Source organism: Pseudomaricurvus alkylphenolicus (assembly GCF_011683955.1).
GTDB lineage: Bacteria > Pseudomonadota > Gammaproteobacteria > Pseudomonadales > Cellvibrionaceae > Pseudomaricurvus > Pseudomaricurvus alkylphenolicus.
The window spans coordinates 56,696-109,019 of the sequence record NZ_JAAQPI010000016.1; the positions used below are offsets into that span (position 1 = coordinate 56,696).

Annotated in this window: 79 protein-coding genes and 3 tRNA genes (2 of these 82 cut by a window edge); 53 read left to right on the forward strand and 29 right to left on the reverse strand. The window is 54.5% G+C overall.

Annotated elements, in window-relative coordinates:
- The 3 genes from rsuA to folD all read right to left on the reverse strand — a co-directional run.
- Positions 1-18, reverse strand: the 5' portion of a protein-coding gene (gene rsuA / locus HBA55_RS29355; protein WP_166998868.1) for a 16S rRNA pseudouridine(516) synthase RsuA. Its footprint begins 684 nt before the window's first position; the window shows 18 of its 702 coding nt (coding positions 1-18); the start codon lies at positions 16-18; its stop codon lies off the left edge, out of view.
- 14 nt (positions 19-32) lie between these two features.
- Complete coding sequence (truC, locus tag HBA55_RS29360; RefSeq protein WP_166998870.1) at positions 33-800, reverse strand: tRNA pseudouridine(65) synthase TruC; 768 nt, start codon at positions 798-800, stop codon at positions 33-35.
- A gap of 77 nt (positions 801-877) precedes the next feature.
- Positions 878-1,723, reverse strand: coding sequence for a bifunctional methylenetetrahydrofolate dehydrogenase/methenyltetrahydrofolate cyclohydrolase FolD (gene folD / locus HBA55_RS29365; protein WP_166998875.1), 846 nt, complete (start codon positions 1,721-1,723; stop codon positions 878-880).
- Between the two features lie 312 nt (positions 1,724-2,035).
- On the opposite strand from folD, the gene HBA55_RS29370 reads away from it, so the two are divergent.
- The 3 genes from HBA55_RS29370 to HBA55_RS29380 all read left to right on the forward strand — a co-directional run bounded on the left by HBA55_RS29370 (position 2,036) and on the right by HBA55_RS29380 (position 2,362).
- A tRNA-Pro gene (locus HBA55_RS29370) sits at positions 2,036-2,112 on the forward strand.
- Positions 2,113-2,182: 70 nt separating this feature from the next.
- Positions 2,183-2,259, forward strand: a tRNA-Arg gene (locus tag HBA55_RS29375).
- A gap of 27 nt (positions 2,260-2,286) precedes the next feature.
- A tRNA-His gene (locus HBA55_RS29380) sits at positions 2,287-2,362 on the forward strand.
- A gap of 103 nt (positions 2,363-2,465) precedes the next feature.
- Here the strand turns inward: HBA55_RS29380 and HBA55_RS29385 are convergent.
- The 25 genes from HBA55_RS29385 to HBA55_RS29500 form a co-directional block, all read right to left on the reverse strand.
- Positions 2,466-3,530, reverse strand: a complete 1,065-nt coding sequence (locus HBA55_RS29385) for a site-specific integrase (protein ID WP_166998877.1) — start codon at positions 3,528-3,530, stop codon at positions 2,466-2,468.
- Positions 3,530-3,748, reverse strand: coding sequence for a DUF4224 domain-containing protein (locus HBA55_RS29390; protein ID WP_166998879.1), 219 nt, complete (start codon positions 3,746-3,748; stop codon positions 3,530-3,532). The genes HBA55_RS29385 and HBA55_RS29390 overlap by 1 nt, the downstream gene beginning before the upstream one ends.
- 54 nt (positions 3,749-3,802) lie before the next feature.
- Entirely contained in the window at positions 3,803-4,072 is a 270-nt protein-coding gene (locus HBA55_RS29395) for a hypothetical protein (RefSeq protein WP_166998881.1), read from the reverse strand.
- Positions 4,073-4,148: 76 nt separating this feature from the next.
- On the reverse strand, positions 4,149-5,078 hold the full coding sequence (locus tag HBA55_RS38250) for a DNA cytosine methyltransferase (protein WP_166998883.1): 930 nt from the start codon (positions 5,076-5,078) through the stop codon (positions 4,149-4,151).
- Positions 5,079-5,084: 6 nt separating this feature from the next.
- Positions 5,085-5,297, reverse strand: coding sequence for a hypothetical protein (locus HBA55_RS29405; RefSeq protein ID WP_166998885.1), 213 nt, complete (start codon positions 5,295-5,297; stop codon positions 5,085-5,087).
- A gap of 23 nt (positions 5,298-5,320) precedes the next feature.
- A complete protein-coding gene (locus HBA55_RS29410; RefSeq protein WP_166998887.1) occupies positions 5,321-5,602 on the reverse strand; it encodes a hypothetical protein in 282 nt (93 codons plus the stop codon).
- A gap of 51 nt (positions 5,603-5,653) precedes the next feature.
- Positions 5,654-5,941 (reverse strand): hypothetical protein, encoded by a 288-nt coding sequence (locus HBA55_RS29415; RefSeq protein ID WP_206020029.1) that lies wholly within the window; start codon positions 5,939-5,941, stop codon positions 5,654-5,656.
- Between the two features lie 283 nt (positions 5,942-6,224).
- Positions 6,225-6,611 carry a hypothetical protein gene (locus tag HBA55_RS29420; protein ID WP_166998891.1) on the reverse strand — a complete coding sequence of 129 codons (387 nt, stop codon included), beginning with the start codon at positions 6,609-6,611 and terminating at the stop codon, positions 6,225-6,227.
- A gap of 33 nt (positions 6,612-6,644) precedes the next feature.
- On the reverse strand, positions 6,645-6,944 hold the full coding sequence (locus HBA55_RS37255) for a hypothetical protein (protein WP_206020030.1): 300 nt from the start codon (positions 6,942-6,944) through the stop codon (positions 6,645-6,647).
- A 14-nt stretch (positions 6,945-6,958) separates the two neighbouring features.
- Positions 6,959-7,135 (reverse strand): hypothetical protein, encoded by a 177-nt coding sequence (locus HBA55_RS29430; protein ID WP_166998893.1) that lies wholly within the window; start codon positions 7,133-7,135, stop codon positions 6,959-6,961.
- 15 nt (positions 7,136-7,150) lie between these two features.
- A complete protein-coding gene (locus tag HBA55_RS37920) occupies positions 7,151-7,285 on the reverse strand; it encodes a hypothetical protein (RefSeq protein ID WP_277345740.1) in 135 nt (44 codons plus the stop codon).
- Positions 7,286-7,297: 12 nt separating this feature from the next.
- Positions 7,298-7,717, reverse strand: coding sequence for a hypothetical protein (locus tag HBA55_RS29435; protein WP_166998895.1), 420 nt, complete (start codon positions 7,715-7,717; stop codon positions 7,298-7,300).
- Entirely contained in the window at positions 7,710-7,928 is a 219-nt protein-coding gene (locus tag HBA55_RS29440) for a hypothetical protein (protein WP_166998897.1), read from the reverse strand. Before HBA55_RS29440 ends, HBA55_RS29435 begins: the two co-directional genes overlap by 8 nt.
- Positions 7,925-8,110, reverse strand: a complete 186-nt coding sequence (locus HBA55_RS29445) for an oxysterol-binding protein (protein WP_166998899.1) — start codon at positions 8,108-8,110, stop codon at positions 7,925-7,927. Before HBA55_RS29445 ends, HBA55_RS29440 begins: the two co-directional genes overlap by 4 nt.
- Before the next feature lie 11 nt (positions 8,111-8,121).
- Positions 8,122-8,334, reverse strand: a complete 213-nt coding sequence (locus tag HBA55_RS29450) for a hypothetical protein (RefSeq protein WP_166998901.1) — start codon at positions 8,332-8,334, stop codon at positions 8,122-8,124.
- Between the two features lie 38 nt (positions 8,335-8,372).
- Positions 8,373-8,783 carry a hypothetical protein gene (locus HBA55_RS29455; protein ID WP_166998903.1) on the reverse strand — a complete coding sequence of 137 codons (411 nt, stop codon included), beginning with the start codon at positions 8,781-8,783 and terminating at the stop codon, positions 8,373-8,375.
- Positions 8,784-8,836: 53 nt separating this feature from the next.
- The gene (gene csrA / locus HBA55_RS29460; protein WP_166998905.1) at positions 8,837-9,025 is read right to left on the reverse strand and encodes a carbon storage regulator CsrA; all 189 of its coding nucleotides are present in this window, start codon (positions 9,023-9,025) and stop codon (positions 8,837-8,839) included.
- A 129-nt stretch (positions 9,026-9,154) separates the two neighbouring features.
- Complete coding sequence (locus HBA55_RS29465; protein WP_166998907.1) at positions 9,155-9,535, reverse strand: hypothetical protein; 381 nt, start codon at positions 9,533-9,535, stop codon at positions 9,155-9,157.
- 32 nt (positions 9,536-9,567) lie between these two features.
- A complete protein-coding gene (ssb, locus tag HBA55_RS29470; RefSeq protein WP_166998909.1) occupies positions 9,568-10,134 on the reverse strand; it encodes a single-stranded DNA-binding protein in 567 nt (188 codons plus the stop codon).
- A gap of 12 nt (positions 10,135-10,146) precedes the next feature.
- Positions 10,147-10,746, reverse strand: coding sequence for a 3'-5' exonuclease (locus tag HBA55_RS29475; protein WP_166998910.1), 600 nt, complete (start codon positions 10,744-10,746; stop codon positions 10,147-10,149).
- 11 nt (positions 10,747-10,757) lie between these two features.
- Positions 10,758-12,401, reverse strand: coding sequence for a lambda-exonuclease family protein (locus tag HBA55_RS29480; protein WP_166998912.1), 1,644 nt, complete (start codon positions 12,399-12,401; stop codon positions 10,758-10,760).
- Positions 12,398-12,715 carry a hypothetical protein gene (locus HBA55_RS29485; protein WP_166998914.1) on the reverse strand — a complete coding sequence of 106 codons (318 nt, stop codon included), beginning with the start codon at positions 12,713-12,715 and terminating at the stop codon, positions 12,398-12,400. Before HBA55_RS29485 ends, HBA55_RS29480 begins: the two co-directional genes overlap by 4 nt.
- A complete protein-coding gene (locus tag HBA55_RS29490; protein WP_166998916.1) occupies positions 12,712-13,470 on the reverse strand; it encodes a hypothetical protein in 759 nt (252 codons plus the stop codon). The genes HBA55_RS29485 and HBA55_RS29490 overlap by 4 nt, the downstream gene beginning before the upstream one ends.
- A 15-nt stretch (positions 13,471-13,485) precedes the next feature.
- Positions 13,486-13,704 carry a hypothetical protein gene (locus HBA55_RS29495; RefSeq protein ID WP_166998918.1) on the reverse strand — a complete coding sequence of 73 codons (219 nt, stop codon included), beginning with the start codon at positions 13,702-13,704 and terminating at the stop codon, positions 13,486-13,488.
- A 10-nt stretch (positions 13,705-13,714) separates the two neighbouring features.
- Positions 13,715-14,110, reverse strand: coding sequence for a hypothetical protein (locus HBA55_RS29500; RefSeq protein WP_166998920.1), 396 nt, complete (start codon positions 14,108-14,110; stop codon positions 13,715-13,717).
- Positions 14,111-14,288: 178 nt separating this feature from the next.
- Between HBA55_RS29500 and HBA55_RS29505 the strand changes: the two genes are divergently transcribed.
- The gene (locus tag HBA55_RS29505; RefSeq protein WP_166998922.1) at positions 14,289-14,789 is read left to right on the forward strand and encodes a hypothetical protein; all 501 of its coding nucleotides are present in this window, start codon (positions 14,289-14,291) and stop codon (positions 14,787-14,789) included.
- A 15-nt stretch (positions 14,790-14,804) separates the two neighbouring features.
- Here HBA55_RS29505 and HBA55_RS29510 read toward each other — a convergent pair whose 3' ends face one another.
- The gene (locus HBA55_RS29510; RefSeq protein WP_166998924.1) at positions 14,805-15,470 is read right to left on the reverse strand and encodes a helix-turn-helix domain-containing protein; all 666 of its coding nucleotides are present in this window, start codon (positions 15,468-15,470) and stop codon (positions 14,805-14,807) included.
- Positions 15,471-15,541: 71 nt separating this feature from the next.
- Here HBA55_RS29510 and HBA55_RS29515 point away from each other — a divergent pair, with 71 nt between their 5' ends.
- From HBA55_RS29515 to HBA55_RS29755, 49 genes are all read left to right on the forward strand, one after another.
- Positions 15,542-15,754 (forward strand): transcriptional regulator, encoded by a 213-nt coding sequence (locus HBA55_RS29515; protein WP_166998926.1) that lies wholly within the window; start codon positions 15,542-15,544, stop codon positions 15,752-15,754.
- Between the two features lie 229 nt (positions 15,755-15,983).
- The gene (locus HBA55_RS29520) at positions 15,984-16,961 is read left to right on the forward strand and encodes a hypothetical protein (RefSeq protein WP_166998928.1); all 978 of its coding nucleotides are present in this window, start codon (positions 15,984-15,986) and stop codon (positions 16,959-16,961) included.
- On the forward strand, positions 16,903-17,391 hold the full coding sequence (locus tag HBA55_RS29525) for a hypothetical protein (RefSeq protein WP_166998930.1): 489 nt from the start codon (positions 16,903-16,905) through the stop codon (positions 17,389-17,391). The genes HBA55_RS29520 and HBA55_RS29525 overlap by 59 nt, the downstream gene beginning before the upstream one ends.
- A gap of 10 nt (positions 17,392-17,401) precedes the next feature.
- Positions 17,402-17,683 (forward strand): MarR family transcriptional regulator, encoded by a 282-nt coding sequence (locus HBA55_RS29530; RefSeq protein WP_166998932.1) that lies wholly within the window; start codon positions 17,402-17,404, stop codon positions 17,681-17,683.
- Complete coding sequence (locus tag HBA55_RS29535; RefSeq protein ID WP_166998934.1) at positions 17,680-17,856, forward strand: hypothetical protein; 177 nt, start codon at positions 17,680-17,682, stop codon at positions 17,854-17,856. The genes HBA55_RS29530 and HBA55_RS29535 overlap by 4 nt, the downstream gene beginning before the upstream one ends.
- Positions 17,853-18,056 carry a hypothetical protein gene (locus tag HBA55_RS29540; RefSeq protein ID WP_166998936.1) on the forward strand — a complete coding sequence of 68 codons (204 nt, stop codon included), beginning with the start codon at positions 17,853-17,855 and terminating at the stop codon, positions 18,054-18,056. The genes HBA55_RS29535 and HBA55_RS29540 overlap by 4 nt, the downstream gene beginning before the upstream one ends.
- On the forward strand, positions 18,053-18,511 hold the full coding sequence (locus HBA55_RS29545; RefSeq protein ID WP_166998938.1) for a NinB/YbcN family protein: 459 nt from the start codon (positions 18,053-18,055) through the stop codon (positions 18,509-18,511). The genes HBA55_RS29540 and HBA55_RS29545 overlap by 4 nt, the downstream gene beginning before the upstream one ends.
- 8 nt (positions 18,512-18,519) lie before the next feature.
- A complete protein-coding gene (locus tag HBA55_RS29550) occupies positions 18,520-18,738 on the forward strand; it encodes a hypothetical protein (RefSeq protein WP_166998940.1) in 219 nt (72 codons plus the stop codon).
- Complete coding sequence (locus tag HBA55_RS29555; RefSeq protein WP_166998942.1) at positions 18,735-19,037, forward strand: hypothetical protein; 303 nt, start codon at positions 18,735-18,737, stop codon at positions 19,035-19,037. Before HBA55_RS29550 ends, HBA55_RS29555 begins: the two co-directional genes overlap by 4 nt.
- A 13-nt stretch (positions 19,038-19,050) precedes the next feature.
- Positions 19,051-19,302 (forward strand): hypothetical protein, encoded by a 252-nt coding sequence (locus HBA55_RS29560; protein ID WP_166998944.1) that lies wholly within the window; start codon positions 19,051-19,053, stop codon positions 19,300-19,302.
- 10 nt (positions 19,303-19,312) lie between these two features.
- Positions 19,313-20,227, forward strand: a complete 915-nt coding sequence (locus tag HBA55_RS29565; protein ID WP_166998946.1) for a recombination-associated protein RdgC — start codon at positions 19,313-19,315, stop codon at positions 20,225-20,227.
- A gap of 1 nt (position 20,228) precedes the next feature.
- Positions 20,229-20,510 carry a hypothetical protein gene (locus HBA55_RS29570; protein ID WP_166998948.1) on the forward strand — a complete coding sequence of 94 codons (282 nt, stop codon included), beginning with the start codon at positions 20,229-20,231 and terminating at the stop codon, positions 20,508-20,510.
- Positions 20,507-20,710, forward strand: coding sequence for a hypothetical protein (locus HBA55_RS29575; protein ID WP_166998950.1), 204 nt, complete (start codon positions 20,507-20,509; stop codon positions 20,708-20,710). The genes HBA55_RS29570 and HBA55_RS29575 overlap by 4 nt, the downstream gene beginning before the upstream one ends.
- Before the next feature lie 253 nt (positions 20,711-20,963).
- On the forward strand, positions 20,964-21,476 hold the full coding sequence (locus tag HBA55_RS29580) for a hypothetical protein (RefSeq protein ID WP_166998952.1): 513 nt from the start codon (positions 20,964-20,966) through the stop codon (positions 21,474-21,476).
- A complete protein-coding gene (locus HBA55_RS29585; protein ID WP_166998954.1) occupies positions 21,476-21,664 on the forward strand; it encodes a hypothetical protein in 189 nt (62 codons plus the stop codon). The genes HBA55_RS29580 and HBA55_RS29585 overlap by 1 nt, the downstream gene beginning before the upstream one ends.
- A 400-nt stretch (positions 21,665-22,064) precedes the next feature.
- Positions 22,065-22,457: a hypothetical protein gene (locus HBA55_RS29590; protein ID WP_166998956.1), complete on the forward strand. Its 393-nt coding sequence runs from the start codon at positions 22,065-22,067 to the stop codon at positions 22,455-22,457.
- Positions 22,458-22,668: 211 nt separating this feature from the next.
- The gene (locus tag HBA55_RS29595; RefSeq protein ID WP_166998958.1) at positions 22,669-22,995 is read left to right on the forward strand and encodes a hypothetical protein; all 327 of its coding nucleotides are present in this window, start codon (positions 22,669-22,671) and stop codon (positions 22,993-22,995) included.
- On the forward strand, positions 22,970-23,398 hold the full coding sequence (locus tag HBA55_RS29600; RefSeq protein ID WP_166998960.1) for a D-Ala-D-Ala carboxypeptidase family metallohydrolase: 429 nt from the start codon (positions 22,970-22,972) through the stop codon (positions 23,396-23,398). The genes HBA55_RS29595 and HBA55_RS29600 overlap by 26 nt, the downstream gene beginning before the upstream one ends.
- Positions 23,395-23,934 carry a Gp49 family protein gene (locus tag HBA55_RS37625; RefSeq protein ID WP_240946358.1) on the forward strand — a complete coding sequence of 180 codons (540 nt, stop codon included), beginning with the start codon at positions 23,395-23,397 and terminating at the stop codon, positions 23,932-23,934. The genes HBA55_RS29600 and HBA55_RS37625 overlap by 4 nt, the downstream gene beginning before the upstream one ends.
- On the forward strand, positions 23,931-24,104 hold the full coding sequence (locus tag HBA55_RS29610) for a hypothetical protein (RefSeq protein WP_166998962.1): 174 nt from the start codon (positions 23,931-23,933) through the stop codon (positions 24,102-24,104). The genes HBA55_RS37625 and HBA55_RS29610 overlap by 4 nt, the downstream gene beginning before the upstream one ends.
- Positions 24,101-24,721, forward strand: a complete 621-nt coding sequence (locus HBA55_RS29615) for a lipase family protein (protein ID WP_206020031.1) — start codon at positions 24,101-24,103, stop codon at positions 24,719-24,721. Before HBA55_RS29610 ends, HBA55_RS29615 begins: the two co-directional genes overlap by 4 nt.
- A gap of 13 nt (positions 24,722-24,734) precedes the next feature.
- Positions 24,735-25,214, forward strand: a complete 480-nt coding sequence (locus HBA55_RS29620) for a hypothetical protein (RefSeq protein WP_166998964.1) — start codon at positions 24,735-24,737, stop codon at positions 25,212-25,214.
- A complete protein-coding gene (locus HBA55_RS29625; RefSeq protein ID WP_166998966.1) occupies positions 25,214-26,587 on the forward strand; it encodes a hypothetical protein in 1,374 nt (457 codons plus the stop codon). Before HBA55_RS29620 ends, HBA55_RS29625 begins: the two co-directional genes overlap by 1 nt.
- A gap of 3 nt (positions 26,588-26,590) precedes the next feature.
- Entirely contained in the window at positions 26,591-27,190 is a 600-nt protein-coding gene (locus HBA55_RS29630) for a hypothetical protein (RefSeq protein ID WP_166998968.1), read from the forward strand.
- A gap of 7 nt (positions 27,191-27,197) precedes the next feature.
- A complete protein-coding gene (locus HBA55_RS29635; protein WP_166998970.1) occupies positions 27,198-27,605 on the forward strand; it encodes a hypothetical protein in 408 nt (135 codons plus the stop codon).
- Complete coding sequence (locus HBA55_RS29640) at positions 27,602-27,961, forward strand: hypothetical protein (RefSeq protein ID WP_166998972.1); 360 nt, start codon at positions 27,602-27,604, stop codon at positions 27,959-27,961. The genes HBA55_RS29635 and HBA55_RS29640 overlap by 4 nt, the downstream gene beginning before the upstream one ends.
- Positions 27,951-28,205, forward strand: a complete 255-nt coding sequence (locus HBA55_RS29645) for a hypothetical protein (protein ID WP_166998974.1) — start codon at positions 27,951-27,953, stop codon at positions 28,203-28,205. Before HBA55_RS29640 ends, HBA55_RS29645 begins: the two co-directional genes overlap by 11 nt.
- Entirely contained in the window at positions 28,205-28,717 is a 513-nt protein-coding gene (locus HBA55_RS29650) for a DNA-packaging protein (protein WP_166998976.1), read from the forward strand. The genes HBA55_RS29645 and HBA55_RS29650 overlap by 1 nt, the downstream gene beginning before the upstream one ends.
- A gap of 3 nt (positions 28,718-28,720) precedes the next feature.
- Positions 28,721-30,352, forward strand: coding sequence for a terminase large subunit (locus HBA55_RS29655; RefSeq protein WP_166998978.1), 1,632 nt, complete (start codon positions 28,721-28,723; stop codon positions 30,350-30,352).
- Between the two features lie 2 nt (positions 30,353-30,354).
- A complete protein-coding gene (locus HBA55_RS29660) occupies positions 30,355-30,639 on the forward strand; it encodes a hypothetical protein (protein WP_166998980.1) in 285 nt (94 codons plus the stop codon).
- Positions 30,636-32,945 carry a hypothetical protein gene (locus HBA55_RS29665; RefSeq protein WP_166998982.1) on the forward strand — a complete coding sequence of 770 codons (2,310 nt, stop codon included), beginning with the start codon at positions 30,636-30,638 and terminating at the stop codon, positions 32,943-32,945. Before HBA55_RS29660 ends, HBA55_RS29665 begins: the two co-directional genes overlap by 4 nt.
- Positions 32,942-33,160, forward strand: a complete 219-nt coding sequence (locus tag HBA55_RS29670) for a hypothetical protein (RefSeq protein ID WP_166998984.1) — start codon at positions 32,942-32,944, stop codon at positions 33,158-33,160. The genes HBA55_RS29665 and HBA55_RS29670 overlap by 4 nt, the downstream gene beginning before the upstream one ends.
- Positions 33,157-33,363, forward strand: coding sequence for a hypothetical protein (locus HBA55_RS29675; RefSeq protein ID WP_166998986.1), 207 nt, complete (start codon positions 33,157-33,159; stop codon positions 33,361-33,363). The genes HBA55_RS29670 and HBA55_RS29675 overlap by 4 nt, the downstream gene beginning before the upstream one ends.
- Before the next feature lie 33 nt (positions 33,364-33,396).
- The gene (locus tag HBA55_RS29680; protein ID WP_166998988.1) at positions 33,397-34,311 is read left to right on the forward strand and encodes a hypothetical protein; all 915 of its coding nucleotides are present in this window, start codon (positions 33,397-33,399) and stop codon (positions 34,309-34,311) included.
- A gap of 26 nt (positions 34,312-34,337) precedes the next feature.
- Positions 34,338-35,378, forward strand: coding sequence for a N4-gp56 family major capsid protein (locus HBA55_RS29685; RefSeq protein WP_166998990.1), 1,041 nt, complete (start codon positions 34,338-34,340; stop codon positions 35,376-35,378).
- A gap of 40 nt (positions 35,379-35,418) precedes the next feature.
- Entirely contained in the window at positions 35,419-35,883 is a 465-nt protein-coding gene (locus HBA55_RS29690; RefSeq protein WP_166998991.1) for a hypothetical protein, read from the forward strand.
- A gap of 70 nt (positions 35,884-35,953) precedes the next feature.
- The gene (locus HBA55_RS29695; protein WP_166998993.1) at positions 35,954-36,463 is read left to right on the forward strand and encodes a hypothetical protein; all 510 of its coding nucleotides are present in this window, start codon (positions 35,954-35,956) and stop codon (positions 36,461-36,463) included.
- Between the two features lie 72 nt (positions 36,464-36,535).
- Positions 36,536-37,201, forward strand: coding sequence for a hypothetical protein (locus tag HBA55_RS29700; RefSeq protein ID WP_166998995.1), 666 nt, complete (start codon positions 36,536-36,538; stop codon positions 37,199-37,201).
- The gene (locus HBA55_RS38335; protein WP_476704294.1) at positions 37,201-37,902 is read left to right on the forward strand and encodes a phage adaptor protein; all 702 of its coding nucleotides are present in this window, start codon (positions 37,201-37,203) and stop codon (positions 37,900-37,902) included. The genes HBA55_RS29700 and HBA55_RS38335 overlap by 1 nt, the downstream gene beginning before the upstream one ends.
- A complete protein-coding gene (locus tag HBA55_RS29710; protein ID WP_166999000.1) occupies positions 37,899-39,380 on the forward strand; it encodes a hypothetical protein in 1,482 nt (493 codons plus the stop codon). The genes HBA55_RS38335 and HBA55_RS29710 overlap by 4 nt, the downstream gene beginning before the upstream one ends.
- Positions 39,381-40,115: a hypothetical protein gene (locus HBA55_RS29715; RefSeq protein ID WP_166999002.1), complete on the forward strand. Its 735-nt coding sequence runs from the start codon at positions 39,381-39,383 to the stop codon at positions 40,113-40,115.
- Entirely contained in the window at positions 40,108-40,812 is a 705-nt protein-coding gene (locus HBA55_RS29720) for a hypothetical protein (RefSeq protein ID WP_166999004.1), read from the forward strand. Before HBA55_RS29715 ends, HBA55_RS29720 begins: the two co-directional genes overlap by 8 nt.
- Positions 40,813-41,325, forward strand: coding sequence for a hypothetical protein (locus HBA55_RS29725; protein ID WP_166999006.1), 513 nt, complete (start codon positions 40,813-40,815; stop codon positions 41,323-41,325). It begins immediately after the preceding gene.
- A 34-nt stretch (positions 41,326-41,359) separates the two neighbouring features.
- Positions 41,360-43,306 (forward strand): coiled-coil domain-containing protein, encoded by a 1,947-nt coding sequence (locus tag HBA55_RS29730; protein WP_166999008.1) that lies wholly within the window; start codon positions 41,360-41,362, stop codon positions 43,304-43,306.
- Positions 43,306-43,719: a hypothetical protein gene (locus HBA55_RS29735; RefSeq protein WP_166999010.1), complete on the forward strand. Its 414-nt coding sequence runs from the start codon at positions 43,306-43,308 to the stop codon at positions 43,717-43,719. Before HBA55_RS29730 ends, HBA55_RS29735 begins: the two co-directional genes overlap by 1 nt.
- Positions 43,720-44,634 (forward strand): hypothetical protein, encoded by a 915-nt coding sequence (locus HBA55_RS29740; RefSeq protein WP_166999012.1) that lies wholly within the window; start codon positions 43,720-43,722, stop codon positions 44,632-44,634.
- 3 nt (positions 44,635-44,637) lie between these two features.
- A complete protein-coding gene (locus HBA55_RS29745; RefSeq protein ID WP_166999014.1) occupies positions 44,638-45,129 on the forward strand; it encodes a hypothetical protein in 492 nt (163 codons plus the stop codon).
- 2 nt (positions 45,130-45,131) lie between these two features.
- Positions 45,132-45,821: a hypothetical protein gene (locus tag HBA55_RS29750; RefSeq protein ID WP_166999016.1), complete on the forward strand. Its 690-nt coding sequence runs from the start codon at positions 45,132-45,134 to the stop codon at positions 45,819-45,821.
- Positions 45,822-45,824: 3 nt separating this feature from the next.
- Positions 45,825-52,324: the 5' portion of an LPD38 domain-containing protein gene (locus HBA55_RS29755; protein ID WP_166999018.1), read on the forward strand. Its footprint extends 2,161 nt past the window's final position; 6,500 of the gene's 8,661 nt are visible here — the first part of the coding sequence; the start codon lies at positions 45,825-45,827; the stop codon falls past the right edge of the window.

Genomic DNA, 52,324 nt, shown 5'->3' on the forward strand with positions numbered 1-52,324 from the left:
GTATTTATCGAGACGCATATCCTAAACTCCTTTCAGCCCTCAGTGTGCCAGCGCGACGGTAACGCGTCGAGCCAGCCAAATCGGGTCAGCAACTGCTGCCAGACACCATCGATGGGCGCATCGAGCGTCAGAGGCACGCCGGACAGGGGGTGTTCCAACGTCATGCGGCTGGCATGCAACAACAACCGTCCCGCCTGCAGGTGTTGCTTAAAATAACGATTGTGCCGACCACGGCCATGCTTGGCATCACCGATGATTGGGTGGTTGATGTGCTTCATATGGCGTCGGATCTGGTGTTTGCGCCCGCTTAGCGGGGTACACTCCACCAGAGAATAACGACTGCGTGGGTAGCGTTCTATTTCGGCGTCGATTTCCGTTCGGGCGAGGCATCGGAAGCGGGTCTGGGCCTCCTGGGGGGGCTTGTTCTGCCGTGCTTTCTTGTCCGTGTACTTGTCCAACTCTTCCTTCAGAGGGTGGTCGATCAATCCTTCATCCGGAGCATAGCCGCGAACAACAGCGTGATAGAGCTTCTGCACCTGGCGGTTTTCCATCTGCTGACTGACCCGACGTGCCATATCAGGACAAAGCGCGAACAACAGAACGCCGGAGGTGGGCTTATCCAACCGATGCACCGGATACACCCGCTGACCAATCTGGTCTCGAACCAGTTGCAGGGCAAAGCGGGTTTCATGGCGATCGATCTCACTGCGATGGACCAATAGGCCTGTTGGTTTGTTGACCGCGACAAGCGAGTCATCCTGAAACAGGAGAGGAAGCGTTTCGGTCGGGGATTCAGTCACAGCTGGCAACAGTCAAGGAGCGGGAAAGGGACCATAGAAGGGTACCGGCGTGAGAAATACCACGCCGGCAAGGTCATTTAGCCGATTTTCTGCTCACCGGAATCCACCGATTGATAGATCAGGGTGTTGATGGTCATAGGGCCTACGCCGCCGGGAACCGGAGTATAGGCAGCAACGCGATCCTTAAGCGGCGCCAGCTCGATGTCGCCCACACCACCCGGATGATAACCGGCGTCCACTACCACGGCACCATCCTTGATCCAGTCAGCCTTGATAAATTCGGGCTTGCCCACGGCACCGACCAGAATGTCAGCCTGGCGAATATGTTCTTCCAGATTCTGGGTGCGAGAGTGGCAGATGGTGACAGTTGCGTTGGCGCCCAACAACATCATCGCCATGGGCTTGCCCAGAATCGGGCTGCGCCCCACAACAACGGCGTGCTTGCCGGCGATATCGATATCGTAGGCTTCCAACAGACGCATAATGCCCTTGGGTGTCGCGCACCCATAGGCCTCTTCGCCCATACTCATGCGGCCGAAACCGAGGCAAGTCACACCATCAACGTCCTTTTCCAGGGCAATAGCGTCAAAGCAGGCGCGCTCGTCAATCTGGGCCGGTACCGGGTGCTGCAGCAGTATGCCGTGGACATTGGGGTTTTCGTTAAGCTCCTGGACCTTGGCCAGCAGCTCTTCGGTGGTGGTTTCTTCGGGCAGCTCGACCTTGAGGGAGTCCATGCCGATACGGGTACAGGCATTACCCTTCATTTTGACGTAGGTCGCTGAAGCCGGATCGCCACCCACCAGAATGGTGGCCAAAATTGGAGTTTGGCCGCCACTCTTCTCTTTCAGGGCAGCGACACGTGTGGTGAGTTCTTCCTCGGTTTTCTTGGCAAGGGCCTTGCCGTCCAATACCAGTGCTGACATTCGATAATCTCGTGCAGGAGCTGAAAAAGGGCGCTATTCTCCCATAAGCGGCAGCTTGCGCCAACATAAGCGACGCTAATAGTGCGGATGACCAAAAGAAATGCCAGGGTCATCCAATTTAATGGATAAGGTGTCAATTTCCACCAATTAACCACGTTTGATTCAAGGTTAATTAAAGGCGACAAACCGGTTTACAAAGGCCCGCCTAAGTTACTGCAATTGTTAGGGATTTTTTTAAAAAAGCCGTTGACGGGGAAGGGGACCATGGGTAATATGCGCACCTCCTCAGCGGCGAGAGCCGCAGAGACCCGTCGGAGTGTAGCGCAGCTTGGTAGCGCATCTGGTTTGGGACCAGAGGGTCGGGGGTTCGAATCCCTCCACTCCGACCATTATTGTTCAAGTTCGAGCCTAGGAAGGCTTAGAGTCTCGGGCTCAGCGATTTGCCATAGGCAACACAACGCGCCCGTAGCTCAGCTGGATAGAGCATCCGCCTTCTAAGCGGATGGCCGCAGGTTCGAATCCTGCCGGGCGTGCCATATGCACACAGGCAACAACGATCAATGGTGGGCGTAGCTCAGTTGGTAGAGCCCTGGATTGTGATTCCAGTCGTCGGGGGTTCAAGTCCCCTCGTCCACCCCATATAGATGGCGGCCTCTAGCGATAGTGGCCGCTATTTTTTTGCCTGTTCCTAACGTTTTCCTAATATTATTTCCTAATATACAGCGCTGGATGTTTGTCCAGCTTACCTCGTTGGTGACACCACGTCAGGGCGTCGGTTGTACACTTTTCGCATCTTTTCTGACCGGTGGCCTGCATCTTTCTCCGGGTGGTCAGTCAGACCTTTAGCCTTAAGATCATGTGCATGGAAACGGGCTTCGAGCTTTACCTGCTTGCCGTCAATATGGGCGCCATTCTCAAGTGCCAGTTTCATCACCCGCGCCCATGCCGTTTTGAAGGATTCCATTCGGATGCCGCCCCCCTTGGTGTTGGTAACCAGGGGCTGACCCTTCATTTTCCGCGGCCTATCAGCACGTAAAGATCTCGCAAAAGCAACCGCAGCCTCAAGCCTTGGCGACCATTGTGTGATCTCACTGTCTGAGCCCTTACCGCGCTGGGCGAATATGCCGTCTTTCTGCAAGTGTTCCTCGGTTAGCTTACATGCTTCATTCGGTCGTAGCCGGCACAGATAGATAAACTCCATCAGCGGGGCAATGTAGCTATAGCTTGCGTGCTGAGCCGCCACCTCGTAAACGATATTGTATTCATGGTCATCAACATATCGATCCCTTGGTTTTTCTTTGAACTTTCTGACGCCCTTGCAAGGGTTGACGTCACAATATTGTCGCTCGCGGCCCCAGTTGAACAGGGTGCTCAAAAAGCTGTGACACCTGTTCGCATTTACAGGGTGCTTTGCGCCTCTAGCGTCCATGAATTTCCGTACATGGTGCGCACGGACTGCGCGAGGGTCCATTTTTCCAAAAACCGGCTCTACTGTTTTACGGTAATTTCGCTGATCAGCCTGTGAAGAGACGGCGAGATCCCGGAATTGCTGACTTATAAAGTACTTATCAATGAGCGCTGACACAGTATCTCTTTTGACCAATTCAGCCTGCTTTTCATCAAAAGCCTGTAAAACACGCAATCGAATGTCGGGAGTCTCGATAACTTCTCCATCCTGGCTTTTGGTTAGTGCCAAAAGTTTGATTGCTCCGCCGCCTTTAGGGTGCCACTCATATGCGGATTTGCCCCGATATACCCGGGAGGGAAGCCATTTGTCAGCTTTATTGGTTCTTTGCTTGGGGGCCATTACTGCAGGCTCTCCAGGTCGAATCCATCGTTAGCGGGCGAAGAGGGCAGAGCAGTAGATCCCGCGAGGCGAGCGTTTACCGCCTCCCAAGTTGTGGTCGGCCCACCGTTTAATCTCTTAATGTAGCCGATTCTGTGCTCTTCCAGAACCTCGATTTGCTTGGAGGGCACCTTGGCTCCAGTGAGTTCTTGCATTTCTTTTGGGGTTAGAAGGCTCATCCTCTCACCATCGTTAATCGTCAAAAATGGAGCATGTTGGGGTTATTCGGGCGCTCATTCAGAGAGGGAGGGGTAAACCTGATTGACAAATTCGGCCTTGGTTTTTGCTCTGGCCTCGCCCTCGGTCTTGCACCACACCCACTCCTTGCTAAAGCCTCCAACGGATAAAACCCGCTCCGTCTTATACAGGTTCAGCCCTTTCACGTTATGCATGTACAGGCGTTTAACTGGCGACCAAATGAATATCTTGACTGAATAATATGCAATGGCAGTTGCTACAAAAATCGCCAGCAGGATGAAATCAGAAGTTAACAATATGTTCATATCACTACCTATTAGGGTTGGTGGTGGGGTTATCCCGTCCGAAACTGTCAATTTCTAAGACTCTTTTTGTGCAGGATTACTTGTTAAATTGTGTCGACAGCAGGGTGTAAGCAGCCGCGGCTTGCAGTGGCACCTGGCCATTACCCAAACACTTTATTCGGTTGACCCGATTGGCCACCCCATCAGCCACTCGACCCACGTTGGGTTCAACTGACCACCATGCTGGCGTTTGACCTCTCGACCGAGACTCACTGTGTTTTGGTTCGGTCCCGCGCCCCGACTGTCCCCGGCGACCGGTGTTGGCCACAAGTTGTGCCTGGCCATCGTTTCCAGTGATGGGCGCATCTTCCCGGTCCTGCCGGCTCCGCCTCCCTGATTCGTCCCGTAGCTGCTGGCTGTCGGAGTTGGAAACTTCTCGGCATAACCTGCGAGAGTTGTTCCTCTCTTTGGTTGACCCTTCGCCGCTCCTTCCCCGGCTACCTGGACGTTGCTCTGTGTGGTCGGCGTCGGCACGCCTTGCAAGACACCACCAGCGAGCTCGTAAGTGCGGTGCACCAGCTGCCGAAGCGGGAAGGACACACCATCTTGCATCAAACCCCAGCTCGGCCAGGTCCCCGAGAACGGTACCGAGTCCCCGAGTAGAGATAGCTGGGCTGTTTTCCAGGAACAGCTCTCGGGGTCGAATGACGCCAGCGACTCGCTTAACCTCTTTCCAGAGCCCGCTTCGCTCTCCCTCAATGCCAGCGCCATTACCGGCTGTTGAAATATCCTGGCAAGGGAATCCCGCATGGATGCTATCCACTCGTCCGGTCCAGTCGGATGGATCGAACAGCTGGACGTCTCCATGGTGCACGTGCAGCCCTGGGAACCATCCGTCATCTGCTCTTCGTTGGAGCACTCCGGCTGCGTAGTCGTCCCACTCGACGGCAAAAACTGGTCTGTGTCCAAGAATGAGGTCTGCATATAATCCGCCTCCGGCGCCTGCAAAAAGATGTCCTGTTCTCACGTTACGTTACTTTGGTCGGTGCTTCTGGTTTATGTCGTGCTTCAGGGCATGGAGAGTTTCAACCTCAGACTTAAGCGTCTTTATCTGCGCCTCTCTGGCCTGAATACCAAAATCAATATGCTGAACTATTGAGTCGGTGATTTCGGTTGCTGTTTGGCTACAACCTTCTTTGTAGCCAATGTCGTAATCGTCTGATGTCATATTGTTTTTGCCGTTCATTATTTATGGCCTGACGATGTGCATTACCGCTTATTATCAATAACCAGCTCAGGTTCAACGCCGATCATTTCAACAGCCTTGGCATAGATAGCCTTGATATTGTTCCAGCTGACATAAACCTTGCTGTTGATTACCGCCGTGCCGTCACACTCATGGCACCCGGTATCCTCATCGTGGTGTTCATTGTCGGCGGCACAGTGAGGGCATGGATAATTGACTTCCTCGAAAAATTCACCTGACAGAAAGCCCTTGGCTCCGTTCTCTGCCGTCAGGCTTTTAGGCATCAATACATCTTCGTCACTCATATCTCAAAAACCTCTCAAAATTTATCGACCGTGGTAGTGCAGGATTTCCGATTAGGCGCCAGGAGTGAATGCCTGATTTTCCCTCTTCCCAAAATCCGGTAAGTGGCGAACATCGCTAAGCCTAAATGTATCCACTTTCGTTTCATCTACTCCGCAGCAGATCGCCTGAACAACTTCGACCATATCCCCGCGCCTGCACTCGCGTTCGCGGGCATCTACAGGGACACCCTTGTAGTAATTGCATCGAAGACCACCGCGAACAACCTTGTAAACAAACATCTCGTTATCGGTGCCGTACCGTTTTTGCTCAATCTCTACGTAATCACCAAAATCAATCATTTCTATGGCCTCGATTACCATTCATTTCTTATGCACTACAGGAGTGCAGGACAGCGTCACACAGCCCAAAGGGGTAAGCCGCCATGCTCAAACTTAATCATCGGCTCACGGTCAACCAACGAGCGCGGCACCGGACCAAAGTTAGTCATTGAATATCGACAGCCTTTGTTTGTGCCCGCTGAACGGCGCTTCAATTTCTGGTTTGGTCTGTTGCGTCTCTGCTTCTTCTTCATGTCTCTGTTACCGTTCAAAATTCATCGAAGGCCAAATGCAGAACAGCAACTTACTTGCCGTACCACATGTAGGCCGGTCGTACAGCACAGATCGAATAGTGTTGATTACCTACATGTCCCCACTGCTCGACATAAACTTGCCAACCCTTTCCGTTGTCAACATCTGAGCTTTTGTATGGCCCGCACATTTCACCGAATTTCACCTTGCTAGCGAAGTCAGACTCCAGCCAAGCCGTAATAAACGGTAAGCACTGCTCGGCGGTAAGGTCGCCGGGCATCGGGTTGATACCAACTGAATCTGCCGTCCAGCAAAGGATCATTCCGTGATCTTCAGTTTCCTGCCATCCAGAGCAGGTCTGGCCACCAAAGGCCAATTCCAATGTCTTTAGCAGTTGATCTTCGCCGCTTCCATTCACGTTAAAAACTTTGTTGTCCATTCTAATATCCCAAAAGTCTTACCGGACTGTTGATTACCCAATACCCAAGAACGTGGCGAATGAATCGCCTGCCTCGTAGTAGAGGCTATCCAGGTACTCCTGATACCGTTTCTGCGAGCGAGTCAACTTTCGTGGCTCTCCCATCTCCAGATACTTCAGATCAGGGTCCGTAGGGTGAATGTTCACCGTTCTGCCGGGTTTGTCGGAATCCATGCAGACACAGATGTAATTGCCGCCATCTTTCCAGATGATTCCGCCCTCGCCTTGATATTCGATCCGCCGATTAACCTGGGCTGGAACCCCGTAATACTCTCTTACATATTCGCAAGCCATTTATCTCTTCTCGCTCACTGCCCAAACCAAATATCCGATTCGCGCGCCCGCATCCGCTCCTGATGTTCCTCAACCGCCCAGCGCTTTGGTGCCGTGATCTTGTCCACGCCGTCGGTACGGGCCTGGATTTCAACGTTGCGAATGGTCATCGGGTTGTTGGGCTTTTTCTTGTTCTTGCGTTGGCCTGACATTGGTGGCCTCCTTCTTTAGTCTTCGTCACTTTGCTCTTCGAGCTTCAGGTTTTTGATAAGCAGATCCATAGCGCAGCCTGATTCGTAACTCATGGAATACTCTTCTCTATACGCCTCTAGGGCTGCAATCAGTTCCAGGCGCTCTTTCATGGGTCAGCGGTCCTATTCGAATACGTAATGTTGGTGGACCAGATCCCGAGACTTCGGTACCACCATTGACTGAGGGCCGACTTCTTCAAGCTCTTCCGTTCCCAGAAAGAATTTGAGAAATTTGATCTCTCTTCTCATGTGCTGGAGCTGCTTTCTCTTGAGGAATCGCAGGTGTTCAAGCGCCTTTTCCTCGGTATCGAAGGCAAATCGGCTATTCTCCTTCGCGATGCGCTTCACCCAACCTTTCTGTTTGGCGGTTTGCAGCGAGGTCTGCCCATCTAGTCTCCGCGCCTTCATAAAAGCAAAATTGTACTCGCGCACACAAAAATGAAAGCAGGGCGTTTCATGAATCGATACCCACTTTTCGGTGACGATCTCCAGACCCCATTCGCCGGGAACCAGGCGCTTTCTGTAGAAGTATTTCTTATCCACAGCTCGCCTCCTGCACATCAAGTTCCCTCTGCAAAGAGGGCGGTGCGTACTCGGGATCGGCCAACAGCTTGATGGCATTCAGCCGCTCGTCGTTCTCTTTCTGATTTTCGAGAACCAAACCAATGTAAAGCCCCACGGTACCGCGATCACAGTTGCGGCCGTAGCGAATCATGGTCTCGATGATGTGGTCCACCAATTCTGTGTCCGTCATGACTTGAACTCCCCGTTAATCCGCTTCAGCGCTCTCTCAGCCGCTTCGTTAACCTTCTCCGGATCGTTGCGGAAGCACTGAATTCCGTAGAGGGCGCGTGTGCTTTCTTCCAGCCGCTGCTTCAGCTCGACCACGTCCGCGTGGCTGTAGTCGCCTTCTTCTATGCTTCTGAGGTCGAGCATGGTTTCCTCTCCTAACCGCCTCTGTAGTTGCGGGCGGGTTTCCAAAACTGGTCTTGCCTGAGTAGACAGCCACCACCAACGGTGTACTTGTACTCCATACCGCTGTCTTTCCACTGTTGGTGGCAGCTCCAAGAGTCGTAGGCGTGGGAGGCCGCTTTCACGGTCATGGCGCCAAGGACAACAACCGATACCAGGATCAGCGCGGCCTTGATGACAAAACTCATAAGAAGCTTTTTCCCGGCCTGTATCTTGGAGCTAAACATCACTTGGCAATCTTCGGCATTGGAACGGGAAGGTTCGTGTTGCACTGACCTTCTTCCTGGGAGTAGTTACGCTCGGCGAAATCTCGCTTAAGCAGGCAGCCGATATTCGCTGAGGCGGTAGAGCACTTCAGTGGTTGCTTGCCGCCAGTCTTTGGGTTCACCAGGTCAACCGATGCCCAGCCGTCACCATTGGCGCATTCAGGGCCAATCGTTGAATCACCGCGCCCCATGATGTTCCAGCTGGCGAAACGATTGTTCTTCATGCGGAATGCCCTGGCATTGAACTCCGAGTTCTCGATGGCCAGTGCGCGCTGGGTTTCCTGAGTCTTCCAGGAGACTTCCTTACTGCCGCACGCAATTAGTGCTGTGCTCAGAGCGATGATTGATACAAGTGTTGCTGCTTTCTTCATTGGTCTTTCCTCTGGTCTAAGTAGAGCGCGGTAGGGCGCAAGGGTTACAACGGTTAGCTTTCTTCAGTCTGTGCCTGCTTCTCCGCCTCGATCCGGCGGTATATCTCTTCACGGTGGACCGCGATCTCTTTGGGAGCGTTGACGCCGATGCGCACCTGCTTACCCTGCACACCCATGACGGTTACGGTTACGCTGTCGCCCACCATGAATGTTTCGTTTACACACCTGGTCAAAATAAGCATCTATCCGTCCTTAAAAATTGCGGGGCGAACCCCGCCAACGAGTGATTGTTCTGTAAAAATAGGCGGGCTGTTACACCCGCTAAGGGTCCTTGGGGGGACCTAGGTAAATCAAAGATCGTTCTTATATCTCTACGCGAATCCGAACTCGCGCTCCCACTTTAGAATCTGATTGATTCCCATGCCTTTCCATTGGAAATTGATGTCGTGAGGCGTGCAGCGATACAGTTTGGTCATGATGTACCTTGCTCGGTCAGATCCTTTACGTTTGCCTTGCATCCTGATTCGAAGGTGATAATTACCGGCTGAGGTTCTGTGAGGGTAGACAACCACTCGAAAACCGTTTTCTTCGTACCAGGCCACTTCATAATCCGCTTCTCGGCTGATGAGCTTTCCAGGCTCATCCTTCAGGGCTTCAACCGCGGCTTCAGCCGCGAATCTCAGTTCGTGGTGCTTTGTCGCTAAGATCGAGTCAAGCGACATGGTTCTGATTTCGTCTTGGCGGTTTTTCACGTCGCAGTCCTCTTAAAAAACGTACGTGTCATTCAAAAGGGAATATCGTCATCAAAGGCATCAAACCCAGGCGCTGGTTGCGGCGCCGTCGGTTGTTGTGGCTGTTGAGCTTGAGGCTGTTGCATCTGCTGCTGTGGCATTTGCTGTTGGTGGTGCTGCGCCTGTGGTTGATGCTGCGGCTGTTGTGCCTGTGTATACTGGTGATTGGTCTGCTGGTACTGCGGCTGCTGATAGCCTTGTTGGCCGCCCTGAGCGCCATCATTTCTGCTATCCAGCATCTGCAGCTCACTAGCCACAATCTCAGTCGTGTACCGGTCCTGGCCGCTTTGGTCCTGCCACTTGCGAGTCCGCAGTGACCCTTCGACGTATATTTTGCTGCCTTTTCTGAGATACTCGCCGGCGATTTCGCCCAAGCGATTGAAGAAAACGACGCGATGCCATTCTGTACGCTCCTGCTGCTGTCCCGTTTGTTTATCCTTCCAGGACTCCGACGTGGCCACGGAAATGTTGGTCACGGCGTTGCCGCTGGGCATGTACTTCATTTCAGGGTCCTGGCCAACATTGCCCACCAGGATGACTTTATTAACTCCGCGTGCCACGTCGAATATTCCTTATGCCGCTGCTTCTTGCTTCAGGTCTTGCAGACCCCAGTACACTTCCATACAAGCCTGAGCGTCTGCCATGGCGGTGTGGGCGTTTTCCAGATCCTTGCCGGTGAAGTGCTTGTAGGCTTCCTCCAGTTTCGGATTTTTGTAGCGACCTCGACCTTCTGAAGGTATTTGAAGCACTGGCTTTGATAACAGCATCGTGCAGTCGTGATCGTCTTTCTCGCCCCAACGCTCCAGGAGCGCTTCATCACCGTAGCGTTTCGCCGCAATGCGGATCATGCGCATGTCATAGGTGCGGTTGTGAGCGACACGCTTGCAGCCGTCCCAGAAGCTAATGAACTGGTTCAGTGCCACCGATTCATCAATACCGACCTCAAGCGCGTGCTCGTTGGTGATGCCATGAATTTCGGTCACCTCTTCAGGAATGACCCAGCCGTCAGGCTTGATGATGACATCCATGGTGGAAACGATTTCGCGGGTGTCAGCATCGGCCAGAATGCCGGCCAGTTGAACGATGTGTGGCTGAACGTCTGAGCCGGAGGGTTGCTTCCACTCAGGTAAGCCGGTGCCTTCAGTGTCGTAAAACAGAATTAAGTTGCTCATTGTCTTGTTCCTTATGCGGCGATGTGGATTTGGTGGAATTCAAGGATGCTTGCCAGTTCGGCGCGAGCCTGCGCTGAGACGCCGTGACGCTGGCCCCAGTCGGCAAGATCCTGACGAAGGGTTCGTGCTTCTTGCTTGGTGCTGTCGTTAACCTGGCTCATGCCAGTGGGCTGAACGTGGTGCTTAACTACTGGTGCCAGCTCTTGAGGTTGTGCGTTTTCAGTCTGTACTGGTTCAGGTTGGTGAGCGTGCTCCTCGATGGCCTGAGCTTGTGCGGCTGCCTGCTCCTGCCGTTCCTGTTCCTCACGCTGCTGGCGCTCTTGCTCTTCACGCTGTTGACGATCTTCCTCTTCTTGCTTTTTGCGAGCCTCTTCAGCCTGCATATGCTCAGCCACACGAACCTTCACCAGGTTGACGAAGTTGGTGTGCTCCATGGTTATCATTTTCTGAAGGTCGCTGAACAGGAAGTCATAGCCCTTGGCGTGGTTTTCCAAAGCGGCGAGATTGTCGCGGATACCGACTGCGGCTTTATTCGCTTCCACTTTCGCGCGGGCCAATTCTTCTCCAACGGCTTCACGCATGCTGTCCAGATTGCGCTTGCCCTTTAGCTGCGCCTGGAAATCCACCGCAATCGGAGGAATACAAGCAGACACCAGCTCTTTATTCAGTTCGTTAATGTGAGCATTCAGTTCACTAGCGGCATCGGTGACGATCTTGGTTTTGATCTGTTCCTTACGAGTTTTAACTTGCTTCTCGCCGTGGCTTTGGAGCTTCTGCAGGATGCCGTCGATCTGAACAGCGGCAGCCTCAAAGTCGGAAAAGCTGGAGAACTCGTTCTTGGCATTCGTGACAGTTTCTTTTAGCTTCTGTCGCGCCGCCTTCACCGCTTTGTTAAAGGATTCCTTGTTGACGAAATCCAAATCGGTTTCCAGCTCCTTGGCCATTTCCAATTCAGCACGTTGCTTGATCAGCGGCAGGCAGTCGTTGATGTTGGATACAAGCTTGGAGCCTTTCACATTGAAGGTTACCGATGGCAGCGCCACAACCTCTTCAGCCTCAACCACTTCAACCTTCGCTTGAGGTTCGAAGTCCTTCAGGTCTTGAGCGAACTGCTCCCAGCCGGCAATCAGTGATTCGCGGCGATCCGGATAGGACTCGTACCACATGTGCTCCATGTTCTCGGCGGTGCCGTCAGAGGTCACAAAGATGGCTCGATCCGCGCCAGAGACCAGCAGTTGCTGTTCGAGCTGCCACACGTAGTGCATCTCCAGCACACCGTTGCGAACGTTCTCCGCCAAGACCTGGTTGTAGAGCTTGTGCTCAAAGACAACGTCCTCCAGCATGGTGATGCCATCGAAGCTGGCCAGCAGAGTAGGGTGCGCCTCACTCGTCGCTGTAGTCGGGTACAACTCTTCACCGATCATGTCTTCAATGATGGGGCGGGCGGCATCTTCGGCGGCGTGGCCTTTGTCAAAGATGGCCTGCTGTGCAGGTGTTACCGGTGCGGCCTTGCCCGTTTTCTTTTCCTGAAGCAACTGCTGGCGGCTGGTGTACTTGGAGTCGCCCATCATCGCCGGGGCCTCGGAGGCGGTAAAGTGACTTGCACGAAGCTCTTTCCAAGCATCAGTGCCTTGTTTAACATCATGCGTAATCATGCGGCTTTCTCCTCAGCTTTGAACACTCGCTCAGCCATATCGATTACTGGCTGAATTACATCGATCTCTTTGGAGCATTCCTCAATACGACGCTCCAATATTTCGAGAAGCTCGCTCGGTCTAATGGTCATCTTGGAATCTAGACCGACCGAATTACTACCGCCAAGATCCCAAACTCTGATCCGGTCGCGGATCGGGGAATCAGATCGTTCTGCATTGTTACGTTGAACGATGAATGCCTTGGCAGCCTCAAAATCTTTCTTGGCGGATTTTAATCTGGCCAGAATCTCTAGCTTTTCCTTTACGATGCTCATGCGGCTTCTGCTCCTATGTTCAGGATTTTGTCTTTCTGCGCCTGGGACAGTGGCGCTCTTTGTTCAACGGTGTTAATCACGTCCTGAGCGGTTTTCTTACCTGACGCGATGGCTTGCTCCCACCGATGAAAATTCTTTTCAAAGTCAGCATCGGGATAGTGTTCTGGTTTGACGACTTCCGCCGGTCCCATTTCTTTGGTAACTGCTGGTTGAGGTGACGCCTCTTGTACGTCCTGCATTTCCTCGCCCAGTTGGATGCCTCTCAGACGATCGGCGTAGGCTTTGCGAGCAGCGAAACCAAAGGCGCGCCATTCCAGCATTTTCTTGGGATACGACTTCCAGGTATTGCGCCCCCAGAGACCCGCGTTTTGTGCATCCGCCTGAGAAAACTGACCGATAAAATCAACTTGCTTACCGTTCACTTTTCGAGAGATTACGCAGGTGGCCGTCATCGACTGCTCATCAAGCTGGTCTGTTATGCCGACCAGGTCGGGCGCGGACATGATCAGTGCACGCAAACCGTCGCCCCAAACGGAAGGGCGCCCATTAACGACAGCAATATTTTGCAGACTTTGTACCGGCTTCAATCCCAGCTCAGCGCCCATCTGAACGGCAATCAACACATTGCCAGGTTTGCCCTGATAATCCTTGGGCACCATTTCGCTGTTCGCCATCAGATTGGCCAGTTCCATTGCTTCTTGAAGGTTCGCCGGCGTCAGTGAAAAGCCGCCTGCTTGTTGAGGTAAAGTGTTCATTTCCTGACTCCGTGATTAAATGGCCGTGGCCAATTGTTCGCTGTGATCGACGATGTTTTGTGCATGGTGAACGCGCTGCTCGAAACACATGGTTTCGCGCTTGCGAGCTTCTTCTTTTACCGCCAATCGGATACGCTCGATAACGTCCATTCGGGCGAGTTCGGGCGTCGCGCCGTAACCGGTAATTTCTTCTTCGCCAAAGGTCGCTTTTTCTTCGCAATTCGCTTTAATCATTGCTGTTCCCTCAGTGCTTGTCGGTCAAAGAGAGTGGGGCGGTGCTACCAATCGCGTTCGCAATCGGTGCGATCTGCGTTAACAGCAAGGCGACTTCCACACTGGTCAGGGTCTTCACGATCAAATTGCCTTGCTTGAGAAGAAGGCTGGCGAGTTGCGCTACCGTTCGAGGCTGCGGATTTTGGTCAGTCCATCCCGCCGGCGGCATCAACTTATCCAGCGCGCGGGCAAACGCCTTTTTGGAGTTACTGCAGGTGAAATTGAACTCCTCGGCGATCTGAGGGTGAGTCTTTCCGGCACACCGACGAACGGCAACATCGCGCTCGATCTGCGTGATCTTCGGACTTCTCAATGTGAGGTGTTCAAACGTGGACTCAAACTGGCACTGCTGATCTGCTGCTTGCATGGGTTAGCTCCTTGCTGCGTTACCATGTGAAAAATATTAGCAATGCCGATAATTGGTGTCAACACATTGCAGATAAATATTTTATCGGCACTGCTGCGGCATTTGAGTAGTGAGGATTGAGGGCTTATAACTCAGGGAGAGGAGTACCAACCGCCCAGGGCGAAACTTAGGAGAGAGCATGAAAAGGACGTTAATCAACTGTATTGCTGTCGTACTGGCTGTTCAATCGACAACCAGCTTGTCGGAAGTAATCGTTACAGAAGACTTGGAGATCGAGGGGTTCTTCAACCGATTAATCTATAGCCTGGACGACAAGGAATTCGTAGAGTCGCAGCTAGAAGAAGTTTCCAAGGAGTTGGATTCGCTCTGGTGTGAGAGAGAGCGTGATGTCGAGCTGATTAGAGAGGACAGAAGGGAGGCTCAACAATGGCGCCAGGAGCAACAGAAATATTATAGAGAGAATCCCGAGGCTAGGCCCTCAGCCGCAGAAGCGAAAGCACAGCGCCTCCGTGAAAAGGCAGACCATATTGAGTGGATTGGGCTTCTGAACGAGATAGAGAGGGACAGGGCAGTTAGGAGGGATCAACTGCTTGCCATCAGAATTTTACTCTGGAATCAGCTTGATCGCAGGCTGTTCGACCTCCCACATTATTCGCGCTCAGCTTGCCCGCAGGACTAGTTTGGTAGACTTCTGTTAAAGTTCCTCAGCTAGGCGGACCTTGGCCTTCCCGCAGCAAATTGCGCCCTTGAGGGAGATCGAGTCGGACCCATCTAAAAACTTGAGGGTTTCCTTGCCGGCACGGCTCATGTACACACCAACGTGAGTTTCGCCGTGATCCGGGAGATAGAAAACAGCTATCTTCCCGTGCTCGGGCGGAGAATCTGGATCGATAGCTAGCTGGCTCCCCTGTGCCGCCAGATCTCCAAGAGAATTGTCTTCAATTTCAATGGCATAGGCCTTAGAACCCAAAGAATACCCCTGAGGTTTCGGGATTCTCGCTTTGAACTCCACGAAATGTGGCGCTCCCTCTGGAATCCATTTGCCAACAACATCTAGATCAAGAAGCGGTATCGTAGGTGTGGCTGCAGGCACACTCATAGAAGGGTCTATGTCAGTGACATCCACCATCAGAAGCTCAGCGAATTTGATTTTTGCATCGGTGTTGAGGGGCAAGGTGCCATTGATGTATTGCCCAAATGTGCCCTGGGATTTCCAGCCCATTTTGGCCGCTCCAGTCTCCTGAGTTAGCCCCAGCTCTTTTTTCTTAGAGAGCCAGATCCGCTTCAGGTTGTCGGCGATTTCCTTTTCTTCTTTTGTCAGGTCACGTCTTTTCATCCGGCAATTATAAGCAACGCTCATATTTCTCTACATTCTCAAAGCTGTTGACATAAATATTAGCATTGCAGATAATCCGCGAAACAGGAGTGCCCATGAAACCAATCGACAAAGCAATTGAAATTGCGGGTGGGCAGACGGCTCTTGCTGACAAGCTTGGCGTAACACAGGGCTTTATCAGCCAGCTCAAAACCGGAGCTCGTCCGATTCCAGCCACCTTGTGTTCCGACATCGAGGAGGCGGTTGGAAGGGAAGTTACCCGCGAAGACCTGCGACCTGATGTGTTTAAGCCATCTGACGCCGCATAGCCCACAACCCGAATTCTCTCAGAGATTCGGGTTTTTTAAAAACCTCGGACGACCATGTCTGGATGTACAGCTTCACAGGGGGAAGGGATGTTGAAGAAGCTTGGCAAACCTATTTCCAATCTAAAAGCGTTTTTGAAGCCGGTGTTGAGCGGAAGTTTTCTCACTAAATCGGTTTAGGAATTTAACACTTGCACGCCCGACTTTGGGCACACGGATCGAGGGAACTTGAGTGCAGTTTATCGTCAGCATTAACCAGGTGAAAGCTTTGGAGTGGGGGCTCAATGCGCAGCAAGCCATTCTATTCGCTTGGTTGTATGGCGTCCCAGCCTGGGCAGATTGCGAAAAGATCGATGGGGCTGCGTTTTTCAACGTGGCCAAGTCAAAAATTATCTACGATCTCCCAATTCTGACCGACAAGCCTGACACAGCGTACCGCCTACTCAAGCAGCTTCAAGGCTTCGGATTAATCAAAATCACTTCGAAAAATAATAAAACCTATTTCAGGATGCTGGACAAGGCCAAAGGCTGGAATTTCGAGGAGAAAGGGTCGGAAAAAAATCCGACCCTAGAGGCTAAAGGTCGGAAAAATATCCGATCTAAGGTCGGAAAAAAATCCGAGCCAGGGTCGGAAAAATCTCCGACGAATCCTAATACTAATAATCCTGATATTAATGATCCTAATTCTAAAGGTTCATCTGGCGATGAACCCACCTCAAAGAAATTTCGTTTCACCGATGACGACCTGGTCGCCGCCCAATACATCTGGAAACTGGTTCACCGTCTCAACGACGAACACAAAGAGCCCAATCTGGAAAGCTGGGCCAACACTGTTCGCCTGATGCGCGAGCGGGATAAACGCACTCACCGCCAGATTTGCGAAGTCTTCGCCTGGGCCAACCGTGACCACTTCTGGCAAACCAATGTCCTCAGCCCCTCGAAACTGCGTGAAAAATTCGACGCCCTGTCGACCAAGATGAAGCAAGGAGCCGCCCATGCAACACATCAACAACCTCGTAAGCAATCCGCTGTCGACGAAAACAGCGCAGCCGCAGACGAATTCATCGCCAGGCTCGAAGGACAGAACCGAGTTCCTGAAGACCATGGCGGAGATGTGGAAGCTGTTGGGGGGAGCGCTGGGGGCGAGCTTCTTGACGCAGTACGGGAAGGTGGGGGAGGAGACGTTCAACACCTGGTGCCAGCTGCTTAGCGATTTGACCTGCGACGAGCTGAAGGCTGGTTTTCGCGGGTACGTGCAAAGCGGTACAGAGTACGCACCGAATGTGATGGTGATTCGCAAGCACGCCAACGCGGCCAAGTCGGATCAGTTTCCACCAGCAAAACTGGCCTACGTCGAAGCGTGCCAGAAAGCGGTCCAGCCTCATCACCAGGACTGGAGCCATCGGGTTGTTTATCTGGCCGGTCGGGAAACGGGTTGGTTCAACCTTCGAACTCAACCTGAGAAGGAAATCTACTCGCTGTATGCCCGCAACTACGAAGTACTTTGCCGCCGCATTACCAACGGTGAAGACGTTGAGGTTGTGATCCCCCAGGGATTGCCGGAGAAAGTGGAGCGTCCGCTGAGCAAAGCGGAAAACAGTCGCAGGATGAAAAACCTAATCGACGAAATGGGCCTTTGAGGACAGCACTATGCCAGTTCGAGCCACCAGCAAAGCAGCACTACGCAGTATCCGAGAGTCGGGAAAGCAGAGCACGAAGAAGGGCCAAATGTACCTGTTTATCGTTCATAACCCTGGCTGTAGTCGTAACGACATTGAGCGTCATGGCTTTCGTCAGTCTTCCGTGGCTGGTCGTGTCAATGAGCTGATCAGCGAAGGCTTCGTAATCGAAGACGGTTGCAAGCGCGACCCCATTACCCGTGAGTCTGTGAATTGCTTGTACCCGGCTCCAGAGAAGGGGATGGCGGCATGAACAGCGCAGACTATCACCGCCTCCAACGTGTGGAGGGATTATGCCCCGAAGAAATACGCTGCGTCGATCGCTTCGAGTCTCACAGTGCGTTTTGCCATCGCATTGAAATCGAGAGAGCGGACGTACTGGCCAGAGCTCGGGTTCTGGACAGCCAGAAGAGGACGAAGGCATGAAATTCAAATGCCCCCGAGCAAAACGAAAGATGGCGGTGGGTCCGGCAAATTTCCTTGACGATGTGCTGGCGCTACCCGAGAGCGAGCAAAAAGCATTTGTGGATACAAATGTCCCTGACTCCATGGTTTCGACACTTCGGGTCCATGTCCGTATGCACAAACTCAAGCTGGCAAGACAGCAACAGAGGTTTCGGGCATGAGCGGCGACACGATCAACAGCGATACCAGCCTGCAGGTATTTATCAACAAGGTCAAAGGGCTCTATCAGAAGCACAAGTACATTACGTACAAGGAGCCTGCAATTGGACCTGACCGCAGCCTGGATCAAAATTCGCTGTTTCACGTCTGGCTGACCGAGTACGCAGCGCACTTGCTTTGCAAAGATAAGCGGGAGGTTACCCCGGGAGAAGTCGCCGGCATGAAGCGAGCCACCAAAGGGCGCTACTACGCCTACAGCGGCGCCGATTTCATGGTTCACGTTGTTACCGATCCGAAGACCGGTCGTCAGAAGAAAGATTACACCAGTTCTAAAAACTGGAAGCGCGGACAAATGTACGCCGTTCTGGAATGGCTGCAGATGGAAGGCGCTAATGATGGCGTCCTTCTGGAAGCGAAGGGCGAGTACGCGAAACTGAAGCGGCAGCAGGCCGCATAGGAGGGGATGTGTACCACGACGATAGACAGAGGGCTGGTTTGGCCTCTTCGGGTATGGGACTGCTGGGCTCGCACGCGCTGACGATTGCCCAACAGGATTCGGCGATTTACCAAGCTAGATTGCAGCAACAGGAATTTAGGAGAGAGCACCTCATGCAAGGAGCATCTGAACCGCAAAAAACAAATGAAGACGAACTGCTTTTGCTGATGGAGGAGGAACTGACATGAAATTACCAAGCTACCACGAAGTGCTGACCATGGGGAAAGAGGCTGTCGAAAAAGCGTTGATTCCCGTGCGAGTAAAGAAGGCCAAGCAGCAGGCCAAACTGGAGATGTGCAAACTCGATGAGGACATCGCCGTTAAAGAGGCGAGGCTGAAAGAGATCTGCTGTCATCAGGAACTGAATTTTCCATCGATCATTGAGCTGCAGAATGAAATAGGTTTGCTCAAGCGCAAGAAAAAACAGTATCAGGAAATTCTGAATCAGATGTTCCCTTCGGATAATCAGACCGAAAGCGAAGATTAAGGAGAACTTCTCGATGTCTGAAGACACCTTAGACGGCGTGATGCGGCGAATAGAGGGGGCGGACCCGAGCAGTCCGGTGGCGGTGTTTACCGTTCGCAGTGAGCTGAAGTTAAACGTGGTGCCGGCGAACACGTATGTCACGCAGCAGCTGATTGAGCGTGACGACCCGACTCTGGTGGGGGTGTTTGACGGTTCCATGCCGCAGGAGCCGATTCGCGTGCAGCTTCACCGGTCACTGCTTCAGTTTCGGCGAAAGACCCATTGAGGAGAGAGGCATGTTTTTCAAAGACGCATTGATTTACCGATTTACGGAAGAGATACCGACGATTACTGAAAAGGCGCTGCAGGACAACGAGTTTACGCCCTGTGGCCGCCAAGACCGGAGCAAGTACGGGTGGGTATCGCCTGCGGACGATCTGTTTGATGAATTGATCGTGGAAGAGGGCAGCCTGACCATCATCTGCGCCAGGCGTGAAGAGAAGATTCTCCCAGTCACGGTGATTAACGAGAAGGTCAGAGAGAAGGTCCGCTATATCGAAAAGAGTGAGGACCGCCGCGTTCACCGCAAGGAGCGGGAGACGCTGAAGGAAGAAATCATCTTCGATCTGCTGCCCCAGGCGTTCACCAAGTCAACCTTGACCCACGCTTACATCGATCACAAGCAACAGATACTGGTGATCAACACCGGCACTTACAGTAAGGCCGAAGAACTGATGAAGCTGCTGCGCGACAGTGTCGGATCATTGCCGGTCGTCCCCGTCCAAGTCAGCGAATCCCCAGCGATTACCATGACCAACTGGCTCAGGGGTGAACCCTTGCCCGAAGGCTTCGAACTGCTCAAAGCCTGCAACCTGGCCGAAATGCGTGAAGGCGGCTCCAAGGCACGACTGAAAGATCAGGAATTGCTGGCAGATGAAATCGAGCCACACCTCAACGCCGGCAAGCAAGTGGAAATGCTGGAGCTGGAATACGACGAGCGGGTCAAGCTCAAGCTTCACGACGATCTGGCCATGAAGCAGTTGAAGTTCTCCGAGGACCTGATCAGCGAATCCGCCGACCGTTGCGACGGGGACAAGATTGCCCAGTTCAGGACCAACTTTGTACTGATGTCCGCGGCGATGCGGGATCTGTACAGCGATGTGCTGGGCGCGTTTGGTGGTAACCGGCCTGATCCGATGGAGGGCTTGTGATATGGGACATCCAACCATACCCATTGTTCGCATTGAACTGGATGGCTTCAAACAGTCGTTGCTCCATGCCTTTTCCGAGCATCAGCTGAGGATAGACGAGTATGTCCAGGCAGCAGTTGACGAGGCATGTAAGCCAGAGCGCCTGGAGGCCCTGATTAACAAGGAGGCTCAGGACTCAATCGACAGCGCGATCAAGGAAGAGCTCAACAGATTCTATCGCTATGGAGAGGGGCGCGAAGCGATCAAAAAGGCTGTGGCTGAGACTTTGGAGCAGCGAGGATGATTATGGACGGGCACGCGATAGCCTTAAACGCGGGTTTAACTGGAGCCCTCATTGTCACCCTGATGATCTACTTCAGCAATATGGTTGAAAAGCATTTTGGCAGCGTGGTTTACCACTACTACTCCATGCTGGGAGGGGCCGTAATCATGGCTACCTTGTTTAGTTTGGTCATCTTTGTAATCAGCTGGATCTGGTCGTAATGCAACGCAAAGCCACCAAACAGAGCAGGGCGGCCAACGCGGCCGAAAGGGCCTTTATCCGGACGGTCAAAGAGCTGCCCTGTGCGGCGTGCGGCTGCCCCGGGCCATGTATATACGACCATATCTGGGGATCGGCCAAGAAACTGTATTGGGGATTGGAGCGGGTACACGTCGGGCACTACGCGGGGATACCGCTTTGCCCTCAGTGCGACGAATTAAAAACGTGGGGGTCGAGGCGCAAGCTGGAGAGCATATGCGGGTTCAAGCAAGAAGAGTTGTGGATAAGGATGGTGGAGCGTCACAGTCTGCCGGTGCCGGAAAACGTCGTGGAGGCTATCAAAGAGTCATTGGCGTCGATCCCGACAGTTGCAAGCATGGCGTAGCGGTATACGACAGCGGCAAGCTTGCATCACTACATATGCTGGATCTGTTCGGACTGGTAGAGCTGGTGAAGGAAGGCGAGTGCTTGGTATCGATTGAGAACGTGCTGGCGAACAAGTTTGTCTACAGCCGCAACGACAAGGGTAACCGATCGGTGTTGGCCAAGATCTCCAATGACATCGGAAGGAATCAACAGGCACAGGAGGAATTTTGCCGACTGTTGGCCCACTTGAAAGTGCCGTATGTACTCCATCGACCTCAAAGCGGCAACTGGAGTGAGAGAAAGGCCCTCTTCGAGAAGGTCACCGGCTGGACCAAGCGAAGCAACAAAGACACCCGTTCAGCGGCCTATTTCGGCTGGCTGGCGCTGCAGGGGATGAATTGATGAGCAAAACAGTGCAATTGACCAAAGACAAATACGGCTACATCACTCCAAAGAACGACGAAGATCTTCCTCTGTTCAAACACTGCTCCGAGGGAATGTACGCCGTTACCGAGGAATACTACCTGAAAGTTACCGAGCCGATGATGAAGATTCACGGCATCACCCGATGGGAACACGACTGGATATAGCGCCATGAAAAAAGCCCGAATCTGCGAATGCGGCACCATTACGATGAAACCCAAGTGCTCGAAGTGCCAGGCAACCACTAAGCCAGAGAAGAAGGAAAAGGCGAAATGACCATGAATCGGTACGGAAAGTTTGTAATCAGAAATAGGTTATTACGAGACCCCGCTGGTAGCGGAAAGATCATGCAGCTCATGGGGAGGATGATCGTTGTTAGAGCCGAACAGATGTGGCAAAGAGATGGGATTGAATACACCGCCATTTCCGAACATTTCGACCCAATTGAAGAGGCCGCCGCGGTGCCAAATTACGTATTCGAGTTCACCGAGGAAGGTATTAAGTGTACCAGGCAGCCTCACTGATCTACCCGAACATCGACTGTGAACCACGTTGGAGGAAGCATAGATGGCTGAAGACCGCAATTGGCGAGACGATACGGTCAACCTGCTCGATCAGTGGTCCCGATGGCTTGGCGGCAGATTGGACACGGAGTTTAACAGCGGCGATGCGTTGCAGAGGTTGAGAGGCAGTGCGGTACCGTGCCCCATCATTACTGACCACGACGCCCTGATCGTCGACGGTGTGCTAGCGCAGCTGAAATTCCAAGACCGGGAGATGTACGACATTGTGACCACGTATCACCGCGAGTGCAGCAACATCACCAAACTGGCTCGACGACTGGGGCAGCCGCGGCAACGGGTCAACGTGCTGTACGAATCGGGCATAGCCTGGGTCGGCGCCAAGATTGATTTCTCGTCGCTGGAGAGTCTGGAATTACTGACGCTGCTCACTGCTTAAAAATTAACCAGCAGAAATTTGTTGCCCGAGGTTGCAACCTGTTTTAACCTTTTTCGTGTACGGTGCCGAAAGCACCCGATAAGCTACGCACAGCACCAAAAGCCCTGGCCTAAACCGCCGGGGCTTTTTCGTTTCTGGCCAACAATAATTACGTGGAACTCTCCTCCATAGCCCGCCTCGTGCGGGCATTTTTTGTTAAGGGACAAGCAAATTGGAAAAGCAACACGCCGTCGAGCAAGCGATCATTTCAGGATCTGGAACTTTCGCCAAGGGCTCCGGTGTCACCGCCATTGCGTCGAGTCTTTCCCAAAAAATTGCCAATGACCCCGACTGGTTGAGCATGTCAGACCTGGGGATCATCGTTGGTATGGCCGGTGTAGTCATTGGATTGCTGGTGAATTTGTTGTTCCAGATCATCAGAAACAAGCGAGAGAGTCGGTACCAGAAACGAGAGGACGAGCGAGCGCAGGAGCTTCACAACGCGAAAATGCGAGCCATACGAAGGCAAGTCAATGGGCGATCTGACCCAAAATTTTAGCCGCTCAGAGTTCGAGTGCCCCTGTGGTTGCGGCCTCGATACCGTCGACGCCGAACTGCTGAGAGCCATGCAGGACGCGGTGTTTTACTTTGCCATGCCAACGCACGTCACCCGCGTCTACTGCTGGATCACCAGCGGATGCCGGTGCAAACGCCATAACCGAAAGGTAGGCGGCGAAGACGAATCGCTACACCTGATTGGCAGGGCTGCTGATCACGTGATGGAGCAACGGCTCTTCAATGGCCAACGCATCATTGTCGACACCGATGTTCTGGCTGATTACTACGACCGAATTTTTCCGAACCGTTATGGGATAGGTAAATACCCAGACGGTCGGGTTCATTTTGACACAAGAACCGGCGACCACGAGCGCTGGGACGAACGCAAACCGGAGGAGTTATGAACGAACTGCAGCACTACCAGTGCCACAAGAAAGTACACGCGCAGCCAATGACCAAGGGCGAGTACAACCAGACCCGCGACCGTAAGGTGCCGGGTGACCCCAGTGAAGAGGGCTATCTGGTCGTCTACAGCAAGGACACACCTGATCACTACGAAAGCTGGAGTCCGAAAAAGCAGTTTGACGAAGGGTATTCCCTGATTGGAGGTCTGTCCGATGATTCCATTGAAGCTGAAATTCAGGCGAAGGGCCTTACTGCGCCAAGAGTCACGCCTGATCAGATAGACAATCTGCTCAACGGCTGTGACGTGATTTGCCAGGTTGTGCCGGGCACCACTACCACGGTTGCCACTGTGGTCGATGCCAACGGCTTCACGATCTGTTCTGAAATTTCGGCCTGCGCTTCTCCGGAGAACTTCGACAAGGAGCTGGGCGAGAAAATCGCTACCGATCGAGCGCTGAAGGTTGCTCGTGATGAGCTTTGGCGTCTAGAGGGTTATCTCCTGAAGCGTAAGCTGGCCGAAGGCGGTGCTCAGTGAAAATGACAATCACTGCCATTGCCCTGTGCCTGACACTGCAAGGCTGCCAGCTGCTGAGCGCCTGCGCCGCTAATCCCGCAGGTTGCGCCGATGTGGTCACCACCACGGTATCCACCGGTAAAACCATTCACGACGCAGCCAAGGCGCCGGAAGAAGAAACCGAGCAGTGAAAACCCAGCCGACGCACCATGAACTGGCTCAGCTCAGCGACCTGAGTTACCAGCGCAAAACGTTCGCGGTGCGTGAGGTTGAGGTGCTGATTGAGCGCTTTGAGCGTTACCAGGTGGTGGCGTTTCGAGGCACAGAGTTTTCCAGAATGTGGGAGAAGGGCGGCTTCTGGGATGTGTTGCGCGATTTGCGCGTACTGCCGGCCAGTTATCTGGACCTGAGAGGCCACGCTGGCTTTCTCCGTGGTGTAAAGGCTGTCGAATGGATGCTGCTTGGCTCGCTGGACAAGAACAAACCGGTTTACGTGACCGGCCACTCTTTGGGCGGCGGCCTGGCCATTCCTGCCGCGCGACTGCTCGATAAGAACGGGTTCGACGTCGCCGAGCTGGTGACCTTTGGCACGCCTCGCTGTATCAGCCAGGGCCATGACTATTTCCGTCACATCAAAGTAACCGAGTACGAATACGGCAACGACATTGTTCCAACCCTGCAATTCTGGTCCACACGCAAGCACATAAACCGAACACCATTGGGCAAGCGCCGCAGCAAGAACTGGTTTTGGATGCGGACCTGGGGCGATCACGATTTGACGCTGTATATCGGGTCGCTTCAGGCGTAAGGGTAAAGACTGAATGCAGGTACAGGAGATCAAACGCAGGCCGCAGCGCACCGGACAGGTTCGCACGGAGCAGCGCTTTACGCTGGACGACGGTCGCGTGTTTGTTCGTCAGGTCAACGCCGCCAGTGACAGTGAACTTGCCACCAACATTGCCGCCGCTCAAGCCAAGCTCTTAACCCGCGTCGCTCAGCAGGACGCGATCGAGGCGGTGGCGCAGGGCGTGTCCACGGCCTACCTAACCGCAACCCTGTCCCAGGTGCAATTCGCGTGGCTGCAAAAAGGGTTCAACGAAACCGATCCCGTAACGGCGTACGACATCCTCAAAGAGGTTGCGCCCGCGGTGCTCAGCCTGGGCTATACCGCCGCGCAATACGCTGCGGCCTTTGGCTCCACCGAAGAGGAGGCGCAGCGCTTACTGGATCGCTGGGCGTATCTAAGCAGCGACCCCGACACAATCGAAGCCGCCAGGGCTCTCAAGAGCGGTGATCTCTGATGTCGTATTTCTACGTTAAGAGCGGCTTTGGCACCCGGACGACGGGCGGCGGGACCACAAAACAATCCGGTAGCTTTGCCTCACTTGGTGCGGCCAATGTGTATGCCACCTACGCCGACGCGGTAGCCGATGGTGCCGGGTCCGGGGATATTGTGTGTTTTTCACATCTGCACTACGAGACGAATGCGGGGTTTACGTTAAACGGTCCGCAATCGGGCGATGGCCTGCAATTGCAGTGTGTGGATGACACGGCGTGTGAAACGCCTTATGTGTCCACGGCTGCCAATTTCAATAACAGCGGTGGTGGCAGCGCGTTAGCGTACGACGGTATTTTCTACCTCTACGGTGTCTGGTCAAAATCCAATAACGACATCAGTGTAGCGGCTCTCAATACGTTCAGCATCAGCGAAGACTGTACCTTTCAGGCCACAGGTGCGAGCGATGTGTGTATGAACATCAGTGCTGACGGGGCGTATCACTTAGCCCTAAACCCCACGTTTGTTGCGGACGTGACAACCGTTGGCTTAATACAGCTTTCCCAGGGGTCCGTGATTGAGGTCTGCGGGGGCAGTGTCGACCCTACCGTTAAACCGACGAGCGTGATTCGTGGTGCGGGCGCGCGAGGGTTCACGGCCAGGTTAAACGGCGTCGATTTCACCAATGTGACCGATTACATATTGGAAAACATTGGCGGAACGATAGGGTCTGATGACAACATCAATGTCACGATGCAAGGGTGTAAGGTCGCGGCGGGTTTGACCGCGTTTGTTGAGGAAGAATTCACCAATTACACCCACCGATTCCAAGCGTATAACTGTTCGTCCGACAGTGCGGCCGCTGAGTATCAATTCCACATCGAGGGTTATGGCGGCTACGTCGACGATCAGGACGACGCGGGCATTCACCGCGATGAATCCATAGCCTTCCCCGGCGGCGAGAAAGTGTCCGCCCACTGCGTCACCAATACAAAGGCTACGATTTGCACGCCGTTCTGGTTTGATCTGCCCGCTCCGGCGGTAGATCTCAGTCAGGCGGCCAGCGACACCTTGCGCATTTACCTGGCCAGTACGGCCAGTCTCACCGATCTGGATGTGTGGGTCGAGGTGATGTACCCCGACGGCACCAACAAGCAGACCTGGAACCGCGTCACCACGCGCAACAGCGACCGGCTCGCCGCTTCGGGAACCGCACTGACCACCGATTCGGGTTCAACGTGGAAGAACGGCGCTTCCGATCTCACCGGTTACAACGAGTATTACATCGACGTCGACACCAGTGGTGACGCAGGCGCGGACTGTGTGCCCATCATTCGTGTTTTCGTTGCCAAGGCTTCCACCACCATCTATTTCGACGTAAAGGTAGACGCGGTATAACCCATGACCCTGCGCATTGTTAACGGTCGCATCGTTGATTTTGGTTCGGCGAGCGGCGAGCTGCGCATTATCAATGGGCGTATCGTTGAGTTTCCGTCTGGGGCCGGCGGGGGAGGGTTAAGCATATCGCCAACAGCAATAGCCAGCCTGGAACAGTTTGGTTCCATGGAGCTTACAACGGGCCTGGTCCAAATAACCCCAACAGCAATTGCCAGCATAGAGGCGTTTGGTTCGTCACAGATCACCAGCGCAGAGATTCTCCTTCCAGGCTCAATTGCCAGTGGAGAGGCTTTCGGCGGAGTGACTATTCAGGCGGGCGCGGTTGCTATTCAGCCATCGGCTATTGTCAGCGCTGAAGCATTCGGTGTAGCTGAGGTCGGATCCGGAGTATCGATCTATCCCGCTGGCGTGGTAACCGCTGAAGCGTTCGGCGGGGCGTCACTAACACCTGGGGTGGTGTACATCATCCCAGGCAGTATCACCAGCAAAGAACAATTCGGTATCGCTCAGGTGGGCGACATCATCATAACCGGCAACCTCGGGGTAATCCGCAAGGTCGTACAAACAGTGAATCGGCCGGTAAATCAAGTACTTACAGACTGAGGTCACTATGGCAAATGCACTGTACGACTATGGCAGAGAGAGCTTTCTCGGCGGCCTTATCGACTGGGACACGGACGATACTCGAATCATTCTGATTGATGAGGCCGATGACACCATTGACCTGGCCAACGACCAGGACTTAGCAGACCGAGCGGCGGCATCGAGGGTGGCAACCTCCGGCGCCATGGGCACCAAAACCATTGCCGCGGGTGTTGCTGATGCCGCTGACGTGACGCTGAGCTCAGTCACTGGTGACGAGTCCGAATCAATCGATATTTACAAGCACACCGGTACAGAGGCAACGAGCACACTAATTGCCAACATCGACACGGCAACCGGTCTGCCAGTAACGCCCAACGGTGGTGACATCACCATCCAGTGGGACAGTGGCGTCAACAAGATCTTCAAGCTGTGAAAGAAACCATTCGACTGCTTCGCCACAACGATCAGATTGTGTTCTTGGTGAACGGTCAGTTAACCACCAGCTTTGGCCCGGAAGTGGCCAAAGTGGTGGCCAGGGAGCTTGTTTCCCTCGCACGTCAGATTGAGAACGATGCCAACCCAGAAAGGCAGATCATGGATCAAGCCATTCTCATGAGGGCGGGCATCAATATCGGCCTGAACTCAAACCCCAAGTTACTGAGTGAAGCCCACAAGGAAGCCCAGTGGAATCGGGACCTGCGCCTGGCAATGAAAGGCGCTCCGGGCATACCCAGTAACGAGGTGGTCGGTACACCAACCGTTATTCGAGGCAAACGCCATGAGTCTTAAAGAATTCTTCTTCGGGAAAGAGTCTGAACCGGATCCGGTAACGCTCACCGAAGAGTACAAGCAAGCCCAGCGCCAGCAGCACTACGGTGCGCTGATTGCCAAAAATCAGGAGCTGTCCGCCCAGCGTGAAGCCCTGAGATCTGAGCAGAAGGCCGTTGTAGTAGAGCGTGAGGCCATGGAAAAAGAGTTTCCCGAGCTGCCACGTCTCTATCAGCTGGCCCAGCAGGCGAAGGGAGAGGGTTAATGGCTGCTCCCAAGGGGAACAGGTTCTGGGAGGCAAGGGCCACCCACGGGCGGAGGAAGAAATACCTCAAGCCTGAAGACCTGTGGAAGCAGTGCTGTGAGTACTTCGTGTGGATTGAGGATAACCCTCTGGAAGCCGCTGAGCTGGTCAAATATCAGGGTGAAGCCACGGTTAAGCGAGTCCCCAAAATGCGGGCTATGACCATTGGCGGACTGCTGATTTTCATCGATTGTGCCAGAAGAACTTGGGATAACTACAAGGCCAACGAAGATTTTGTAGAAGTCATTACGCGAGTAGAAGAGATTATCTACGAGCAGAAGTTCGCTGGCGCCGCCGCCGAGCTGTTGAATCCCAACATCATCGCCCGTGATCTGGGGCTTTCAGACAAGCGTGAACAGGAGCTGTCTGGCCCTGGCGGCGGAGCGATTCCGGTTGCTACCACCACATTGACCGCAGAGATGGACCCCGTTGAAGCCTCACGAATTTATAAAGAGCTTCTGACCAACGGCTAACCCATGGATTACGTCAGTCCCAACTACAGTGAGATCTTCGCTGGTAGGGCTGACCTGTTGCAGAAGCTCAGGGAGGACAGTGACCTGCTGAAGGCGGTCAAGGTCCATTACGCCAACAATCCCGCTGATTTCATCTGCGACTGGGGTATGACGTATGACCCGCGAAAGATGATTGACGGCGGGCTGGCGAATATCCCATTCATTCTGTGGGGCAGGCAGCGGGACTACATTGAATGGCTCGATGGCCGGTTCAACAAAGGAGAGAGGGGCCTCGTTGAGAAGTCCCGTGATTGCGGTGTTACCTGGCTGTCCGTCGGGTATGCGGTTACGAAGTGGCTGTTTGTCGATGGATTTGCGGCTGGCTTCGGGTCTCGGAAAGAGCAGCTGGTTGACAAGCTGGGTGATCCGGATTCGATTTTCGAGAAGATTCGCCACTTTGTGGGCAACCTCCCGGACATCTTCTTGCCCGTGGGGTTCTCGAAGAAGGAGCACGCCACCTACATGCGGCTTCTGAACCCTGCAAACGGATCGTCAATCACTGGCGAAGCAGGGGACAACATCGGTCGAGGCGGGCGCAAATCGGTCTATTTCGTCGATGAGGCGGCGTTCATTGAGCATCAGGAGATGGTCGACGCCGCTTTATCGCAGACGACCAACTGCCAGATCGACATTTCGACCTTCAATGGCAACGGCAATCCATTCTACGTCAAACAGCAGCGCTTTGCCGGCACAGAGCGGCACTTTGTCTTTGACTGGCGCGACGACCCCAGAAAGGACGAGGAGTGGTACCAGAAGCAGAAGGAAGAACAGTCTGAGGAAACGGTTGCTCAGGAGATCGACCGAGACCCGAACGCCTCAAATACCGATGCGTTCATTCCTGCCAAATGGGTGGCCGCTGCGATCGATGCGCACATTAAGCTTGGGTTCGAACCCTCCGGAGTGCGCACCACCGGCTTTGACCCAGCTGACACAGGGGATAACAAGGGCGTTACCAACCGCCACGGCTCAGTAATCACTGACGCCGAGGAGCTGACCAAGGGTGACATTACCACCGCCATTCCCTGGGCTTTCTCGCACGCTGACCAGTGCAAGTCTGATCTGCTGATCTTCGACGGCGATGGCATGGGAACGCCAGCCATGAAAATGGCACTGCATGGCATGGCAGCTGAGCGCTTCAAGATCCTTCCGTACTACGGCGGGGGTGAGGTTCGCGACAAGGATAAAAGGATTACGCCCGGTGACAGGGAATCACGCACCAATGGCGATACCTATCTCAACTTTCGGTCGCAGTCGGCTACCTGGCTGCGCGACCGGTTTAAGGCGACCTACGACGCCATACAGCGCTATGAGAAAGGTCAGCTGGTCAATGCCAACCCTGACGACTTGATCAGCATTTCGTCGAAGTGCAAACACCTCACTCAGCTGCAGGCTGAACTCTCCAGACCAAAACGGATATGGACCAAGAACGGGAAGATCCAGGTGGAGAGCAAGAAAGAGATGAAGTCTCGCGGCGTGTCGTCGCCAGGACTATTCGATTCAACCGTCATTGCGTTCTCTGAGAACACAGCGGCGAAGAAGAAACGCAAGATTCGCTACAAAATCCACCGCCCTCGTGACAGGGCAATGGGGTACTAACCATGGGTAAACGAACAGCAAACCTGACGTCCAATCAGACGGTTAACTTCGGGAAGATGATTGATCCGATCATATCCGTCGCAGGCGCAACCTGGGGCGGCGGTAACCTTGTCGTCAAGTTTGACGGTGTGCAGGTTGCGGCCGCTCAGACTGCCGATTTCTACGAAACGTTCCTGTCAGAAGGCAGGCCAGTGAAGGTGACCGTTGAACTTGCCAGTGCAACAAGTCCCGACATCACCGTTAACGCCTTATTCGCTGAATCCTACGGGCGTGCTCGCAGCGCATGAATATCCGCGATCTGAAGAAGCTGCCTCCGGAGGAATTCGAGGCGTTGCAGGCATCTCTGTCTGATGACGACCTCGAAGCCTTGCATACCGCCATGGATAAGCACGAGGCAATGCTCGGTGAAAAGCTGCAGAAGCTGAGCCGCGTCATTGCAGAAAAACGCTCAGAAGCGATTGAATACCGCGTCAGTAGCGGTATCGAAAAGCAATGGGATGAAGACGAGGAGCACTACGAAGGCGTTGATGACGCCAATCGCAGTGAGATTGAAGGCAATGCGGACGTTGAGCATGGCGGTGGTGAACTCGGTGAACCGACTGGCTCAACGATCTTCATCAACATCACCAAGCAATACTGTGACGCGGCTGGCGCCAGCATGGCCGATATGCTCATGCCGACCGACGGTGGCGCCTTCCACGTTGACAGCACACCGGTACCAGAACTGCTGCCGTTTGCCGAAGGTAATCTACCAACCGCTATTCGTCAGCAGATCCAAGCGGAGTTCCCAGGTAACGAACAGGGCGCCGCGCAGAGAGAGGCGGAGATTGTCGGCCAGGCGCAAAGCATCCTGCAGAACGCAAAGGACAAGGCCGCAAAAGCCCAGCAGCGTATCGAAGACTGGCTGGTAGAGTGCCAGTACCACGCGCACATGCGCAAAGTCATCGAGGACGCAGCCAGGGTTGGCACCGGTGTACTCAAAGGGCCTGTGCCTCAGAAGCGCCGCCAAGTTGCCTATCGTGAAGGCCAGCTGGTCATCAACGAAGAGGTTAAGCCGGGTTCCCAGTGGATCAGCTATCGCAATCTGTACCCGGCGAAGGGCTGTGGTGAGAACATTCACGACGGGCCCTACATCTTTGAGCGCGACGAGATCAGCCCCAAGAAGCTGCGCGAACTGATCGAGCTGGATGGCTACCTTGAGAAGGAGATTCTCAGCGTATTGGATGAAGGGCCAACGGAAGCGACTGTTAAGTTCAAAGAAGTGGACGACATGCAGCGCGATTCCTCTGGTCAGTTTGAAGTCTGGTATTTCCACGGTGAATTTGAGAGGGACGACATTGAATCTGTCTTCGAGTCCGCCAACTATGAACACGGCGAAGAACATCTCCCGGAAGTCGTTCAAGCCAACGTCGTCATGGTCAATAACCGCATCATCAAGGCGGTGCTGAACCCACTCGACACCGGTGACTTTCCTTATGACGTCATGGTCTGGCAGCGCCGCAAAGGACTGCCTTGGGGTATCGGCGTTTCCCGACAGATCCGCACGCCCCAGCGAATGATCAATGGTGCTGGCCGCAATCTGATGGACAACGCGGGCCTGGGTGCTGGGCCTATGTGGGCGTTTAATTCTGACATCATCCGCCCGATCGATGGTGTTGCGACCATTGAGCCTCGCAAGGGCTGGGAGTTGGCAGAGGACGCGGAAGACGAGGACATTACAAAAGCCTTCACCTATTACAAGTTGGATCTGATGGTGAACGAGCTGCAGGCGATCATCTATCTGGCGCTGAAGTTGGCTGAAGACGTCACTGGATTGCCCATGATCATGCAGGGCCAGATGGGCCAGCAGAAGATGGACACGCTCGGTCAGACGCAAATCCTCAACAACAACGCCAACATTGTCCGTCGCCGGATTGCTCGACTGTTTGATGACCTGATCACCGAGCCGCACATGCGCCGGTACTACGCTTACTTGCTACAGTACGGTGACGACGAAGAGAAGGGCGAGTTTGTCATTGATGCCAAGGGCTCTTCCAACCTGGTTGAGCGGACGATTCAGAAAGAAAAAACGCTCGAACTGCTGCAACTGGCTCAGAACCCCATTTACAACCTCGATCCGAAGAAGGTGGCCATTGAGTACCTTCGCGCCGAGAAGTACGACCCCAAGAACTTCGAGTACGATGACGAGGAATGGAAGCAACTGGTTCAGCAGATGCTGCAGCCACAGCAATCGGATCCGCGCGAAGCCATCGCCCAGCTCAACGCTCAAGTGGCTGAGATGCGGGAAATGGCCTCTACACAGCGCAAAGAGATGGAACTGATGAGCAAGGAGCGATTGCAAATCAATGAGTTCCAATTCAAGGGGCAAATCGAGCAGTTCTCCGCCGAGCTGGCGAAGGAATTGGCTGAGATGAAGTATCTCGGTGATAAGGACATCAATACCGACAATCTCAAGGTCAGAATCAACGAAACGACGCAGCGACTGATGACACAAATCAGGCTGTCTCCACACAAAGACAGCGCTCCGCAAGTGGCGACTCCAGCGATGGAGCCACCGGGCCGGGCGCCAGCAGGGCAGGCATTCGCACAATGAAACTTGTAGACACATCGGGCACCCCCCTCGTTCAAAAGAAGGCCGCGAAAGCGGTCTTTTTCGTTTCTGGAGATGGAGAACATTGGGAGCTGCTGAAACCAGCTGACGTTCCCGACGGGCTGAAGGATCACGACGTCATGGGCTATCTGATGGCAGGGGAAATCATCGAGATCGAAGGTACCAGTACATTCTATCGAGTGGAGCAGATCCATTGAGTTACAAATTTTCCAAAGAGGACGTGCGCCAAGGCTGGTTCGCTCGGCTGAAAGAGTCGTTATCTGACCGACTGCAGAATCTCAGGGAAGACAACGACAAGGACATGGAGCCAGCGCAAACGGCCAAGAAGCGCGGCCAGATCTACGAGATCAAAAGAATCCAAAAGGCCATGAACAAGGCCGAATCCGAAGCTCAACCATAGCCGCGCAGACGGCATACCCAGTGAGGAATAACAATGCAAACTGAAGCGACCGAAGCAACACAATTAACGCCTGAGCAGCAGGAAGCCCAAGACCAAAGCGACTTCGAGGCTGCATTCAACGGTGAAACGACCATCGAAGACGATGCGAGCGGCACTGAAGAAGCTGGCACTGAAGGCACTGAAGGCGGTGACGCCCTATCAGGCGCTGCCGCTGATACGAATCAGGAAGACAATTCCGCAGATAACATCGAAAAAGAGATTGCCGGTTTGTCGCCCGAAGCGGTGGCAATGCTGGAATCTCGTTTCGTGAACACCGTCGAAGAGAAATTTTCAGGACGTCTCAGAAATCTTGAAGGCAACCTGGGAGGCATTAAGCAAAAGCTGGACAGCATGGCGACCGCGAAAGCCGCCGCCGATGAAACCGGTGTTGCAGCCCCTAATAGCCAACAGATGTCTGAGGCTGCCAAAAGTGGCCCCGCCATGGCCCGGCTGAAAGAGGACTTCCCCGAATGGGCCGAAGCGCTCGAAGAAGTTCAGAGCATGGCGAAGCCAAACATCAACATGGACGAACTTAACGGTAAGCTCCAGGCCGCCGAAGACCGCGCGTCTTCGACCGCTGAAGAACTCACCACCATCAAGGAAATGAGAAAGCTCGACAAAAAACACCCTGACTGGGAAGACATTGTCGAGAGTGATGCTTTCTCCAACTGGTTGGCTACCCAGCCGACTGAAACTCAACACAAAGCACAATCCAGCAACAGTGCTGCAGACGCCATAGCCATCCTGAATGATTTCAAGGCCACGACCTCTGCGCCCGATCTTGCCCCGAACAGCGGTAAGAGCACGAAGCGCCTGGACGACGCTGTCGCACCTACGTCCGGTGGAGAGCCCATTAGAAAGGGGCGCAAAACCGAGCATGAAGAATTTTTAGCTGCGTTCAACAGCTGACCCTTTAAACATTTAGGAGGCCAGTAATGGTTGCTCAAAAATACAATACCGCCGAACCTCGGATCGGCAAGACGAAAGGATCTATCCTGAAGCACGCTGTACCTGTGACCTGTCTGGGTATCAGTGGTGATCAGAAGAAGCACAAGAAGAATCAGGGCGATACGGTTGTTTATCGTCGCTGGTTGCCGAAGGGTGCTACCAACACCGACGCCACGTCCATCAACCAGTGGAGCGTGTCGGCCAACGATCATCTTGTCAGTGAAGGCCAGACCCCTGAAGCGGAGACGCTGACCCCTCAAGACATCACCGTGCAGCTGCAGCAGTACGCGTGCCTGTACAGCTACACCGACAAAACCGCTGATCTGTACGAAGACAAGATCCCTGACGAGATGAAGGCGCAAGCCGGTGAGCGCATGGGTCTGGTTCGTGAAATGGTCGATTACGGCGCCCTGAAAGGCTGCACCAACAAGTTCTACTGCGGTGGCACTTCGCGTGCAACCGTTGATGAGCCCATCGGCTTGCCGATTCTCCGCAAAGCGACCCGTTCCATTAAGGGTAACCGCGGTCGTCCAGTATCAAGCGTGCTCGATGGCAGTGGTGACTTCAATACCTCGCGAGTAGAACGAGGTTACCTGGTGTTTGTACACACCGATGCTGAGAACGACATCCGCAACCTCCCAGGCTTCCTGCAGTGTGCCGAGTATGGCAAGCGCGACATGGTGCATGACTGCGAAATCGGTGCGGTAGAGAACTACCGTTTCGTGGTTTCACCCGAGTTAACCGCCATTATCGACTCCGGCGCCACCCTGGGTGCCACCGGCATGCTGTCAACCGGTGGTTCAAACATCGACGTTTACCCGTTCATTGTGGTAGCTGCGGACGCTTGGGCCAACCTGGCGCTGCGGGGAATGGATTCCTTCGACGTTATCCATGTGCCCGTCGGCAAGAAGGACAAGGCCGACCCTCTGGGCCAGCGTGGTTACATCGGCACCAAGTTCTACTCAGCGGCGTTTGTTCAGAATGACGGCTGGATGGCTGTCATCGAAGCAGGCTGTACTGACATCTAATTAAGTGCCCGCGAGAGCGGGCCAACCCGAGGATCATAATATGGAACCTTTGACTCGTTCATATTCCAGCGGTCTGCTGACCACCATCGGTGCAGAAACCCTTCACGACACGACCGAAGTCATCAATTATGAAATTGATGGAAAGATGTACCGAAAAACCGCCATCACCAATGGAGTAACACCAACCTCTGACGGGAACGGCGATGCGTTTACTGCGATTGGAGCCGACAAAATCGGCGTATTCGTGTGGGCCCTTGACGCTTCCGGTGCGGTAGCCGTCTTCCAGGGCGAAATCGAGGACGTCGACGGCGATTCCGACGTGGCGGAGATCTACCCTCAGTTCCCGGCATTGCCAGCAGGGTACGCGCCTTTTGGGTACACCATCATCCAAACCACGGGGGCAGCCAGTCCTTTCGATTTTGGCACAGACAACTGGAACGCAACCGGCGTTACCGCTACCACGGTGAATATCGGCACCATTCCTTCACGCCCGCAGAACTCCTAACGGCGTGACCTCAACATAAAGAAAGGCTCCTTCGGGGGCCTTTTTTATTCGACAAATCGAGGTAAGAACTATGGCTCGCTTACACGATAAGCAAGACAAACTCACGATCACCAATTTTCTGAGATTGGCTCGAAATGCCGTGATCAAACGTGAAAACGATGACGGTTCAGAGTCCTACGGCAGAGGCAAAGTGAAGACACTGACCGCTGCAAGCACTCTGAAGTTGGCGGATCACGACGGCATCTTCGTACTGAATTCTGCTACGGAATTCGAAACCGTGCTGCCAGCTCCAAAGCCAGGACTGGCGTTAACTTTCATTGTTGGCGCCGCGCCCTCCGGTGCGTCCTACACCGTTGTTACCGCTAATTCGGACAACATCATTCGTGGCTTGGTGGTATCGGCTGACCTGAATGCGGCCTCCGATGGCGACAGCGAGGCCAGTGGTGGTGACACCATTACCTTTGCTGACGGCGTGGCCGACGAAGGCGACCGGGTTGAACTCGTCGCAGACGGAACGCACTGGTACATCAAGGGCTACTCCAAGACCTTCAACGGCATCACCATCACCACCGCTAGTTAATAGCAAACATCGCCTTCGGGCGCTTCCTTGCCTCGCCTTGTGCGGGGCTTTTTTGTTTCTGGAGAATCAAAAATGGCGAGACGAAATTCTAATAAAACTGCATCCGCAGACACTGAAGCGACTGACACCAACGAACTGGAATCCACTTTGCAAGAAGCGCTGGAGGCCAATCAGGCCCTGGAAAGCGAGAGCGCGAAGCTTGCTCAGGAAAAGCTTGAGCTAGAAGAGAAGCTGGCAGCGGCTCAAAGCCAACTCAAAGCTAAAGACAATCCAGTCGAGATTACGCAGCGATTCGAATCTGAAGAACATCAGGTTGGCCAGGACGGAACACGGCAGTTTAACGCCGATGGTGAACTTGAACCTTTGCATAACGAGCGATTGGACGAAGCCTGGCTCAAGGACAAAGCCAAGATCCTGGCGTTCATGGAGGAGTCGGTCGAGGTCGAAATTGCTGACGTCACCGATCAACACGCGGACGCGACCTTTCCGATTTGGGTTAACGGTCAGTGCGAGGTATTTCAGCGCGGTACCCGAAAGTGGGTCAAGCGCAAGTTCGTTGAGGGTCTTGCCAGAGCAAGAACGACTTCCTATCGAAACGAGCTAAGAACAAACCCTGAAACTGGGGAGCGGTTCTACGCCTGGCCTCGTCAAACTGGTTTCCGTTATCCGTTCTCGGTGGTCACCGAAAACAACCCCAACGGTAGCCGCTGGCTCGCAGAAACCATGAGACAGGAATAATGACGTTTCTGGAGCTGGTCAAGCGGCTGCGTCAGGAAACGGGCTACGCCTCGACGGGGCCTACCGACGTTACAAGCCAGTCAGGCTTGCATCAAAACGCGGTTGACTGGGTGGCGTCCGTTTGGACGGAGATCCAGAACGCCGAGTATTGGCGCTGGATGCGAAGACCGTTCACGTTGAACACGTCGCTGGGTAACGATACGTACGCCTATAGCCAAGCTACAGATGTGGATGCCGCGTCCGCGATAAGCCGGTTCAAAGCATGGCGGGTTAACGACCGGTGTAATCCGCCCACTTGTTATTTGCAGTCCGCCGGGTCGAACACGAAGTACCGCTTGACGTACATCGATTGGGACGCGTTTCAGCAAATCTACCGTGTCAGCAATAACTCAACGGGGGCGCCGTCTCACATCACGATTGATCCGTCTGACAACATCGTTTTGGGGCCAACGCCATCGGACGTGTACGTAATCACCGGGGAGTTTCATCGAGGGGCGCAGGTCCTTGCCGCCGGCGGTGACACACCGGAGATGCCAAGCGATTACCACATGCTGATCGTCTACGCGGCCATGGAAGACCTTGGGTTCTACGACGTTGCCGAAGAAGTCCTGGCTCGGAGTCAGAAGAAAGCCAAGCGTCTGCGCCGCCAGTTAAAGCGTACGCAACTGCCCAAGATGAAGAAAGCGGGGCCGCTGGCATGACCATGCAAACGAGGAGCATCCAGCTCGGCGGAGGCGTCGACGGCACCAGTCCGGCATCGAGCATGCACCCGAGCCGGCTCCGGTTAGGGTTGAACATCGAACCCAAGCCTGGCGGTGGCATTCGAAGATTGCTCGGGTACACCGAATTCGATCCAAACCCGATTCCGGGTGAAGGTCCGGTTCGCGGTGTCTGGCTATACAACGGCAAGGTCTACGGGTTCCGCAATGCGGTGGGCGGTGCCACCTGTGTCATGCACTCGTCGACGGGTTCGGGATGGACTGAAGTAAAAGCCGGGCTATCCCCCGACGGTACCTACCGCTTCGTGAACTATGCCTTCTCTGGCACCAAGAAGATGTATGGCGCCAGCGGCACGCACCAAGCCTTTGAGTTCGACGGCACGACCTGGACTGATGTTTCGACAGGGATGCCAACGGACACGCCCAGCGAGATCTGGGCGCACAAGAATCACCTGGTGCTTTCGTTTGACAATTCGACACAGATTTCACCGGTTGGCGCGCCTACCGGATCCTGGACACTGAGATCCGATGCCACCGAATTGCTGATGCGCGACACGGTCACCGGTTATTCCACCATGCCCAATGGCTCACTGGGGATTTACACCGCCACCAGCATTGTGCTCCTGGCAGGCACCAGCTTTGACGATTGGGTCGCCTCTGAGATGGTCGAGTACGGCAACAACGCCGGCGCCATGGCGGGCACCATCCAGGCGATGGGCTCGAATATCCGCTTTGTCGACAGTCGCGGCGTTACCGACTTTGCGCGATCGCAGTCCAACTCGGATTTCTACGAGTCGATCATCTCTCACGACATGGACAAAACCATTGAGGGCCGCTGGGGCAGGGCAATTGCCTCAACGGTCGTGCGCGAGAAGGGGCAGTACCGGGTGTTCTTCTCCGATGGATCTGGCCTGATTCTGGTGTTCAACGGCCCTGAAGTCATGATCACACCGTTGCAATGGCCCGATGTGGTTCGCTGTGTCGTCAACACCGAAGACAGTTCGGGCACCGAGGTCATCTACTTCGGTACCGACGATGGCAAAGTCTATCAGATGGAAAGCGGCCGCAGCTTTGGCGGCGAGGCCATTCGAGCCGTTGCCGCGCCAGCCTACTGGCATCAGGACGCGAAATCACAGATCAAGCGGTATCGACGGCTGTGGCTGGACCTGGGCAAAACCGGCAACAACAGTCTCACGGTCATGCCGCGGTATATCACCGACACGGCTGAAATTCCCTCAGCATCAAGCCCGACGGTTTCCAAATCGGGTGCAACCCTTGGCTCGGCCATCCTTGGCAAGGCCATCTTGGGCGGATTGCCCATCAATGACGGATTTCTCGACTTGCAGGGGCGGGGCGAGTGGATGACGTTCTATCTCGAATCCAACACGACTGATGAAGAGCCCTGGGAGCTGGACGGCTACACCGTCGACTACCTACCAGGCAAGAAACGGAGAGCGTAAATGGCAGGTTATCAAAATAGCAAGGTCAATGAGCTTGACGTCATTGCCGCAGAGGACCTTGAGGCCGTAGAGGCGGGCGACGCTGAGCTGGACGCCGCCAAGATAAATAACGTCTCCAGTCCAACCGTCGGCAATCTTCCGGTGCTGACTGCGGGCGGCGGGCTTACTGACAGTGGCCAGGCGCTGCCTGGAGGTTCGCTCGTGGGCACCACTGGCGCTCAGAAACTGGAGGATAAGGAGCTTAAAGGGGCGTCGCTCTCCGACCTGAGCGAAGACCACAAGTACAATTTCGTCACTTCCGAGCTGACTGCTGACCGCAACGTTACCTTGCCAGTATTGGCTGCTAACGACACCTTCGTTTTTCTTGGAATCGCCAATGCTTTCACAGGCAATAACACGCACGGCGGGACTGAAACCTTTAACAAAAAGGTCACGCTGAACGAAGCGGTTGCCGAGAAAGTTCACGCGATCACAGGCACAAACCCGGATTTAGACCCCGCCAACGGCCTCATTCAAACCTGGGCGTTAACAGCGAATCAGTCTCCGGTGGATGCCATTGAAGATGGCGAGCACATTACGCTTATGATCGATGACGGGTCCGCCTACGAAGTCACTTGGCCCACGATAACGTGGATTGGCGGCGCAGCCCCAGATTTGGCCACGACCGGTTATACCGTTGTCGAACTTTGGAAAGTGGGTTCCACCTTGTACGGGGTCCACGTCGGTAATGCTTAAACATCGCATGCTTAGGGGCAGTAATGGGGTTGATCCCGTTCAGTTCGGTGGCGGCGTGGTCAATGCCTTTACCGCTGACGCCAACACCACGTTTACTCAGACTCTCAGCGGCGACACGCTGGGCGGCCTGCAAGAGGGCGACATTGTCGTTGTCTGGGCGGTTCAAACCGATTCAGGCAGTTCAACCAATCCCCTAAGCTTCAACACCTCGGGCTATACGGTCGTCAATAACGGCCACGCCAACGATACGATCGATACCTTTGGTCTGGTGGGCTACAAGGTCATGGGTGCAACCCCTGACACCGATGTGGTGATCAATAAGAGCGGAACGCTCGACGATTACGCCATTGGGGTGCAGTACTTCCGAGGCGTGAACACTGTTGGTTCCTCTTCCGTAAGTGGTGGCATTAACGGGGTGGATGGAAGTTCCGCAAATGCGACCCCCAGCAAAGACGGCTCAGCCATCAGTTTCGGCATCTTGGGCGGTTGGAATCATCTCTCCGTCTCCACCTACACCATGAGCGGATTCACCGTGCAAAGCGACGCAGCCGACAGTGGCAACGCAGCGGTGGCCGTGGGCACCAGCTATTACGAGTGGACCTACGGCGAAGGGACCATCAACGGTACCTGGCTCTACGGCGGTGGCGATAACACCGGTAATTCACGTCTCTACGGCTACATCATTCTGGAGCCTTAAATGTATTTGAAAAACGATAACGGGCAAATTACTTACCCATACACCCTGGCTCAGCTCAGGAAAGACACGCCTGGCGTTTCACTGCCGGACAAGCCGCGCAAGGAATCACTGGAGTCGCGCGGCGTGTTTGAGGTGGTTGCAACGCCTCGCCCCGACGGTGATGTGGTCAGCGAAACCACACCGGTCTTCGAAGATGGTGCGTGGAAGCAGGCCTGGGATGTGCGGTCGCATACGGTTGAAGAGAAAACCATCCTCATTCAGCGCCAGGTCCAGGCACGCTTGGACGACTTCGCCAAGACTCGCCACTACAACAGCATTCTCTCGGCCTGTTCTTACGCTGGCTCCACGGTACAGAAGTTCGCGGACGAGGCGGCCTACTGTGTCTTCTTGAGGGATCAGACCTGGGCAAAAGCCGACGAGATCCTGGGCGACGTGAGAGCCGGCAGCCGCGCAATGCCAGCCGGTATCGAGGACATCGAAGCCGAACTGCCAGCCATGGCCTGGCCTACCTAACAACCCTCTGTTGTGAATCAAAGGATATAACTCTATGGGACTGCTTAATCCGCAGGCGCCAGGCGCGCCTAAGCCGGTATCAGTGAACATTCCTGATTACAACGTCAGCAAGAATTCCACTGTCCAGCATCAGATGAACAACATCCTCAACGAGGACTCCCCGCTAATGAAGACCTCTCGGTCTCAGGGCGAACGCACTGCTCAATCTCGTGGATTATTGAACACGAATATTGCGGCTCAAACGTCCATGGGTGAAATGATCCGCAACGCCATGCCGATGGCACAGCAGGATGCGGGCACCTACGCGAGCTTTGATGCAACGAAATATAAGGCTCAGCTGGATAACGTCTTCAATATCCAGGATTTCCGCCACAACATTGCCCGAGACAACAACAGCGCGATTAACGATCGAACCACGGGCTTGCTATTGCAGCGCGATCAGAACGAATTCACCGCGTCTCAAAATGACCTGAATCGAGAGCATCAGAGTACAGAAGCTGCCTTGGGTCGGTCGCACGAATTGGATCTGCAAGGCAACGACACCGCCAATGAGATTCGTCTGCAGGAAATGCGCGGCGATCAGGCGATGGAGCAGCAGGAATCGCAAAATCGCTTTACTGCCACGGAAAACCAAGCCAATCGGGCTCACGAAGGCGGCTTGCTGACTCGAACCCAGGCGTTTGAAGGCAGCGAGAATGCAAGAAACCGTGCACACGACCAGGCACTGCAACAGGGTTCGCAGCAGCACCAGGCCACTCAGTCCGCACTGGATCGTGCCCAACAAGCCCAATTGGCCGGCGAAGAGCGGGCCTTGACCCGTGAACAAGCGGCCCTTGATCGTCAGCAGCAGCTGGGCATCACTGACCGCGAGATTGCGGCACGACTGAACCTGAGTGAGCAGGAGTACCAGCAGCAGTCTCAACTGGCGGAGCAAAACAACCGTTTTCAGGCCGCGCAACAAGAAGTCATCAACGCGCACCAGGCACAGCAATCCGGATTGGATCGCACCCTACAGCGTGACTTGTCCGATGACGAAATTGCCGCCCGCTTGGAGCTGAGCCGCGAGGAATACCAAAACCAGCGCGGATTGGCTGAGCAATCTGACGGATTTCAAACCGCACGTGATCAGGTACTACAGACCTTCGAAGCTGAGCAGACCCGTCTGGGTCGTGAGCATGAGAGCCGCATCCAGTCAACCGAGCTTGCTCATCAGAGTGCCGAACGCGCCGAGGATCGCCAGTTCGAAGCCAGGGAAAGTCTGGCCGGACGCGAGCACGAGCGTAGCTTGCAAGAGCAGGATCAGACTTTCCGCTCCAGAGAGGCTGACGCCGATCGAGCGTTCCAGGCCGATGAAAATCTCGCTGGCCGTGAGCATGAGACGACGTTGCAACAACAGGATCAAACCTTCCGATCTGGAGAGGCTGAAGCCGATAGAGCGTTCCAGTCTGCCGAAAATCTCGCGGGTCGTGAGCACGACAGAGGTATGCAGGGCGATGAGTTTGCATTCCGTTCTGGCGAATCCGAAGCGGACCGTGCCTTCGATCGCGAGCAAAACGAGCAAGATCGCACCTTCGAAGCCGAACGCCAAGAAGACCAGCAAGCCTGGGAATCCGGCACTCGCTGGGCGGAGTTGCAGCACGAAGCCGCCGCAGGCGCTGCTCAGCGCGCTCATGAGTCCGAGCAATCACAGCTTGAACGAGAGGCTCAGCGCCAGGATACGATCGATACGCAGTTGGCCGGCATGTTCGCGACTCAGCAGGGCGCACGAGCTGATATTGCTTCAGCCGATCTCAAGATCTCTACGAAAAACCAAATGCTGGACGATTTGGACCGTCAGTTTGTGAATGACCTGGCCGCCTGGTCGGACTTGCTCAACATCGAAATTGATGAAGGGTTTATGGACAATTACGGGCCTCAGACGCCGCAGTTTAGCCCCGGGCTGTTGACTCAATCGCAAGTTAACGCGGCGATGGGTGCTTGATGTACGCCTCTATCGCTCAACTCGAAGAGGTTCTGGCGCTGTGCCACAAGGCTCAGCAGCTGTCCGATACGCACGGCGGGATGCCGGTTAATGTGGAGAAGGCCAGGGAAAGCCTTCGCTTTTTCATCTGTGATCCGCACAGTTTGGTGCTCTACAACGGTACCGCGGTGTTGATCGCGCAGGCGGCACCGTCCTGGTGTCGCGACGGCTACATGATTGTTAATCATTTGGTTTACGCCGACAAAAATGGCTTGCCATTAATCCGGGAATACCTTCGCTGGGCCAAGGGGTTTCCCGGCCACAACGATATTTTTTTGGGCACCTCCTACGGCGGTGAAAAGGGCGAGCGAGCCGAAACACTCTTCTCAAAACTTGGACTCAAGCGCGTAGGCGCGCAACACAAGGTGATCTAAATGCAGGCAATTCCAGCGGTAGTAAAAGCGGTGGGTGTCGCGATGTCCGCGAAGGCGGTTTACGACGGTTTGAAAGAGGGAAACTTGCTTCAGGCCACCATTGGCGCCGTCGGTGCGTACTACGGCGTGACCAATTTTGGCTCTACCGTCGCAACGCAGACGGCGACGGACGCAGGAACCAAGGCCGCGGAACAAGCCGCTGGCGCTGCGACGATGGAGGCAGGCGCTGAACAAGCATCCAAGGTCGTTGAGGCGGTCACCGGTAACGCGGCAGAGACCGCTACCGACTTGGCTGGCGATGCCGCCAATTCAGCCATAACGAACGGTGCGGCGCCCATTGAAGAAGCGCAAGGCTTGATCAAAGGCAATTTGCACGGCGCCAATCCGGCAGAGCTGGGCGAATCTCTGAACGCCGCGAACAACAATGGTGCTTCAGGCGGCTTACTGAACCCGAAGCCCAACGGTGCTGAGATGGTCGGCGACGCCACTGAAGCTGCGAACAATGGTGCCGGAGCACCAGCCGCACCAGGTAGCGCACCCGCTGCGTCTGGCGGGTCCAGTGATTCGTTTGGCGTGATGCAAAGAAATCGAAACCCTGTTGGTTTCGACAACGCGCCCACCGGTCAAGACATGATTGACGAAACCTACAACGCCGGTCGCTATGGCGATGCCGCAGTAGAGGCGGTCCGAAATCCACCACAGGGGAACGGTCTGCTCTCCGACGCTCACCAATGGATGAAAGACAATCCCGTACTGGCTTCTACTGGCATGCAGATGGCGGGCGGACTCTTGCAAGGCTATGCCCAATACAAAGAACAGAAAGAAGCCGAGAGAGACGCAGACCGTTCACGCCGCCGCCGGGGGCAGTGGGGAACCTCCTACAACAACAATTATCGCGCTCGCACACGAGGTTAAGTCATGGATCAAATGCAACAGATGGGTGGTGCCGGTACCGCAGCAGAAGCGGCCGAAAGTCTCACGCCTGAGCAAATGGAGCAATACAAACGCGGTTTTCAGATCGGCCAAAAGCTGCTCTACGACCAAGGCCGTTTAGTGAAATTTGGTAAGGCCGCACAAAAAGATCCCATCATGGGGCTGGCGGGCACCATTGTTCTGGTGCTCGGAAAAATTGAAGAAGGCTTAGGCGAGCTGGACATCCCTGTATTGCTTCTTTTGGGCGTGACGCTGATGAGTGACATTGCCGAAGCCTTCAAGGAAGTTGGCGCGGTTGAACTGTCCGGCGAACAGGTTCAGCAAGCCTTGGAGCAGGCCATCGGCATGTGGCTTCGCAAAGCTGGCAACCGTTATTCCGAAGAACAAATCACCGGCCAGCCTGGACAACAACAGCAACCGCAGCAACAACCAGCCGCGCCACAGGGCAGTGGCGGTCTGCTTACCGGGAGGGCGTAATCATGGGTAGAGGTTTGTTACTGGGCACCATTGGTAAGGCCATGGAAGTGGCCGGCTCCACGTATCGCGACATTGCCATCTCGGAAGGGCGAATGGCGTTCCAGCGGGAAATGGCGGATCAGAATCGGCAAAACCAGATCGAGGACCGGAACTTTGCGCACGATAGCCGGATGGAAGTTGCCAAACTGGACCAGCAGAATCGCAAGGAATTCGCTGGCGTGCAGCTGGAGAACAGCAAGGCTGTTGCTGACCATAAACACGGTTTGGAGGTGGGCCGGACCCAAGCTGAACGCGATGCCAATAGGGGTCGGTTTACGACTCATACTGACGATAAAGGCGTTACCTACCAGACAGACGGCCACACGAATGAACAAAGCGTTCTTCGCGATCCGGCCAAAAGACGTGGGCAGAACGCCGCCATGCGCTGGCATAACACAGCTGATAATCCGATCTTTGTCACAGACCCCTCGGATGATTCAAAGCAAATCGAGGCGATGCCTCAGTACAACGATGATGGTCGAACCCGGCTCATTAATCTCTCGACAGGCAAGGTAATAGAGGATCGCGCCTCTAGGGTTACCTCTGAGGAATCTAGGTTGATCGAACAGCTCAAACAAAACCCTAATAACAGCCGCTTTTCAGACGAAGAGCTACTGCAGGGTTTGCGCGCACATATGGCTCAGGGCAGATAACCAATGGCAATCGACTTTAGCGGTATCGACTGGGACCAGGTTTCCGAGGATGAGCGTCCACCGATTGATTTCAGCGGCATTGATTTTGGCTCACTTGATGAATCAGCTGAACCTGAGACTGGGTTTGCCAGTAACGCGCTTCGTGGTGCAGGTGAGCGCGCCATGGACCTTGGTGGGAACCTTGTTGAGTTCATCGGTAATGTCGCCAAAGAGGGGGAGCGGTATCTGACGGAAGCCACCGGCATCAACCCCGGGATTCGCTTTGGCGATGACGGTATTTCCTTCACCATGAATTTGGACCCGGAGGAGACTGGTAATCCGCTTGCCCGATCTGGTCAAGCCATCTCTGAAACCGGAAAAGGCGCCGATTATCAGCCGCGGTTCACATGGGAAAGATTGAAGGGTGACGTCACTGCGAAAAATCTAGCCGGCTATATCACAGAGCAGGGCGTTAAAAGTGTTCCCGACATGGCTGCCGCCTTAACGACTTTGCCGGCGTACATCGCCTCTCGCACCGAGGAAATTGGCGAAGTACGCGCAGAAAACAAAGGGCTGGATGAGGTAGGGGCGCGTGAGCTGGGCGAGGCGTTTATTCCGGCCGTTGCCGCCTCCTTGTTAGAGCGCATCGGCGCCAAAGGCGTTACCGATCTTGCTCCGGTATCCAGCGCGAAAGATGTCCTTAAAGAAGCTGGAAAGGCAGCTGGCCGCGAGGGCGCCACCGAATTTGTCCAAGAGCAAATTGAGTACGCCGGAGAGACCGTTGGCACCAATACCGATTTCGACCTTGAGCAGAGTCTAGACCGTGGCTTCGCTGGTGCTGTCGCTGGCTCCGGCATGGGTGCCACAGTTCGAGGCGCTACCGCTACCAAGGACTTGATGACACCTGAGAAGGCCGTTGCTGACGCGCGCGAGCGCTCGAAAGCAGAGGGTGGCGATCAACTCGACCAAGCCATTGCTGGCTCGCAGGCAGCGCTTGAGTTTGCGGCACTACCCCCACCAAGCGACATTCGCATGGAGCCTACGGGTCCTGAGCAGGTCGCAGGCAATAGCAACACCGGTATGGAACACATGGCCCCGGGTGGGCGCATGGACGGACAACTAAGCGGGAATGTGCCTCAGATCGATTTTTCCGGCATTGATGAGTTGCTTGAGCAGGAGCGCATTCAGCAAGAGCAGAAATCTCTGGCGGCCAGGGATCAGGAAATTGACCAGGCTTGGCAAGACCACGGAGCCGTCAATATTTCAGAGCTTCCGCCCGAGCGTTCTACTGAAACTGATCAGTTGTGGAATCAGCGTGAGCAGCAGGTGTCAACTCCGATGCCTGACGATGTTGATTATCACATTGATCAGGGCAAGGCTGGTGTTGGGTATCTGGCCAAGCGCCTCGGAGGCAAACAGGAGCGCTTGCGTGCGGGTTTGGCTCGTCGCACGACTCCGGCCAACTCAGCCATGGCCGACGCCATGCAATCGGCAATGGATCAGGCCAACACCAATCCCCAGGAACTGGGGGACAAGGGGTTCGCCGACAAGCTTACACGCCTGCACAGGGAAAGTGGCCAGCACCTCAAGCCAGCACTGCGTCGCCCGAACAAGAATCGCATCATTCCTGACCGCGACGAGGTTATGACGGCGGTTCGTAAGCTGGGTGGGCTGGATATTGAGGAGGCAGTTGCGCAGGGCATTGACCCAGAACACATTAAGGACCGTCCCGGTAAGAACAATCCCTTTCGCCGTGGAGGCCGCTCGCTGGACGACTTAGCCGAAGGGCTCCAGCAGTACGGCTATCAAACGCCGGACGCCAACAGCCTTTTGAACCTGGTATCTGAGTCATTGGGCGGTCGTCCTCAGTACACACCCGAAGGGGCCGTGAACTATGCCGAACAACAACAGCGCGAAGAGCTACAGTTGCGCGCTCTGGACGATACCGACCAAACCCCGATTGAGCAGGGCCTGGCGCCGCAAGGCGACTATGAGCCCGACGCGACTCCTCACGAAAACATCTTGGCGGACCTGATCAACGACGCTATCGACCAAGGTGTGCCCGAAACCACAATCGATGCTATTCTGAATAACGAGCAGGATTCGGCGCACCAAATGGCCGGGCGCCTGCTTGGAGAAACCTACAAGGCGAGACAACATGACGAAGATTCGTCCCGAGTACGTGAAGGCGTCAGCACTGAGGCGCAGAATCCAGAAGGAAGCGGAGAAATCCCGTTCAACGAAGGGGACCCAGGGTACGGCCAAGGGCCAGACCTCGCCGAATTCTTCGGGATCACAGAGCAGCCCTCAGAGCTAGAAGCCTCCAACGATACCTTCAGCGATCCTGAAACACAGGCAGAGTGGAATCGGCTGTTCGAGGACAAGGACGAAAATGGCCTTACACACTACGAGCGGTCTCTCGCTGAATCTGCAGAGCATTACGGCGATGACGAATTTTCACGCAGACGCTCAGCCGCCGACCTTCAAAAGGAGTTGGACGAAGAGGGCGCAGGCGAAACGCTGACTGACGCCACCAGGGAAGCCATTCTGAATCCTGCACCGGTAACCGATATTCCTTCCGCGCCAGCGGACCGTCAAACGCCGAAATTCGAAGACTTTGGAGAACAAATTGGCGGCGCCCGCAAGGATATGGGTATCACCCGTACCTCTGCGTCGAAGCCTCGCCAAAGCGCCAAGCAATCCGCCGACCCTTCATACTTCAAGAGATATGAAATCGGTGAAATTGCCGCCATGACCGGCGAAGTGGGCAAGGAGAATGTCGGTAAGTTTCGGCTCGCACTAAAACCCAAGGGTAAAAGATCACACTTCAACCGAGAGCGTGAAATCGGAGTATTCGATACCGAGCAAGAGGCACGCCAGGCTATCCACGTCGCGCACGTCGCCGAGAAACATCGCGTTGGCCAGGCCGATGGCAAATACCACATCTACCGCAATGTCACCCGCGGTAAGTATCCCGTTATCAAAGATGGTTTCGACTCCCGGGAAGAGGCCATGCGCTATATGGTGGAGAATGCCGAACAGATTATTCAGCATTCCAACAACTACACAGAAGCCGAGCTGCGTCCCAATCTCAAAGAGGTTGTCCGCGAGGGCAAAGAGCGCCGGTCACGCGACGTAACCCCTGGCGATTTCCAGCAGGAGTTCGGTTTTCGGGGCGGCCAATTCGGAAACTGGAACAATTCTGCAGACCGTCAGGATGACTTGAATTATGCATTCGATGGCCTTATGGATCTGGCCGAAACAGTCGGTGTCGAACCAAAGGCGCTTTCTCTGAACGGTGATCTCGCCATCGCATTCGGCGCTCGTGGGCAAGGTCTAACGGGGGCGTCTGCACACTATGAGCCGGGCTATGGCGTCATCAATCTCACCAAGATGAAGGGCGCAGGCTCTCTCGCGCACGAGTGGCTGCACGCACTGGATCACTATTTAGGTCGTCTTGATGGCAAAGCAGGCGGTCTTGAAGGTGAAGGCAAGGACGCTCAGTTTCCATCGAAGAAGCCTGACAAAGACTTTGCCTCTCACGGTTTCCAGCGCTACAACAGCCAAGCCCGAGAGGAGGTGAGGGACGCATTCGAAGACGTTGTGCGTGAAGTCTACTACGCCGAAGAGCAATACATCGAGGACGCGACCGCCTCCAAAGAGGTGATCGACCGGCAGAAAACAGCTGTCATGGGTCGCCTGACATCAATCCGCGAGTCTTTGGAGCAGGATTTCACCGACAGCGCTTACAGAAAGCGCTACAAAAAACCTGCCTCGGAAGCACAGCTGAAAGAGTTCGACAGGCTGGCATCCCGTATTGCCTCATACGTGAAGGGTGATAGCCAAGTACCGATAGAGTGGAAGCTCGTCGAAGGCAGCAAGTCGTGGAAGACTGGGCACCGCAGCACCAATGACGACCTTGAGGCGATGTCAGCATTGCTGAAAAAGGTTCGAGGACGTGCAGGCTGGGGTGATCGCCAGCCGATGTCAGATTTGAGCTCAGTCATTCAGCGATACAATGCCGCCAGTCAGAAACTTGCTGAGAGCACTAACGAGAAGAAGAAAACTCGCCGAGTACCGACCAACTTCCGCGCGGAGGCCACGAAGCTTGATCTCTACAGAGTCTCTGATTATTGGTCTACCGAGCATGAAATGCTGGCGCGGGCATTCGAAGGCTTTGTTCAAGACAAGATCGCTGAGGGCGGCGGTCGTAGCGATTACCTGGTAGCGGGTGCAGACAACAATGCCGCTCACCTCAAGATGCTGGGGGTTAAACCCTACCCGGAAGGTCCAGAGCGTCAACGAATCAACCAGGCATTCCAAAAGTTGTTCGACACCCTGGAGAGCCGAACCACCGACCGAGGTGTTGCACTTTATTCCGCGACGGAGAGTACCGCCAAGCCTACCGGAATTCCCGTCTTGCAGGCAAAGCTAGCGGTTAAATCCATTTCGAATCGGGTAGGTGTGCCCATTACCGTGGTCGAAACCGAAGCCGATTTACCGCCGCTCAATTATGATCAGATCCGGTCGGATGGGGCCGAAGGGCGCGTTCGCGGTCTGTTCGACCCTATCACCGGTAAATCGTATATCGTGGCTGGCAACCTTCGCTCACCCCAAGAAGCAACAGAAGTGTACCTTCATGAGGTCCGCGGCCACATGGGTGTGCGGGCCATCGCCGGTAAGCGACTGAATATGGCCTTGGACCAGATATACCGAGACATGCCCCAGGAACAAATCGACCGACTGCGTGACCGTTACTCTTCTCAGCTGGAGGGCAAGGGCGCCAAAGAACAGGAGCGCATTGTCGCTGATGAATACGTCGCGTATCTGGCAGAGAATGACCCAAGCAGCCGGGGCCTGAAGAAGGTCATATCGGTGATTCGCAACTGGATCCGCCAATATTTGCCTCGCCTGAAGTGGACCGATGCTGACATCGTGGAACTGTTGAAGGCCGGTGAAAACAAATTGCGCCAAGGGAATTTCGATCCCGACGAGAGTTTAGATCTTGCTCCAGAGCAGCAAACTATGGCAGATGTCGTGAGAATGTTCGACTCTCCCGAAATGCAGGAGAAGGTCAGGGACGGCAGGGAAAAGCTTCAGTCAGGGGCATTTTCCATTGGAGATGATTTCGACGCGGGGGGGACTGAAGTCGCCAAGGCGATGTCCGTGCTCGCCGAAAACGATGAGCTTTTCAAGTACCCGGTTTCTAAGAGCAAGAGCATTGAGGATATTGCATCGGAAGTGGATCCTGGGTCCTCCGTCAAGGAAATCGACCCAGATCAGGAAGACGCCAATCGCGCCTGGCACATCCAGATCGGTAAGGCTCAGGCCAAGCTATATGATGCCGGCGGCGAATTATGGATCGATGCGGTAGCCAGTACTGTAGGAGCGGGTGGCTCCGCTATTTACGCTATCGTTGGCAACTACGCCTACAACAATAACAAAGTGTTCATTGGCGACCCGGGAGGATTTACTTCGACCGGTGTGATTCGCCGCGCGGAGAATATGCTGTCTTCGGCCTTGAAATACGGGACAACGAGACATCTAGATACCGGGCCAGATTTCGATAAGGCAAGGCAATCTTTTGGCCTACCAGCCATCAAATGGACACCTGGCGATGACATTGGTAACATTCAGGCCCTGATTAACGCCAACTACGCGAATGTGGCCGGAAATGTCCCAGACATTGAAAACATCAGCTTCGACTTTGCCAGCGGAAAATTTCGATCCCGAGGATCTGCCTCTGGGCGACCCACGGTATTTCGAGACAACGACTTTGCGAGACTTGTACTCACGCCAGCAGCTCGAAAGGCGAGAGCTGGAGTCAATACGCTTAAAAGAAGTGTACTCAGTCAGTCCCTTCTACAGGAAACGAGGGGAGAGGGACGGTCCCAGTTATTGGAGAAGTTTCTCCTCAAGTCGTCCAGCGTACTGGCTAAACCCCTAAAGCGATCCTTTTACAGCCTCGCTGACGACCGCAGTGAGGCGTCCCCAGATCAAGATCGAGAAGCCCTTGCCAAGCTTGGTTTGGTCAAATCTGACCAATCTCGTCTTTCCAAAATTATTAAGAAATTCAAAGACTTCAGCTTCACGGACGCCAAAGACCGGGCCTACGAAGGTGCCTTTGATGGCCTGATTGGGATCAAGCGAGCGGAGGACGAAGCCGGTGCCGGTATGGCTGTCGGCGATTTTGAAGGCTCCGGCTATGTCGGTGCCCGCCTGGCCACTGGTGTATCCGACACCATGCACGCAGTTCTGCACTACGGCGCGCCTGAGTGGTCAAACGGCGTGCTCGAGCACAAAGCGGGAACCCGGGGGTTATTGGAGATATTTACCGACCTGGACGGCGACCTGAATTCCTGGCTTGGCTGGATGGCGGGTAACCGAGCGTCGGAGCTGATGGCCGAAGGGCGGGAGAACAATCTCACCCAGGATGACATCGATCAGCTGACAAGTCTGGCCAACGGCAAAGAGGAGCTGTTTGAGTCCGTCCGTCAGGAGTATCTGACGCTCAACAATGCCAT

Coding starts and splice junctions, on each gene's coding strand:
- folD (WP_166998875.1), bottom strand. CDS start 1,723: ATGTCAGCACTGGTATTGGACGGCAAGGCCCTTGCCAAGAAAACCGAG.
- HBA55_RS29385 (WP_166998877.1), bottom strand. CDS start 3,530: ATGGCCCCCAAGCAAAGAACCAATAAAGCTGACAAATGGCTTCCCTCC.
- HBA55_RS29390 (WP_166998879.1), bottom strand. CDS start 3,748: ATGAGCCTTCTAACCCCAAAAGAAATGCAAGAACTCACTGGAGCCAAG.
- HBA55_RS29395 (WP_166998881.1), bottom strand. CDS start 4,072: ATGAACATATTGTTAACTTCTGATTTCATCCTGCTGGCGATTTTTGTA.
- HBA55_RS29405 (WP_166998885.1), bottom strand. CDS start 5,297: ATGAACGGCAAAAACAATATGACATCAGACGATTACGACATTGGCTAC.
- HBA55_RS29410 (WP_166998887.1), bottom strand. CDS start 5,602: ATGAGTGACGAAGATGTATTGATGCCTAAAAGCCTGACGGCAGAGAAC.
- HBA55_RS29415 (WP_206020029.1), bottom strand. CDS start 5,941: ATGATTGATTTTGGTGATTACGTAGAGATTGAGCAAAAACGGTACGGC.
- HBA55_RS29420 (WP_166998891.1), bottom strand. CDS start 6,611: ATGGACAACAAAGTTTTTAACGTGAATGGAAGCGGCGAAGATCAACTG.
- HBA55_RS37255 (WP_206020030.1), bottom strand. CDS start 6,944: ATGGCTTGCGAATATGTAAGAGAGTATTACGGGGTTCCAGCCCAGGTT.
- HBA55_RS29430 (WP_166998893.1), bottom strand. CDS start 7,135: ATGTCAGGCCAACGCAAGAACAAGAAAAAGCCCAACAACCCGATGACC.
- HBA55_RS37920 (WP_277345740.1), bottom strand. CDS start 7,285: ATGAAAGAGCGCCTGGAACTGATTGCAGCCCTAGAGGCGTATAGAGAA.
- HBA55_RS29440 (WP_166998897.1), bottom strand. CDS start 7,928: ATGACGGACACAGAATTGGTGGACCACATCATCGAGACCATGATTCGC.
- HBA55_RS29445 (WP_166998899.1), bottom strand. CDS start 8,110: ATGCTCGACCTCAGAAGCATAGAAGAAGGCGACTACAGCCACGCGGAC.
- HBA55_RS29450 (WP_166998901.1), bottom strand. CDS start 8,334: ATGAGTTTTGTCATCAAGGCCGCGCTGATCCTGGTATCGGTTGTTGTC.
- HBA55_RS29455 (WP_166998903.1), bottom strand. CDS start 8,783: ATGAAGAAAGCAGCAACACTTGTATCAATCATCGCTCTGAGCACAGCA.
- csrA (WP_166998905.1), bottom strand. CDS start 9,025: ATGCTTATTTTGACCAGGTGTGTAAACGAAACATTCATGGTGGGCGAC.
- HBA55_RS29475 (WP_166998910.1), bottom strand. CDS start 10,746: ATGAGCAACTTAATTCTGTTTTACGACACTGAAGGCACCGGCTTACCT.
- HBA55_RS29480 (WP_166998912.1), bottom strand. CDS start 12,401: ATGATTACGCATGATGTTAAACAAGGCACTGATGCTTGGAAAGAGCTT.
- HBA55_RS29485 (WP_166998914.1), bottom strand. CDS start 12,715: ATGAGCATCGTAAAGGAAAAGCTAGAGATTCTGGCCAGATTAAAATCC.
- HBA55_RS29490 (WP_166998916.1), bottom strand. CDS start 13,470: ATGAACACTTTACCTCAACAAGCAGGCGGCTTTTCACTGACGCCGGCG.
- HBA55_RS29495 (WP_166998918.1), bottom strand. CDS start 13,704: ATGATTAAAGCGAATTGCGAAGAAAAAGCGACCTTTGGCGAAGAAGAA.
- HBA55_RS29500 (WP_166998920.1), bottom strand. CDS start 14,110: ATGCAAGCAGCAGATCAGCAGTGCCAGTTTGAGTCCACGTTTGAACAC.
- HBA55_RS29505 (WP_166998922.1), top strand. CDS start 14,289: ATGAAAAGGACGTTAATCAACTGTATTGCTGTCGTACTGGCTGTTCAA.
- HBA55_RS29510 (WP_166998924.1), bottom strand. CDS start 15,470: ATGAGCGTTGCTTATAATTGCCGGATGAAAAGACGTGACCTGACAAAA.
- HBA55_RS29515 (WP_166998926.1), top strand. CDS start 15,542: ATGAAACCAATCGACAAAGCAATTGAAATTGCGGGTGGGCAGACGGCT.
- HBA55_RS29530 (WP_166998932.1), top strand. CDS start 17,402: ATGCCAGTTCGAGCCACCAGCAAAGCAGCACTACGCAGTATCCGAGAG.
- HBA55_RS29535 (WP_166998934.1), top strand. CDS start 17,680: ATGAACAGCGCAGACTATCACCGCCTCCAACGTGTGGAGGGATTATGC.
- HBA55_RS29540 (WP_166998936.1), top strand. CDS start 17,853: ATGAAATTCAAATGCCCCCGAGCAAAACGAAAGATGGCGGTGGGTCCG.
- HBA55_RS29545 (WP_166998938.1), top strand. CDS start 18,053: ATGAGCGGCGACACGATCAACAGCGATACCAGCCTGCAGGTATTTATC.
- HBA55_RS29555 (WP_166998942.1), top strand. CDS start 18,735: ATGAAATTACCAAGCTACCACGAAGTGCTGACCATGGGGAAAGAGGCT.
- HBA55_RS29560 (WP_166998944.1), top strand. CDS start 19,051: ATGTCTGAAGACACCTTAGACGGCGTGATGCGGCGAATAGAGGGGGCG.
- HBA55_RS29565 (WP_166998946.1), top strand. CDS start 19,313: ATGTTTTTCAAAGACGCATTGATTTACCGATTTACGGAAGAGATACCG.
- HBA55_RS29570 (WP_166998948.1), top strand. CDS start 20,229: ATGGGACATCCAACCATACCCATTGTTCGCATTGAACTGGATGGCTTC.
- HBA55_RS29575 (WP_166998950.1), top strand. CDS start 20,507: ATGATTATGGACGGGCACGCGATAGCCTTAAACGCGGGTTTAACTGGA.
- HBA55_RS29580 (WP_166998952.1), top strand. CDS start 20,964: ATGCGGGTTCAAGCAAGAAGAGTTGTGGATAAGGATGGTGGAGCGTCA.
- HBA55_RS29585 (WP_166998954.1), top strand. CDS start 21,476: ATGAGCAAAACAGTGCAATTGACCAAAGACAAATACGGCTACATCACT.
- HBA55_RS29590 (WP_166998956.1), top strand. CDS start 22,065: ATGGCTGAAGACCGCAATTGGCGAGACGATACGGTCAACCTGCTCGAT.
- HBA55_RS29600 (WP_166998960.1), top strand. CDS start 22,970: ATGGGCGATCTGACCCAAAATTTTAGCCGCTCAGAGTTCGAGTGCCCC.
- HBA55_RS37625 (WP_240946358.1), top strand. CDS start 23,395: ATGAACGAACTGCAGCACTACCAGTGCCACAAGAAAGTACACGCGCAG.
- HBA55_RS29620 (WP_166998964.1), top strand. CDS start 24,735: ATGCAGGTACAGGAGATCAAACGCAGGCCGCAGCGCACCGGACAGGTT.
- HBA55_RS29625 (WP_166998966.1), top strand. CDS start 25,214: ATGTCGTATTTCTACGTTAAGAGCGGCTTTGGCACCCGGACGACGGGC.
- HBA55_RS29630 (WP_166998968.1), top strand. CDS start 26,591: ATGACCCTGCGCATTGTTAACGGTCGCATCGTTGATTTTGGTTCGGCG.
- HBA55_RS29635 (WP_166998970.1), top strand. CDS start 27,198: ATGGCAAATGCACTGTACGACTATGGCAGAGAGAGCTTTCTCGGCGGC.
- HBA55_RS29645 (WP_166998974.1), top strand. CDS start 27,951: ATGAGTCTTAAAGAATTCTTCTTCGGGAAAGAGTCTGAACCGGATCCG.
- HBA55_RS29650 (WP_166998976.1), top strand. CDS start 28,205: ATGGCTGCTCCCAAGGGGAACAGGTTCTGGGAGGCAAGGGCCACCCAC.
- HBA55_RS29655 (WP_166998978.1), top strand. CDS start 28,721: ATGGATTACGTCAGTCCCAACTACAGTGAGATCTTCGCTGGTAGGGCT.
- HBA55_RS29660 (WP_166998980.1), top strand. CDS start 30,355: ATGGGTAAACGAACAGCAAACCTGACGTCCAATCAGACGGTTAACTTC.
- HBA55_RS29665 (WP_166998982.1), top strand. CDS start 30,636: ATGAATATCCGCGATCTGAAGAAGCTGCCTCCGGAGGAATTCGAGGCG.
- HBA55_RS29670 (WP_166998984.1), top strand. CDS start 32,942: ATGAAACTTGTAGACACATCGGGCACCCCCCTCGTTCAAAAGAAGGCC.
- HBA55_RS29680 (WP_166998988.1), top strand. CDS start 33,397: ATGCAAACTGAAGCGACCGAAGCAACACAATTAACGCCTGAGCAGCAG.
- HBA55_RS29685 (WP_166998990.1), top strand. CDS start 34,338: ATGGTTGCTCAAAAATACAATACCGCCGAACCTCGGATCGGCAAGACG.
- HBA55_RS29690 (WP_166998991.1), top strand. CDS start 35,419: ATGGAACCTTTGACTCGTTCATATTCCAGCGGTCTGCTGACCACCATC.
- HBA55_RS29695 (WP_166998993.1), top strand. CDS start 35,954: ATGGCTCGCTTACACGATAAGCAAGACAAACTCACGATCACCAATTTT.
- HBA55_RS29700 (WP_166998995.1), top strand. CDS start 36,536: ATGGCGAGACGAAATTCTAATAAAACTGCATCCGCAGACACTGAAGCG.
- HBA55_RS38335 (WP_476704294.1), top strand. CDS start 37,201: ATGACGTTTCTGGAGCTGGTCAAGCGGCTGCGTCAGGAAACGGGCTAC.
- HBA55_RS29710 (WP_166999000.1), top strand. CDS start 37,899: ATGACCATGCAAACGAGGAGCATCCAGCTCGGCGGAGGCGTCGACGGC.
- HBA55_RS29715 (WP_166999002.1), top strand. CDS start 39,381: ATGGCAGGTTATCAAAATAGCAAGGTCAATGAGCTTGACGTCATTGCC.
- HBA55_RS29720 (WP_166999004.1), top strand. CDS start 40,108: ATGCTTAAACATCGCATGCTTAGGGGCAGTAATGGGGTTGATCCCGTT.
- HBA55_RS29725 (WP_166999006.1), top strand. CDS start 40,813: ATGTATTTGAAAAACGATAACGGGCAAATTACTTACCCATACACCCTG.
- HBA55_RS29730 (WP_166999008.1), top strand. CDS start 41,360: ATGGGACTGCTTAATCCGCAGGCGCCAGGCGCGCCTAAGCCGGTATCA.
- HBA55_RS29735 (WP_166999010.1), top strand. CDS start 43,306: ATGTACGCCTCTATCGCTCAACTCGAAGAGGTTCTGGCGCTGTGCCAC.
- HBA55_RS29740 (WP_166999012.1), top strand. CDS start 43,720: ATGCAGGCAATTCCAGCGGTAGTAAAAGCGGTGGGTGTCGCGATGTCC.
- HBA55_RS29745 (WP_166999014.1), top strand. CDS start 44,638: ATGGATCAAATGCAACAGATGGGTGGTGCCGGTACCGCAGCAGAAGCG.
- HBA55_RS29750 (WP_166999016.1), top strand. CDS start 45,132: ATGGGTAGAGGTTTGTTACTGGGCACCATTGGTAAGGCCATGGAAGTG.